The 57,671-nt window shown below is 59.0% G+C and carries 36 protein-coding genes (2 of these 36 cut by a window edge); 18 read left to right on the top strand and 18 right to left on the bottom strand.

What is annotated here, in order from left to right; translation table 11 throughout:
• The 3 genes from JNN07_08760 to larE form a co-directional block, all read right to left on the bottom strand.
• A protein-coding gene (locus JNN07_08760; protein ID MBL9167819.1) for a hypothetical protein crosses the window boundary here: on the bottom strand, positions 1-234 show its 5' portion. The gene continues 294 nt to the left of window position 1, outside the view; 234 of the gene's 528 nt are visible here — the first part of the coding sequence; its start codon is at positions 232-234; the stop codon falls past the left edge of the window.
• A gap of 92 nt (positions 235-326) precedes the next feature.
• Positions 327-1,610 carry a type II secretion system F family protein gene (locus tag JNN07_08755; protein ID MBL9167818.1) on the bottom strand — a complete coding sequence of 428 codons (1,284 nt, stop codon included), beginning with the start codon at positions 1,608-1,610 and terminating at the stop codon, positions 327-329.
• 269 nt (positions 1,611-1,879) lie between these two features.
• Positions 1,880-2,716 carry an ATP-dependent sacrificial sulfur transferase LarE gene (gene larE, locus JNN07_08750; GenBank protein MBL9167817.1) on the bottom strand — a complete coding sequence of 279 codons (837 nt, stop codon included), beginning with the start codon at positions 2,714-2,716 and terminating at the stop codon, positions 1,880-1,882.
• 117 nt (positions 2,717-2,833) lie between these two features.
• Between larE and JNN07_08745 the strand changes: the two genes are divergently transcribed.
• The 3 genes from JNN07_08745 to JNN07_08735 all read left to right on the top strand — a co-directional run bounded on the left by JNN07_08745 (position 2,834) and on the right by JNN07_08735 (position 6,828).
• Positions 2,834-3,865, top strand: coding sequence for an AI-2E family transporter (locus JNN07_08745; protein MBL9167816.1), 1,032 nt, complete (start codon positions 2,834-2,836; stop codon positions 3,863-3,865).
• A 183-nt stretch (positions 3,866-4,048) separates the two neighbouring features.
• Positions 4,049-5,713 (top strand): FecR domain-containing protein, encoded by a 1,665-nt coding sequence (locus tag JNN07_08740; GenBank protein MBL9167815.1) that lies wholly within the window; start codon positions 4,049-4,051, stop codon positions 5,711-5,713.
• An 83-nt stretch (positions 5,714-5,796) separates the two neighbouring features.
• Positions 5,797-6,828 carry a hypothetical protein gene (locus JNN07_08735; protein MBL9167814.1) on the top strand — a complete coding sequence of 344 codons (1,032 nt, stop codon included), beginning with the start codon at positions 5,797-5,799 and terminating at the stop codon, positions 6,826-6,828.
• Here the strand turns inward: JNN07_08735 and JNN07_08730 are convergent.
• A complete protein-coding gene (locus JNN07_08730) occupies positions 6,825-7,895 on the bottom strand; it encodes a M42 family metallopeptidase (protein MBL9167813.1) in 1,071 nt (356 codons plus the stop codon). The two genes, JNN07_08735 and JNN07_08730, sit on opposite strands and share 4 nt — an antisense overlap.
• A 201-nt stretch (positions 7,896-8,096) precedes the next feature.
• Between JNN07_08730 and JNN07_08725 the strand changes: the two genes are divergently transcribed.
• Positions 8,097-10,082, top strand: a complete 1,986-nt coding sequence (locus tag JNN07_08725; GenBank protein ID MBL9167812.1) for a sigma-70 family RNA polymerase sigma factor — start codon at positions 8,097-8,099, stop codon at positions 10,080-10,082.
• A 67-nt stretch (positions 10,083-10,149) separates the two neighbouring features.
• On the opposite strand, the gene JNN07_08720 is transcribed toward JNN07_08725, so the two are convergent.
• From JNN07_08720 to JNN07_08705, 4 genes are all read right to left on the bottom strand, one after another.
• Positions 10,150-11,733 (bottom strand): family 43 glycosylhydrolase, encoded by a 1,584-nt coding sequence (locus tag JNN07_08720; protein ID MBL9167811.1) that lies wholly within the window; start codon positions 11,731-11,733, stop codon positions 10,150-10,152.
• 63 nt (positions 11,734-11,796) lie between these two features.
• Complete coding sequence (gene galK / locus JNN07_08715) at positions 11,797-12,987, bottom strand: galactokinase (protein MBL9167810.1); 1,191 nt, start codon at positions 12,985-12,987, stop codon at positions 11,797-11,799.
• Between the two features lie 16 nt (positions 12,988-13,003).
• Complete coding sequence (locus JNN07_08710) at positions 13,004-14,407, bottom strand: M20/M25/M40 family metallo-hydrolase (protein MBL9167809.1); 1,404 nt, start codon at positions 14,405-14,407, stop codon at positions 13,004-13,006.
• A 52-nt stretch (positions 14,408-14,459) separates the two neighbouring features.
• Entirely contained in the window at positions 14,460-16,250 is a 1,791-nt protein-coding gene (locus JNN07_08705; protein ID MBL9167808.1) for a sigma-70 family RNA polymerase sigma factor, read from the bottom strand.
• A gap of 111 nt (positions 16,251-16,361) precedes the next feature.
• On the opposite strand from JNN07_08705, the gene JNN07_08700 reads away from it, so the two are divergent.
• Positions 16,362-16,742, top strand: a complete 381-nt coding sequence (locus tag JNN07_08700; protein ID MBL9167807.1) for a hypothetical protein — start codon at positions 16,362-16,364, stop codon at positions 16,740-16,742.
• 2 nt (positions 16,743-16,744) lie between these two features.
• On the opposite strand, the gene JNN07_08695 is transcribed toward JNN07_08700, so the two are convergent.
• Positions 16,745-17,908, bottom strand: a complete 1,164-nt coding sequence (locus tag JNN07_08695) for an iron-containing alcohol dehydrogenase (protein ID MBL9167806.1) — start codon at positions 17,906-17,908, stop codon at positions 16,745-16,747.
• Positions 17,909-17,915: 7 nt separating this feature from the next.
• On the bottom strand, positions 17,916-19,349 hold the full coding sequence (locus tag JNN07_08690) for an aldehyde dehydrogenase family protein (protein ID MBL9167805.1): 1,434 nt from the start codon (positions 19,347-19,349) through the stop codon (positions 17,916-17,918).
• A gap of 122 nt (positions 19,350-19,471) precedes the next feature.
• Here JNN07_08690 and JNN07_08685 point away from each other — a divergent pair, with 122 nt between their 5' ends.
• The 8 genes from JNN07_08685 to pgl all read left to right on the top strand — a co-directional run bounded on the left by JNN07_08685 (position 19,472) and on the right by pgl (position 30,326).
• Positions 19,472-20,527, top strand: coding sequence for an HRDC domain-containing protein (locus JNN07_08685; protein ID MBL9167804.1), 1,056 nt, complete (start codon positions 19,472-19,474; stop codon positions 20,525-20,527).
• Between the two features lie 7 nt (positions 20,528-20,534).
• Positions 20,535-22,553 (top strand): PAS domain S-box protein, encoded by a 2,019-nt coding sequence (locus JNN07_08680; GenBank protein MBL9167803.1) that lies wholly within the window; start codon positions 20,535-20,537, stop codon positions 22,551-22,553.
• A gap of 7 nt (positions 22,554-22,560) precedes the next feature.
• On the top strand, positions 22,561-22,980 hold the full coding sequence (locus tag JNN07_08675; GenBank protein ID MBL9167802.1) for a response regulator: 420 nt from the start codon (positions 22,561-22,563) through the stop codon (positions 22,978-22,980).
• 372 nt (positions 22,981-23,352) lie between these two features.
• Positions 23,353-24,300 (top strand): ABC transporter ATP-binding protein, encoded by a 948-nt coding sequence (locus JNN07_08670; GenBank protein ID MBL9167801.1) that lies wholly within the window; start codon positions 23,353-23,355, stop codon positions 24,298-24,300.
• Positions 24,297-25,883 (top strand): hypothetical protein, encoded by a 1,587-nt coding sequence (locus tag JNN07_08665; GenBank protein ID MBL9167800.1) that lies wholly within the window; start codon positions 24,297-24,299, stop codon positions 25,881-25,883. Before JNN07_08670 ends, JNN07_08665 begins: the two co-directional genes overlap by 4 nt.
• Entirely contained in the window at positions 25,880-27,784 is a 1,905-nt protein-coding gene (locus JNN07_08660) for an ABC transporter permease (GenBank protein MBL9167799.1), read from the top strand. The genes JNN07_08665 and JNN07_08660 overlap by 4 nt, the downstream gene beginning before the upstream one ends.
• A 275-nt stretch (positions 27,785-28,059) precedes the next feature.
• Positions 28,060-29,613 carry a glucose-6-phosphate dehydrogenase gene (zwf, locus tag JNN07_08655; GenBank protein MBL9167798.1) on the top strand — a complete coding sequence of 518 codons (1,554 nt, stop codon included), beginning with the start codon at positions 28,060-28,062 and terminating at the stop codon, positions 29,611-29,613.
• Positions 29,613-30,326 carry a 6-phosphogluconolactonase gene (pgl, locus tag JNN07_08650; protein MBL9167797.1) on the top strand — a complete coding sequence of 238 codons (714 nt, stop codon included), beginning with the start codon at positions 29,613-29,615 and terminating at the stop codon, positions 30,324-30,326. The genes zwf and pgl overlap by 1 nt, the downstream gene beginning before the upstream one ends.
• A gap of 84 nt (positions 30,327-30,410) precedes the next feature.
• Here the strand turns inward: pgl and JNN07_08645 are convergent, their stop codons facing one another.
• Positions 30,411-34,391, bottom strand: coding sequence for a hypothetical protein (locus tag JNN07_08645; protein MBL9167796.1), 3,981 nt, complete (start codon positions 34,389-34,391; stop codon positions 30,411-30,413).
• 373 nt (positions 34,392-34,764) lie between these two features.
• Positions 34,765-38,559, bottom strand: coding sequence for a VCBS repeat-containing protein (locus tag JNN07_08640; GenBank protein ID MBL9167795.1), 3,795 nt, complete (start codon positions 38,557-38,559; stop codon positions 34,765-34,767).
• A 97-nt stretch (positions 38,560-38,656) separates the two neighbouring features.
• Between JNN07_08640 and JNN07_08635 the strand changes: the two genes are divergently transcribed.
• Positions 38,657-40,630, top strand: coding sequence for a CRTAC1 family protein (locus JNN07_08635; protein MBL9167794.1), 1,974 nt, complete (start codon positions 38,657-38,659; stop codon positions 40,628-40,630).
• Here JNN07_08635 and rsgA read toward each other — a convergent pair.
• Together rsgA and JNN07_08625 are read right to left on the bottom strand one after the other, a co-directional pair.
• Positions 40,627-41,718, bottom strand: a complete 1,092-nt coding sequence (gene rsgA / locus JNN07_08630) for a ribosome small subunit-dependent GTPase A (protein ID MBL9167793.1) — start codon at positions 41,716-41,718, stop codon at positions 40,627-40,629. The two genes, JNN07_08635 and rsgA, sit on opposite strands and share 4 nt — an antisense overlap.
• A 175-nt stretch (positions 41,719-41,893) precedes the next feature.
• Entirely contained in the window at positions 41,894-43,027 is a 1,134-nt protein-coding gene (locus tag JNN07_08625; protein ID MBL9167792.1) for a hypothetical protein, read from the bottom strand.
• Positions 43,028-43,253: 226 nt separating this feature from the next.
• On the opposite strand from JNN07_08625, the gene JNN07_08620 reads away from it, so the two are divergent.
• A complete protein-coding gene (locus JNN07_08620; GenBank protein ID MBL9167791.1) occupies positions 43,254-45,773 on the top strand; it encodes a hypothetical protein in 2,520 nt (839 codons plus the stop codon).
• A gap of 163 nt (positions 45,774-45,936) precedes the next feature.
• On the opposite strand, the gene JNN07_08615 is transcribed toward JNN07_08620, so the two are convergent.
• On the bottom strand, positions 45,937-48,765 hold the full coding sequence (locus tag JNN07_08615; protein MBL9167790.1) for a hypothetical protein: 2,829 nt from the start codon (positions 48,763-48,765) through the stop codon (positions 45,937-45,939).
• Between the two features lie 643 nt (positions 48,766-49,408).
• Complete coding sequence (locus tag JNN07_08610; GenBank protein MBL9167789.1) at positions 49,409-50,251, bottom strand: sugar phosphate isomerase/epimerase; 843 nt, start codon at positions 50,249-50,251, stop codon at positions 49,409-49,411.
• A gap of 112 nt (positions 50,252-50,363) precedes the next feature.
• Here JNN07_08610 and JNN07_08605 point away from each other — a divergent pair, with 112 nt between their 5' ends.
• On the top strand, positions 50,364-51,476 hold the full coding sequence (locus JNN07_08605) for an efflux RND transporter periplasmic adaptor subunit (GenBank protein MBL9167788.1): 1,113 nt from the start codon (positions 50,364-50,366) through the stop codon (positions 51,474-51,476).
• A 6-nt stretch (positions 51,477-51,482) separates the two neighbouring features.
• Positions 51,483-54,590, top strand: coding sequence for an efflux RND transporter permease subunit (locus tag JNN07_08600; GenBank protein ID MBL9167787.1), 3,108 nt, complete (start codon positions 51,483-51,485; stop codon positions 54,588-54,590).
• 245 nt (positions 54,591-54,835) lie between these two features.
• On the opposite strand, the gene JNN07_08595 is transcribed toward JNN07_08600, so the two are convergent.
• Together JNN07_08595 and proC are read right to left on the bottom strand one after the other, a co-directional pair.
• Complete coding sequence (locus JNN07_08595) at positions 54,836-56,125, bottom strand: AI-2E family transporter (GenBank protein ID MBL9167786.1); 1,290 nt, start codon at positions 56,123-56,125, stop codon at positions 54,836-54,838.
• The gene (gene proC / locus JNN07_08590; protein MBL9167785.1) at positions 56,122-56,931 is read right to left on the bottom strand and encodes a pyrroline-5-carboxylate reductase; all 810 of its coding nucleotides are present in this window, start codon (positions 56,929-56,931) and stop codon (positions 56,122-56,124) included. Before proC ends, JNN07_08595 begins: the two co-directional genes overlap by 4 nt.
• Before the next feature lie 396 nt (positions 56,932-57,327).
• Here proC and JNN07_08585 point away from each other — a divergent pair, with 396 nt between their 5' ends.
• Positions 57,328-57,671, top strand: the start of a protein-coding gene (locus JNN07_08585; protein ID MBL9167784.1) for an autotransporter-associated beta strand repeat-containing protein. 4,390 nt of this gene lie beyond the right edge of the window; only the first 344 of its 4,734 coding nucleotides appear in the window; the start codon lies at positions 57,328-57,330; the stop codon falls past the right edge of the window.

The following is a 57,671-nucleotide window of genomic DNA, read 5'->3' as shown; positions in this document are numbered from 1 at the left end:
TTCTCCGTCCGCGGAGACCTTGCGGGTGGCGAGCGTAGAAACAGTGAATGTGCGCTCTCCCGGCCGGATCTCCACCACCGTTGGATTTCCTTGAAGGATGGCATCCGCCCTGGCCCTCCACAACAGCTGCGTGATGTCACTCACAGCCCGCTGCATCGACTGCTGGGAATAGCGGGTCACGAAAGCCGGAACCGCTAGACTGAGAAGCACAGCTCCGATTCCCACGACGACCATGATTTCGATCAGTGTGAACCCTGATCGCCTCGCCCTACCTCCGCCAGGCGATGAGCCCAAAGTTGCGGATGTGGGAGACTGTTGTGGTCTGATCACCGATTGATGCTGGAAGTGATTTTGAACATGGCTGAGAGCACACTGAAGAGCAGGAATCCCACACCCACCGCCATCATGATGATCATGGCCGGTTCGATCAGAGTGGTCATCACTCTCAGCTGGATGTTCAGCTCGTTCTCATAGGTTTCGGCAACGTTCCGCAACGATCCAGGAACGTCCCCCGTATCCTCCCCGATCTTCAGCAGATCAATCATCAGCTGAGGGAAGAGCTTACTGCGGGCCAGAGGCTGCGCGATGGTTTTTCCGTCGGTGACGTCCTCACGCGTTCGAGCAATGGCTTCTTTGACCACCACATTTGGCATGATCTGTTCGGTGATCTTCAGGGCCGTCAAAACCGGAACCCCATTCGTAAGCAAGGTGGAAAGTGTTCGCGCAAACTGACCGAATAGGTTGAGCCTGATGACCTTACCTACTACCGGGGCTTTCAATTTCCACTCATCGATGCGCCGGCGTCCCATCGCCGAACTCTTGAATCGGGCAAAGATGACGCTCACTGAAACAACGACCAGGAGCAGCAACCACCAATAGGTGGTGAACATGCGGCTAGCCCCCATCAGTAACTGGGTCGACCATGGCAATGCGATGTTCAAGCCATCGAAGATCGCCATGAACTTAGGCAGCATGAATGCCATGAAGAAGATGATAATTGCCACCCCGACAAAGGCGACAATGGCCGGATAGATCATGGCCGACTTAAACTTTTGCTGCACCTCAGCGAACCGCTCATAATGGATCGCCAACCGCTTGAGAACATCGGTTAGGGCGCCGCTCTGCTCGCCAGCCCGCACCATGTTGACGTAGAGGTCAGAAAAAATGAGCGGCTGCTTGGCCATCGCATCGGAAAGCCCACGCCCCTCGACCACCTCCTGCTTGAGCATTCGGCTCACCTCCGCGGGAATGCCCTTCGATTCCAAGTGGGTCATGCTGTTGAGCGCCACAGTCAAAGGCATGCCCGAGTTCAAAAGGTTGGACAGCTGCTGGGTAAACGTCGCGAGCTCCTGCATCTTCGGCCGACGCTTTTTCTGGAAGTACGCTCGGAACGACTGGGGCAGAACGGAGGAGGAGTTCCCTTCGCTACGCTGACCACTGGGAGAGGAGGCAACCGCAGAAGCGACCGCACCCTTGGAGGCATCGACCATGACGGGAAACAACCCCAGCCGTTCGATCTGTTGGAGGGCGGCTGCGCGATCGGCCACCTCGAGCACCCCCTGCACCATCTCACCAGATCGACGACGCGCTTTATAGGCAAATTGGGGCATAACACGTGACATCAGCAAGGGAAACACCAACACGGGCACGAAGTTGCGGCGCGGGAACCCTCACGGCAGGCCGCGACGCGGGTAGAGCATCAGAAGACCAGTCCATCGGTGCAAATTCCATTCGGCTAAGGACGTCGACAATCATCGCGACACAGGAGCTTATCGGCAGCCCACCATTTACTTGAAAAGCCCTTCCGGCAGGCAGCGTTTCGGCGTTTACGCTAACGGTGCGGCTTACGAATGTCGAGGGTTCCGAAAGCACCTGGGATCTAGGAGACCGGCGCACGAACACCCAATCGAATTTCGTTCGTACTACCCCTTCGATAGCCCTCCAAGTCCAGGGTCACATGCTGGTACCCAAGCGATCGAAGCTCCTGCGCCACCTTAAAAAAGACCTCCTCCTGACCAAAGCGTGCAAGATCGGCCTTTCCCACTTCGATCCTGGCGAGATGGCCAACTTTGAGTTCATGATGTCGAACACGGACATCATAGAAATGCAGATCTCGAAGCACATTCTCAGCCGCCTCGATCATGCGGAGCTTCTCAACGGTGACAGCCTCCCCGTACGGGATCCTGGAACTCAGACAGGCCATCTGAGGTTTGTCGGCGGTGGGAAGTCCAAGTTCCGCCGAAAGAGACCGAATCTCCGCTTTGGTCAGACCAGCTTCCTTGAGCGGGGCCAAAATCTGAAACTCGGCCGCCGCCTGTGCCCCGGGCCGGTGATCCCCAACATCGCTCGCGTTCTCCCCGTAAACGATCGCTGAAAAGCCTTCCTCCCTGGCTAGGGGAACAAGCTCCGTGAAGAGCTCATGTTTGCAGAAAAAGCACCGATTAAATGGGTTGGCCAGGTAGCTCTGATTGGCGAATTCGTGTGTTTGGACCACCCGGACCGGGAACCCGAAGGAACGCCCCAGCGCTAAGGCTTCTTCCAACTCTCGACGAGGAAGACTCGGGGAGTCGGCAATAGCGGCCAAAGCTCGATTGCCAAGGACGTCAAAAGCCACCTTGGCCAGGAATACAGAATCGACCCCGCCTGAGTAGGCGACAAGGCAAGAGCCATAGCCGCGGAGCAAGGCGCGCAGATGATCGAACTTTGCAGAGACCATAAAGGCAGTCTGCCACGATTGGAGGCGAAGAGCCAGAAGATAGCAGTCAGATACGCCGAGTGCCGAGAAATTGAATGCTGGCCAGCCGGTCGGGTTCTGATAGATACCAACCAGCTCATGAACGAAGACCTCAAGCTTGCACGGTGGATGAACCCCAGGACGGTCTCCTTCCTGATGATGGCGGGGCTGTTACTGCTGGCCCCCGCGCTGCACCTGACCACACCGCTGCTAACCATCCTGCTATCAACGTTCGCGTTGAGAAAATTCAACTTCTGGGGGAAGCGGCCCTTGAGCGTCGTCATCTTCGTCTGTGCCGTGTGCCTCATTTCCATCGGCTTCTTCGTCTTTACCCGAAACGCAGCTCGCGCACTGCCCCGCGTTGCCGAGGAATCAATTCCTAAAGTGATTCAGTTGGCCAACGAGAGAAACATCGAACTGCCCTTCGATGATGTCAGTAGCCTCGAGACCTTGGCCAAGAAGGAGTTGTCGGAGAGATTTGGCGAGCTCACGAATTTTGCTAAGTTTGCCACCAAGGAGCTGGTTGTCGTGATCCTCGGATTGGTGATCGCCGTCAGCATCTTTCTCAACCCGACTCTCGACATCGACCCTTCGATGCATCCGGTCAAAAACAACCTCTACACCGCCTACTGCGCAGAATTCGCCCATCGTTTCCGCAATTTTTATCAGAGTTTCGCCACGGTCATGGGAGCTCAGATCGTTATCTCCAGCATCAATACGGTGTTCACAGCGATTTTCATCTTCTCGGTCTCAATGAAACACCCCCTAGTGCTCATTGGGGTCACTTTCTTGTGCGGCTTGCTGCCCATCATCGGCAATATTTTGAGCAATTGCGTGATCGTGGCGGTAGGCTTCACCATGTCGCCAACCATGGCCATAGCGGCGTTGGCATTTCTCGTCCTACTGCACAAGTTTGAGTACTTTTTGAATAGTAAAATTATCGGCGACCGTATTCGCAATCCAGTCTGGCTCACGATGATAGGACTCATCATTGGAGAAAAAATTATGGGGATCCCGGGTATGATCCTGGCCCCGGTAATTCTCTATTATCTGAAGCTCGAGCTGGGTCAAATTACTGCCCCCGCACCTTCGCCCGCCGAGGCCAAACCTTCAGCGCCACTTGCAGCATAGCTAAAGCGACCTTAGGTTCCACCTAGAGACTCACATGCAAACGAAAATGGCGGCATTGAGGGCACTGAAGGATCCGATTCTATTTACTCGGCAAGCTTCGAGGGCCTGTAGGAACAGGCTGTTTGGGGCTGCTAAGGTGCGACTGATGTGCCGGTCAGGGGAAAAGCAAAATCTCAATCCACGATGAAAAAGCCAATTTTAGCCTCTCTATGCCTTGTGCCAACAGCCCTGACACTCCAGGCAGCGGATCTTACGGAGAGTACTTTCACCCAGGTCATCAATAGTGTGTCCGTGGTCACGCCGGGGACTCAACAAACCCAAAAAGCGGAGGTCAACGGCATTGTGAAAGCGCCGCAATTGGTCCGAACCGGACCAAACTCCCGAGCAGAACTTCTGGCGAAGGACCAAACCCTCACGCGCGTCGGAGCCAACACCCTCTTTTCCTTCGAACCCAAAGGACGCCATATCAATCTTCAGCAAGGGAGCGTGCTCTTTCACTCGCCCCCCGGGCGGGGAGGCGGAACCATAAAGACTGGGGGTGCCGCCGCGGCCGTGCTAGGAACGACGATCATGATTGTCGCCACCCCCAATGGCGGCTTCAAAGGGGTAGTGTTGGAGGGAAAGGGAAGGTTTACGTTGCCCAGTGGCGGTTCACGTGACCTCAAGGCCGGACAGCTTCTCTTCGTCCTCCCAGGCGTGCAAGGGTTTGGACCAACTCTCAATATTAATTTGGCCAAAATGGTCGAGGGCTCAGGATTGGTTCAAGGCTACGCCTCAGCCCTGCCCAGCATCGCCAAAGTGGAGAGCGCCGTAGCCGCGCAGGCTAACGCGATCAGTAGTGGAAAGCTAGAGGACACAGGCCTACTCGTGGGAAATACTGCCACCAAAGAAGAGGTTGCAGTCATCGACCAAAGCACATTCGAAGCGGCGGTCAAAGAGAATAAAAGCCAGCTAGAGCAGTCCTGGGACAAGGACATCGAGATCAGGGCCGAGATCTTGCCCAGCGATCGGCTCTTCGGTCGCTCTGATGAAAACTACCCCAAGAGGAGCTTATGGGCGGACAAGGTTACCCTCAGTATGCTCGGGGAGGATATCAAACTAAACACCCATTCTGTCTTTCTTCCGGAACCCCTTAGTGTGGTGGAAGGCGAATCGGCACCGATGATTGGCATCATCGCCCAGCAGACCCTTTCCATTGAGGAGGATCTGGATTTCTACACATGGCAAACCCCGCCCAACAGGCGTCCCGGGTTGGCGCTGGGAGGAGATGAGCTTAAAGTTCGCAACAATAAGGACCTTCGCTACAATAGCGCTAACGGCCTCTTCGTGGGAGCTCGCAAATCGATCTCCATCAAAGGCAGCCAGATTGAGAATCGTTCCGGCACCCTAGTTCTCAAGAGTGAAAATGGCTCCATAAAGCAGGAGGGCGGGACCTTAGTCGCTGGAGCCCATGCCAGCCTGGACCTATCCGCTCTCAAGAATAACGAGAAAATCGAGTTGAGCAATGTCTCGCTGGCCGGTGGAAGCCTGAACATACAAGCCGAGGACAAGGTCCAGCTCAGCAACGTGAACTTCACCCGGTCGGGCTATTCCTCACAGTTTGGCAGTATCTCTATGGCGGCTAAAACCATCGTGTTTTCGGATGTAAGTCTACCCGTCCAGCCGATGCTACTGAAAACCCGGGAAGGCGCTTTGGCCCCCAATCCCAACAAACAGACTGCAGTGATGAACGGTTACGTTAACTTCTATCGCGATGTCACCGTTCGCGGAGAACCCGCCCAGCTCTACGTCAAAGGCCAGCCTGGGGCTCGCGAATCAGCCAATATCACCATCGAGAAGCTCAAGTAAGGGTCCCGTTGACCTGCGGCCCGACTTCCGCCAATCTCGGGCTACATGCATTCGAGCAGCACACCTAGGGCGAGGTCGCAGGGATGAACGCTCGCCGCGCCCTAACAGTTGTCGGGCTGACCTGTGCCATCGGCCTTCCCGTCTCAGCGCAAGTGACCGGTTCGGTCGATCAGGGGGAAGCCCTTCGACGCCAACAGGAAGCCAACCGCCTCCTTCGGGATCTCAAACAGGACAAAATGGAGGAGGCACCTTCCATTTCTCCGGACGAGGCGACCGATGTCGGCCCTCAGTCAATCCTCAGAACACGCCAGCATCATCGTTGGTTTGCCGTCGAGCTGGATACCCAGCTTTATTGGACGGATAACATGTTTTTTAATGAGTCCGACCCTGTCGACACCGTCGGCTCAGCAGTCCTAGCGAGCTCCGCCCAACTAAGTTTAACTCCGCCCCAATGGACCCTAGGCGAGGGGAAGCTTCGCCCTCGCATTGGCTACCAGCATGTGTGGATGAACTATGCCGTGGTCGGGGCGAAGCTCGATCCCCTCTCGGGAGATCCGAAGAGCAATGGAGACTTCGACGCGGCTTCCACCTTCGCCGATCTCACCTACACCTGGGGCAATTACTATGCGCAACTCGGGCTGGATTGGCAACGTCTGCTCTCCCACCAGCCCTCCTACTCCTCCTACGCCGAGTTTTATCGAGACTATACACCGAGGTGGTCTCTCACGCGCGTTTTCGAGCTGAGCGAGAAGCAAGCGATCATCCTTTCATACCTCGGTTCTCACCACTTCACCAATGTCGACCCGACGCCAGGCCTGAATGATGGAAATCGAAACGACCGTACAGAGCACAATATCCTGCTCAACTACAGCTACCAACTCGCACCGCGTCTGATCCTGCAGCCCGGCTACCGGTTTCAGTTCACCCATTACACTCACGAAAGCCGCCTCGATTTACTTAACTCGTTCAGCGCCTCCTTGATCGTGCCCATCGTTGACTGGCTCACCGTCCGTGCCTTTGCGGGCTATGAGCTGCGAGAGTCCGATTCAGCCTTCATCCCCGATTATCGCAAGCTGGATTCGGGTCTGTCACTGAGCGCGAGTTTCAAGTTCTAGATCTTTACCTTAAAGGAATCGCCCTTCTTCACAGACCGAACAAACCCGGCGAGCAGTTCGGGTATCTTTTCCAAGTCCTTGAGGCTGACCAGCTCTACGGGCGAATGCATATAGCGGTTGGGCAGGCTGACCAGACCGCTCGCAATGCCCCCGCGGGTCCAAAAGATCGCGTCCGTATCAGTGCCACTCGTTCCCGAAACCGCCTCGTGCTGCACGGGAATCTTGAGCTTCTCGGCCACCTCCTCTAGCCGGCGAACCACCTCGGGATGGTTTGATCCGCCATGCGTCAGGGCTGGTCCACCGCCGATCTTGATGTCGCCATGCAAGATCTTGCTCACCGTCGGATAATCAGTCGCGTGGGTCACATCCACCACCAATGCCACGTCAGGTTTCAAGGCATAGGCGATCTGACGGGCTCCGAAAAGACCTACCTCCTCCATCACATTCGAAACGGCACAGACCTCAGGGGCGAGTTTCTTCCGTTCGGTCTGCAAGAGTCGCAACGCTTCCACAACCGCAAAGGTCCCGATCCGATTGTCGAAAGCCCGAGAAATCGCGAGATCATCCCGCAATAATTCAAACTCATCGACCAAAGTGATCGGATCACCGACGCGAACGAGCGCTTCAGCCGCCGCCTTATTTGTGACTCCAATATCGATAAAGAGATCCTCCATCCGAGGTGTTTTTCGATCTCCATCAAATTTAGTGAGGTGAGGAGCAACATTACCGACCACCCCGCGGACCGGTCCTTTCCGGGAGTGAATGGTAAGCCGTTGAGCCTTCATGATAGCCGCGTCCACCCCTCCCAAACGCCTCACGTAAACGAACCCATCTCCATCGATATAGTTAACCGTCATCCCGATCTCGTCGGCGTGGCCGGCGAGCATGATCCGGGGGCTGCCACCCTTGTTTAGAACCGCCACCACATTCCCGTAGGCGTCGGAGAAAGTCTCGTCGGCAAACTTCTTGGCGTAATCGAGCCAGATCCGCTGTCCCTTCGCCTCATGGCCGACTGGGCTGGGGGTATTGAGAAGCGTCTTGAGGAACTGAAGGGATTCGTTGCGCATGAACGGAGATTAGGGGGAAGCGACCAAAGACATCAACTCCCTAGGCAACCTCAGAAGTCTACCAAGTGAGGCCTGTCCCTCTTCTCGAAGTCCATCGAAACGCTCAAGAGATGAGGCCTGTCCCTAATTCCATCCGGGTATCTAGTGCGCTTCCCAAAAAAGGATGTCCGATTTTAAGCCCGGCGCACATGGTATTGGAGGATGAACGAGCCTAGCGATTGGGAGCTTCTGCGGGAATACTCGGAGAGTGGGGCCGAGACGGCTTTTGCCGCACTCACTCGCCGATACCTCAACCTGGTGCACTCAGCCGCCTTCCGCCAAGTCGGCAATCACCCAGGCGCCGAAGAAGTCACCCAGGTCGTGTTCATTCTCCTCGCTAGGAAGGCCCGCACGCTGGATCGCCGGACGGTTCTTCCTGCCTGGCTTCTCCGCACGACGCGCTTTACCGCCAAAAATTTCCAGCAGAGTCAGATCCGCCGAACTCGACGGGAACAGGAGGCACTAGTCATGACCGAGCCAAACGTTGGAGAGTCCTCCTGGGAGAGGATCGCGCCCTACCTCGACGATGCCATGGATCAACTGAAGGAGAAGGAGCGAAGCGCACTCACCCTCCGCTTTTTCCAGGGGAAGCCGCTCAAGGAGGTTGGCGCCGCTTTGGGTATTGAACCCGACGCTGCCGGGAAAAGAGTTAGCCGGGCGGTAGAAAAACTCAAAACCATCCTCGTCCGACGCGGATTGACCCTCTCGGTGACAGGATTGATCGCCGGGCTCAGCACGCATGCAGTGCAAGCGGCTCCGGTTGGACTGATCAACATTGTCTCTACCGGGGCCTTGGCAAAATCCAGTGCCGGAGCCTCCTCTTTGGCGTCCTCGACCTTGAAGGTGATGGGGTGGGCGAAAGTGAAAGCCTCCGCCGCCATCGTTGGCACCCTGATCGCCGCCGGTTCCGGGGGAACACTACTCGCACTCAAGCTTCTTGATCCCACAGGACAAAAACAAACCCCGGCGAGCGCAACGAGGTACCGACTGCCGGCTGGCACCGTGAAACCCATCGTCGCTCTCGGGCGATGGCATGGAAGCATCCTGGCACCGGACGGCAGCCTCTGGGCCTGGGGACAGAATACCGACGGATGGCCAGTTCTGGGACTCACCAGCATCACCAATCAACCCACGTTGAGAAGAATCGACACATCACACAAATACAGAGCACTCGAAGCCAGCGAGCATCACAACCTGGCGGTTCGCGAGGATGGCACGATGTGGGGCTGGGGCGAGAATATCCACGGACAAGTAGGCGATGGATCCTCGGGCAGAGGAAATGCCGAGCGGGACGTCCCCGTGGAGTCCGTGCCCGGAAAGAACTGGAAATCGGTGGCGGCGGGGGGGAGCCACAGCTTGGCACTGAAAGAGGACGGCACACTCTGGGCTTGGGGAAACAACTGGGCAGGCCAACTGGGAAACGCTCGAACTCAACGGGAATTCACAGAGGCGATCCAGGTGGGTCAGGATCGTGATTGGATCGCGGTTTGGGCCGGACTGTTGGAGAGCGTCGCCCAGAAAGCAGATGGCACTCTCTGGTATTGGGGTGGCAACCCGAACCCGCTGATTCCACAAACGGGCGCCAGCTCAAGCAACCTCTTCTCGCCAGTGTTGGTCTCCCGAGATACGAATTGGGTCAGCGTAGGATTTGGGGCATGGACGATTCTGGCGGTCAAATCAGACGGAACTCTTTGGGCTTGGGGGAGAAATGCTTACCGCTACACCGGAGAAGCCGATCTGAGCCGTTGCGCAGCACCTCACCGCGTCGGGAGCGACACGGGCTGGAAAACGATCTCTCGTGGAGGCTGGTTTTACCAGGTGCTGATGAAGACGGACGGCTCTCTCTGGGAGATCCGGCTCGACCCAGACTCCCTTGAACCCTCGAAGGGGGCCGCTCTTCCGAAAAAGCTGGAGATCCCGGGAAAGATCGTCGCTTTCAGCGCGGGTTCAGGACAGCCCCTCGGAGTGGCCATCAATGAGTTGGGTGAAGTGTGGACGTGGGGAAAGGTGCTCGGTGTTCAGACGCCACCCAATCGCGGCATGCAAGCGCTGTCCGGGGTGGCGCGGAGACTAGGGTGGCGAACGGATTGGGGCGCAGCCCGGCCGATCATGCAGGAGAAACCCTGGAGATTACCTTTGGAAGAGTGAAACCACTGCCCTCAGGATGAGAAGCTGGCTTCCGGCTTAACCTCAAATAGATCCGCTGCCTAGGATCTCATCGCTTTGAGACCGCGCGCGAACCCTTCGGGACGATTTTCAGGAAATCGAATCGCGCCTCGGCCCCGAGCACTCCTCCAACGGTCAACGCCACGCGCACATTCCGATCCCAAGGCGGCAGGTAGCCACCATCGGCAGTCTGTCCGACGGAGCGCCAGGATTTCCCGTTGGAACTCACAGCGAACTGAAAGCGATTGCCTCCCGACGCGGTCATGCGCAGGTAAATCGCCGTCCCACTGACATGCGGCTCCACGACTGTCGCCTGAAGACGATTTTTCTCCTTCTGCCAAACCATGACCTTGCCAGACTCCACGGCCACGCCCAAGGCATTGGCTGGATCTCCAAAAGCCGACAGACCCGCGAAGACTCCAGGCTTCAACAGCGAAAGCTCCAGCCGTGTGGTGGCAACATAGTCCCCGCTGGTGGTCGAACGTCCCACCACCCCACCGATCGGGTTCTTCGCCAGCGCCGGAGCCGGAGCAACCACCAACTTTCCTTGGGTTAACTGAACGGCAGGCGGGTGGTCCTGCGGCCACTGCCAGCCTGGCTCCAAAACCCGGTCGCTAAATGAATCATAGAAGCTAAGCTCGCGCCGATGCTGTCGAGCTCCCAACGGCGATCGTAAGGTGGCGCTGGGGCCCTTGCCCTGATTGATCTCCGGCCATCCGTCGGCACCAAAGGTCACCTCATCCAACAGCATCTCGCGTCCGGTGTACACGAAGGAAACCGGGTCGTAGGCGTGATACAGCAGCCAGTGCCGGCCACTTGGATCCGTCACGACGCTCCCATGGCCGGGACATTTCCACTGGGCATTCTCAGCCAGGATCGGATTTTTCGGGCACTTCTCCCAGGGGCCAAGCAAAGCCTTGGATCGAGCTACCCCCATCGCGTAGGTGCAATCGCGACCACAGCATCCGTTGGCCGAATAGAACATATAGAAATACTCGCCTTGCCGGAGCAGGAAAGGCCCCTCGACCAATCCACCTTCCCAGGGTTGATCGTTGCGAAACAGCTCATGTCGTTGACCCACCAGACGCGTTCCGGTTTCATCCAGCTGCTGTGCCCAAAGAGGCGTCGGGAGTCGACGGCTGTTTCCATCCTCCTTCCACACCAGCCAACGCTCGCCCTTCTCATTCGTCACCGGTACCGCATCGATCGAACCAGCCTCCTGTGAAACCATCGGACCGTGGTCGGTGTAGGGACCTTCGGGACGATCCGCTGTCGCGCAGGCCAAAGACAATGGGCCACCCCTTTTACGAGCGACGTAATAGATAAAGTAGCGTCCCTTCCACTCCGCGATCTCAGGAGCCCAAAAGTTGCCAACGGCCCAGTCGGGCCGCTCTTTGAATACCGGGCCCACAGTCTTCCAGTTGACCAAATCACGCGAGTGAAGCAGCGGAAACTGAGGTCCCCATTCTGATGACGTGGCCGTCGCCCAGTAGTCCCTACCCACCCGGATCACGGAAGGATCGGGATAGTCACCGGCGAGCACGGGATTCGTGTAGGTAGGTCCGGCGGCGAAGGCAGTGCCACCGCCGAGCAGGGCGATCAGGGTCCAAACGAAAATTTGGGAGAGCGTCATAGTGAGTAAAGACCAGTATTTCCGAAGAAGAGGCTTCGCCGCAAGCCCCCACAAAGGGGTACCCTAGCGCCTAGCTGAGTTGCACAGAATCCGAGCACCTGCCGCCGGCCGGGAGACGAAGCTCGAGGCCTCAATTCCCGTACGAGTACGATAGGCGTCGTGGATCTGACGCTGAATGCTCTCAACCGCGCCCGCCGCAACGAGACTCACCGTGCAGCCTCCAAAACCACCCCCCGTCATGCGACTACCGAAGACGCCACCCGCGGTGCCAATCTCAGCGGCCAAATCGACTAACAGGTCCAACTCCTCACAGCTCACTTCAAAATCCTGTCGCAACGACGTATGGCTCTCATACATCAGCCGGCCAACCTCAGTCCAATCGCCGGAGCGGACTTCCCGAGCCGCCTGAATCGTCCGCTCAATCTCAGAAATCACATGCCGCGCCCGGCGGCGGACCAAGGGCGTCAGGCATGGGGAGGCCGACTCCAGATGAGATCGATTCGCGTCCCGCAACGAGCGCACGCCAAAGATCCTGGCCGCTTCCTCACACTGAGACCGTCGTTCGGCATATTCACCCCCGGTGAGTTCGTGTTTCACGTTCGAGTTGATAATGAGAACCGAAACCTGCGGATCCACGAGCGGGATGAGCTCCGTGGCACGGGATCGACAATCGAGCAGCAGCAAGTGATTTGCTTGAGCCATCACCGAGACAAACTGATCCATGATCCCACAAGGAACGCCGGCGAACTCGTGCTCCGCCTGCTGGCATATCAAAGCCTTCGTCACCGGTTCGAGCGGGCTTCCGCCTAAGGTTTCCAACAGGGTGGCCATCGCCACCTCCAGAGATGCACTGCTGGAAAGCCCACCTCCCAGTGGCACATTGGACACGATCCAAGCATCGAAACCTGGAACAGGTTGCTGCAGCTTTTGAAAACCAGCGAGAACGCCGCGCACGTAGTTCCCCCATCGAGGCTCGGCCGGCTGAACTGTGGCGGCGAAGTCCAGCGCCAGCTCTTCTTCCGCCTGGCTGCTGCCCATTCGAATCTTCGTAGTCGAGACGGGATCGGCCGCGATCACCGTGTATCGCTCAATCGCCATGGGCAACACGAACCCGTCATTATAGTCAGTATGCTCCCCAATAACGTTGACCCGACCAGGAGCGGCTACCACGTAGCGAGGTTCACGACCAAATCTCGCCGCGAACCGCCGGCTCGCTTCGGTCGACAGGGCTGAAACGTCGGTGGGAGGTTCCATGTTTAGCTCAGGTGAATCATCTAGGCAGGCGTAACGGCATATCAGCCACTCCGTGGGCCATCACCGCCAAAGTACCGATACAAAGATTCAGTTCTCTGGGATCCACTTTATCCACGGTATCCGCCTCGCTGTGATGATACCAAAAGTAGCGTGTGCGATCGACCACCAGGTCCATTACCGGCACTCCGCCCTGAATCAGCTCCATGACATCCATTCCGCCATTGCCCAGCGTGATTCGTTCGGCACGTAGGGTTCGAAGCGGTTTGGCTATCTCCTGAATCCAGGGTAAAGCCTTTCCACTGCCGGTAAAAGCGAAACCCTCCGGCGCGAACACGCCTCGGTCGGACTCAATCGCCAGAACGTGGTTCGCCAGCTCCCGTTCATGGGCTTTGCGATAGGCCTTCGCGCCCCACAGCCCGTTCTCTTCGCCTGTCCACAACACGAGCCGCAGAGTCCGACGGGGCTGTAGTCCCAACCGCTTCACCAATCGAATCGCCTCCCACGCAGCGATGCAACCACCTCCATCATCCACTGCACCCTGCCCCACGTCCCACGAGTCGATGTGCCCGCCTACCACCACAACTTCGTCAGGAAACTCCCGGCCGAGATACTCGGCCACGACGTTGCGGGAAATGGCGTCAGGGAGGGTCGCCGAGGCGAGTTTGAGGTGAACAACGATCCGTTGGCCGCGGTCCTGCATCCGTCGGAACATGGCCGCATCCTCCAGGGTGATCGCGGCGTGAGGGATGGAACGTTCCCCCACCGTCTTCTGCATGATGCCGGTATGCGGTGTCTGCATGGAGAATGGACCCACGGAACGAATCAAGCTGGCGACGGCCCCCGCCTGGGCAGCTTCCATCGCTCCCCGCGTACGAATCGCCACGGTGGATCCGTAATCGGTGAACGGGAGATCGAACAAGACGATCCTTCCAACGGCCTCCGCTGAGCGTCGCTTGAGTTCCGCGAAGTCGGTAACCACCAGCACTTCCGCTTCGATACCCGCCTCCGGCGTTGGCGACGTCCCTCCGACGCCCAGGATCCTCAACGATTGTCGTCGGGGCAGCCGAAGTTCCAGGGATTCCGCACCCCGCACCCAGTTCGGAACCGTCACAGGTTCTCCACGGACGCGGCTGAATCCATCGAGCCGAAGCTGGTTCAGTATCCAATCGATCGCCGATTCCAGATTCGTAGAGCCGGTGATGCGCGGACCAAAAGTGTCGCACAGCTCGGCTAGTCGGCGATGCGCCTGATCCCCTTCCTGCGCCGCAGTCAGGATCCGGGCGGCTACAATCTGGTGCGGCTGCAAGGTTACAACGATGTCCGCGGGCGCTTCCGAGGGATGCTCCGCGGCAGGGACGATCTCGCGACCCATAAGGAGAACCACCACTCCCAGGACCACGCGAAAGATACGATTCGTCATGTGGTGAGAAGTTCACCACCGTCATCTGCGAATGGCAATCTCCGAGCAGGGCTCAGGGCTTTTGGCGAGTGAAGTCCAAAGGTAGGCGCATCGGACCCTGCTGCCAGTGGCCGTTGAGTTTCGATCCCTCCAACTTCCCCTGGTAAGAGGCACCGATGGCAGCCCACTCGACCTGAACCTGCGGCGGATTGTGACGCACTCGATTGGCAGGGATGCCCTTCGCTCCTTGATCCGGACTATCCAAGGCAGCTGAAAAGCCGCCTTCCGGGAGCTTGGCGATTCTCAGGTCAATTCGCAGTTTCGTCCCCTTGATATCCAACATCCCCTTCCACTCGCCTTGCGGATCGGTGTCCTTATCGGCCACCAACGAGCCAACCGCTATTGGATCGGCATCCGGCTCACCCCGGGCTAAGACCAAAGGCATGCTCTTGCCACCCTGAGTCCACTCCCCGTCAATCGCTGTGCCTGCTGGATTCATTTTTCCCTCGTAGAACCCGCCCACCCCCGGAACCTCCAGCTCCACCACCGGCTTGTGAAAAGTCACTCCGGTAACCGGGAGGTTTCGTGCGCCTTGATCCAAGCTATCGAGGGAGGCGACCCACTTGCCGGCTCCGGCATCCATGATCTTGAAAGCCACACGCAGCTGGGTCGGGCCGGCGGACAGCACACCTTTCCAATAGCCCTGTAATCCTGATCCCGGCTGGGTACGGAGCACCGAGTCGGGTATCGGCGTGGAAATCGCAGTAGGCTGATCCGTTCGCATGAGGGAGAATTCGCGCGCCCGGCCGAGTTGCGTCCACGTGCCAGACCACTGCTTCTCATCCCCGCTCATTCGTCCCTCGAAGACCGCGTTCAATGGGGCGAGTTCGATGCGGGCGCTGTTTCCCTTCACCTTCACCTGCGTGACGGGAATGTCTTTGACCCCCTGATCGATACTGTCGAGGAGGGCCGAGTAGGTGCCATCTGGGGCCCGGCTAAGCTTCGCGACAATGCGGAGGGTAGCCTCCCCCGCTTCGAGAGTTCCCTCCCAGGACCCCGCGAAATTTGAGGCCGGCGTCGCTCCGGAAATCAGACGCATCACTCCGACAGTTCCAACCCCGAGGAAGAGAACGGCAGCAGCGACCGCGAACAAAGTGGTTTTCGTTTTAGTCCAAGCCATAAGTTTCAGAGTGGTGAGTGTGGTTAAAGAAATCCCAACGGCCGGGGCGGCGGTGCTCATGGCAACAGCTGTGACGGTCGCACTCAGCGAAGCCGGAGCAGCCTGAACCGCATGGTCCGCCAGAAGGTGTCCCAGCGTTGTAATCGAGGCCAGCCGACTCCACTTGCCCAGCAATCGGCGAAGCTTCTCGAGCGCGCGCGAAACCCGTTTTTGCGCCCCGTCCTCCGTAGTACCTAGCGCGGCCCCCACCTCCCGATGGTTCTTACCTTCAAAATAGTGCAGCAAAAGCGCGCAACGATCTGGCTCACTCAGGCGGGAAAGCGCCCCCTCGATATGCGGCTCGATTTCGGCCCAGACAGGTTCGGGAGCGGGAGTCGGATCCATAGAATGCTGTTCCCGAAGCTGTCGACGTTGTTGAGTCCGGAGTGCCGCCGTGGCCGCGAACTGGGTGGTGCGGTAGAGCCAGCCTGTCAGGATGGTACCCGCCTTAAGGACCGAAGCCTTTCTGGCCAAGATGATAAAGACCGTCTGGACCACCTCCTCGGCCAAGTGAGGATCGCGAACCCGCCGGAGCGCGGCAGAGTACACCAGGTTGATGTGCCGGCGCACAAGAACTGCGAACGCCTCCTCCGATTGGGAGTCGCAATAAGCCCGCAAGAGCGCCATGTCGCCGAGTTCGGTCATGTTCTTCTGCTAAATAATGCCCGCTCGATGCCAAATCCGACATCATTTCTCGGCTTAAATCCACCTTGCCAACCCTGGTCACTCGCGGCACGCTCGCCCCCTGACATACTTATGATGCGAAATTTCCTGGCGGTTGCACTGATAGGGATCCTGGTTTCGGGTTGCGCCAACACCACCATCACCAATCTCACCCCGTCCCAGTATGTTCGCAATGAGACGGGCGTCTACACCGTTGAGGTGGAACTCACCACGAAACAGCAGTCCCTCCAACATCACACCATCACTCCCACCGTGGTGATCGGACTGGACTCCTACCCGATGCGCCGCACTCTCAAGACGGAGAACCGGTGGGAAGGCACCATCCCGGTTGCCAAAGGAAAAGACCTCGTTAGCTACCATTTCAAATTCGACTACGACTACAGCCGCTTCGGCCAGCCAGGGCGTGACAGCAAGCTGTCCCCCGGTTACGAGTTGAAGATCGTGGAGAAGTGAAATTAGAGAATCGCCCGGTAAAGCTCGGCGAAACTGGTGGCGTCCACTGGAACGGGGTTGAAGCGAGCTGTCCATTGACGTGCTGCTTCTTCCGCCAGCCCTCCCAGATCCTTCTCTTGGAGACCACATTGAGCTAATGACTCGGGCACTCCCGCCGTGCGGAGCGCTTGGCTGAGAAAGTCCGCCAGATCACCCACGGAGGACAGACCGATGCTCCGGGCAAGCTCCCGGTAAAGAGCTGCCGGCACCGGATCGGCGCCGTTGAGGCGAACCACCGCGGGCAGCAGCATTCCCACCGCCTGCCCGTGTACGATGTTGAAGTGAGCGGTGAGCGGGTTGGCTGCCGCGTGCGCAGCCCCCAACATGGAGTTCTCAATGGCGGTCCCCGCCAGCGCCGCGCCGAGAAGCATGCGTCCCCGAGACGCCACATCGGTCGGCCCCTGCAATACGGCGTCGAATGCGCCGGCGCAGAGCCGAAAGGCTTCGCGGGAATAGGCCTGCGAGAGCGGATTGCGTCGGGTGGTGACCGCGGATTCCACGGCATGAGCCAGAGCATCCAGTCCGGTGCAAGCAGTCACTCGGGGCGGCTGCGAGAGGGTCAATTCCGGATCCAACACAGCCACCCGGGCGGCTGCTTTAGGATCCAGGCAGGCCATCTTTTGGTGAGTGGCCTCATCGGCAATCAAGGCCGCAGACTGGCACTCGCTCCCCGTTCCAGCTGTGGTAGGTATGGCAATCAGGGGCAGCATCGGCCGGGTAGCCTTGCCAACACCCCAATAATCCTTCATCTGCCCCCCATTGGTGAGCAGGAAATTGCAGCCCTTGGCGGTATCCATGGAGCTTCCTCCACCCAAGCCCACTATTAAGTCAACCCGGTGCTCCCGCGCTATCTGGAGGCAGTCGTCGACGTCCCGGGTGGTAGGATTCTCACGAACTCGATCGAACGTCGTCACCGACATACCCGCCTGAACGAGCAACTCCCGAATGCGCCCAGCGTGCCCCACCTTGACCAGACCAGGGTCGGTGACCAGAAGAACTCTGTTGCCGCCGCTCTCCCGAGCAAACTCCCCCACTCGGACCACACTGCCAGCACCAAAAACCAAACGCGTGCGGGGCGCGTACTCGAACGCCGGCAGCTCGGTGAGGCCTGGGGGAATGGACGTCATGCAGCCACTACGCTCGCTCGATCGACCGTCGCTTGTAAAGAAACTCGAACATGTTGCCTTCGTGTGGCTGATCCCAGGAGATCTTCATTGTCGAAATAGGTCCGAGATTCAAACGTTCGATGAGTGGGGAATCGAGTAACTCCTGCGTAAACGCGGGGTCTTTGGTAATGGCCGTCACCACCAAGCTGGGTCCGATCTGCTTCAGCATTTCCCGCTGTGGCACTTGAACCACGCTGGCGTAAGGACACAGGAATTCCCGGTTGGCCAGAGGATGCGTGAAAGAATCGCAGCGGACAATCGTCGGCCGCAGATAGGTCCCACCCTGGAAAACGACCTGGCGGGGCCCCTGTCGATAAGTGGCCGTCACATCCTCAGCTCCGGCAATCTTCAAATCGGCCTCGATGGCGTTATTGATGTAATCAGCCATCTTGGGATTGGCAAAGCCCGAGAGCTTCGCAGCCTCGTTGTCGTTAGGCAGCGGCTCGATGGGGCCCAGCTTGCGCGCCAGAGCATCGGCAATTTCCGCCGCATACTTGGGGACCACGACAGCACTGGCGTTGATGCAAGAACGGCCACCATTATCGGAGATGCTGCCAGCCATCAGATCGATATACTCCGGCCAGTTCTCGATCTGGTCCTCACCGATCAAAATCTTGCTAAACCCTGGCCCATGGATCTGGATGGCCGGATTATTAGCATATTGTTGGGTGGTGTTCTTGTCCCCAAAGATGAGGGCACGTCCACAAGACTTGAGGATCTCGCCCGCCCCTTCATGGTCGGTCGCATAGAAACCGAAAGCCTCCGCGGGAACACCAGCTGCAATGAAGGCCTGAATGAGACGATAAGGGGTCCAAGGCTCCTCCTTTCCTGGCTTGATTACCACCGGGGTTTTGAGAGCGATCGCCGGAAGCCAAAGAGAGTTAACGGCCGGAGAGTTGCTGGGCATGACCAGCCCAAGCGCTTGAGTCGTCGGATAGTAGCTGCAGGGCGAGCCACTGACCACGCCGTAGCCGGTGTCGATAATGCTCAGATCCAAACCGCGAGTAAGACCGTTAAGGACGGTCTTCATCTCCAGAAGCGCGTGGTGAATTTTGGCCATGTTGCGACGCACCATCGCATACGGCAACCCGCTGGTAGCACTGAGAGTCTCCACATAATCCTGGGGTGACTGCTGATGGCCCTTGTCGCCCAACGGCAGTGTTCCATTGAGGAATAACCCCCCGGCCTTGGCGCTCAACTCGATCAGCTGAGACGTCGTAAATCGCCGCAGCGCGGCCCGCGCTGAACCGATTTTTTGCAAATCCTTGCGGATAATGCCGGCATTGACAGTGGAAACTTCGGCTCGGGCCTCCCCCGTCCGATGATCCTGGACGGTGATCTTATCCAAACTTTCATAAACCCGACCCAATCGAAGAACCGGAATGTGCGGTACAGTGCTCATGGCAAAACAATACGTATACGGACTATAGGCAGTTCTGGAAGTCTGGCTAGCCTGAATATTGATTTTCGATTTTTTTGGCTTCGCCCTTCACCCGGGGCCGTGTTGCCCCTAAGCTCACCCCCGTGATTAACAGCGAGGCCAAGCTGGCGGAGTGGTTGCCGTCCTTGGAGAACGCATCTTGGTTGGCGATTGATACGGAGGCGGACAGTCTGCACGCCTATCCGGAGAAGCTTTGCCTGCTGCAGATCGGTGTGCCGGGCGGCAACCGATTAGTCGACCCATTGGCGGGGCTGGATCTAAAGCCTTTGCTGGCTGCACTAAAGCCGCACACCCTGATACTCCATGGGGGCGACTACGACATGCGAATGCTGCGCAAGGACTTGGACTTCGTCCCTACGGCCGTGTTCGACACCATGTTGGCGGCTCGGCTGCTGGGAATTCGCGAGTTCGGATTGACTCACTTGCTATCCAGTTTCTTGGGCATCACCCTGGAGAAAGGTCCACAGAAGGCCAACTGGGCTCGGCGACCGCTCACTCCGCGCATGGAGGCCTACGCCCTGAACGACATCGCCCATCTCTGGCCCCTCTCCAACCTGATTCGCGATGAACTCAAAGCCAAAGGACGTCTGAGTTGGCACGAGGAGATGTGCCAGCGATTGATAGCGGACAACAGCCATGTCCCCCCTCCCGACCCGGACCTCATCTGGCGCATCAAGGGAAGTCGACACCTCCCCCCGCGCGCTCTGGCCGTCCTCAAAGAACTCTGGACGTGGCGAGAGCGCGAGGCGGTAGCCGCCAATCGCCCGCCGTATTTTATTCTCTCCTCTGAGATTGTCATCGCGCTAGCGGCCAGCAGCCTCGACGCCACTAAATCCTTGGAGGGTTTCCTCCCCAAACATCTGACCCCGCGCCGTCGGCGAGGCATTCTGGACGCGGTCCAACAAGGGCGTAAGGCTCATCCGTTGCCCAGCGTGATCCGCGTTCGTGCCACCCCTCCCACCGAGGCGAGCAAACGTCGGTTCGCCGAATTGGAGAAACGTCGCAACCAGCGTGCGACGGAGCTCGCCATGGATCCGACCGTCATCGCCAGCCGGGCCACACTCGCGGCTCTAGCCCAGGATTGGGACCAGGCTTCGGCCGAACTGATGAGCTGGCAGCGCGAGCTCCTCCGGGGCTGATCCCGACATGCCCAGCAACCCTGAGTTGAAGCTGCTGCTGGTCGAGGATAACCCCGGTGATGCCTCATTGGTCCGAGCTTATCTGGCGGAAAACCTGCACCACCACTTCACGGTGACCCATGTCACCTCCTTAGCGACGGCCTTAGCCCGGCTCAAGGACCACAACCCGGATTTAGTGCTGCTCGACCTCAGCCTGCCTGACAGCCAGGGGCTCGCCACCTTTCGACAAGTCAATCAGCAGGCCCCCGAGGTGCCCATCATAGTGATGAGTGGGGTCGAGGATGAGGATCTTGCCGCCCTGACGGTCCACGAAGGGGCGCAGGATTATCTGCCGAAAACGGGTCTGGATGGCAGGCTGCTGGGGCGATCGATTCGTTACTCGCTCGAGCGAAAGCACATCGAAGACGCCCTTGCTCACGAGCGCGACCTGCTTTACACCATTATCGACAATGTCCCCGATCGGATCTTCATCAAAGACCTTCACAGCCACTTCCTGAAAACCAATCGATCCTTGGCGAAGCGATTTGGGCTGACACATCCACGCGAGATGGTCGGGAAGTCCGATTCCGATTTCTTTGCCCAGGGTCACGCGGAGCTGGCCCGTGTCGATGAGCAGGAGATTATGCGGACCGGCCAACCCATGCTCGACAAGGTGGAATGCGAGGCCTTGCCGGATGGCACCACCAACTGGGTCATCACCTCAAAGCTGCCGCTGAGCGACAAAACCGGCCGGTTGCTCGGAACCTTTGGCATATCCCGGGACATCACCGCGCTCAAAATCGCCGAGCAGGCGCTGAGCACCGAGCGGAACCTCCTGCGCAGCCTCATCGACAATCTGCCCGACTACATCTACGCAAAAGATGTGGACTGCCGGTATACGCTAGACAATGAAGCCCATCGTCGCTTGCTGGGAGTCAGCCGCATGGAGGAGGTCATCGGAAAGAAGGTCACCGACTTTTTTCCCGCCAACCTAGCCAGCAAGTACGACGCTGACGACCAGACGATCGTCCGCACCGGACGCCCCATGATCAACCATGTGGAGCGGGCCGTGGATCGGTCCGGAAACGCCCGTTGGCACTGCTCGACCAAGATTCCTTTGCGCGACGAGACAGGCCAGCTCAGCGGCTTGGTTTGCATCACCCGGGATATCACCGAGACCCACGAAGCGCAGGAAAAGCTCGAGAAGGCAAACGTTGAACTCGGCCGAAATCGCGAGGAGTTGATGCGCGCCTTGACTGAGCTGCAGGCCTCCCATCGGCAGCTCAAGGATGCCCAAGGCCAGTTGATCCAGGCAGAGAAGCTGCAATCCATCGGCCGACTGGCAGCCGGGGTAGCCCATGAGGTCAAGAACCCGCTCGCCATCATCCGCATGGGCCTCGACCACCTGGCTCAGGAAATTTCCGACACGAACGCCGAAGGCCAGCTCACGTTGCGCGACATGCGCGAAGCGATCCAGCGGGCCGATGGCATCATCCTGGGACTCCTAGACTTTGCGCGACCCCGAGAGCTGAACACCAAGCCGCATGACCTCAATGCCGTGGTCGAGCAAACCGTCAGCATGGTTCGATTCGCCGCGAAGAAGTCCAAGGTCAAACTGGTCCGGGAGATCGCGCCCGATCTGCCGCCCATCTGGATCGATCCTGACAAGATCAAGCAGATCCTGCTCAATCTCATGACCAACTCCATCCAAGCCCTGTCCCAGGAGGGAGGCACCGTCAGCGTGCGCACGCGGCTTAAGACCCTCGAGGCGGAGGATATTTCCACGGTCCGTGACGCCCGGGTGGCCCACGCCTTTCACGCTGGGGACAAAGTCGTGGTACTCGAAGTCCGCGACAACGGGCCAGGCATTCCGGCTGACAAAATCTCACAGATTTTCGATCCCTTCTTCACCACGAAGGAACCGGGCAAGGGTACCGGGCTCGGTTTGAGCGTCACCCGAAAGCTGGTGGAGATGCACGGCGGGACCTTGGAGATAAGAAATCGGAAAAGTGGTGGAGTTCTGGCATCGATCTGGTTAAAGGTCTAATGGCTTTATGGAAAAGAAACGTATCCTGGTGATCGACGACGAAACCTCTTTCACGCGGATGGTCCGTCTGAATCTGGAAAAGACCGGCCGCTTCGAGGTTCGCGAGGAGAACTCAGCTCCCCAGGCGCTCACGACGGCCCGGGACTTTCAACCCGACCTGATCCTGCTGGACGTGCTCATGCCCAGCATGGATGGAGGGGATGTTGCCGCACAAATAAAACGCAATCGACAGCTTAAAGGTGTGCCGATCGTGTTCCTGACCGCGACTGTCTCGGCGCAGGAGGCTGGCAAAGGCGGGCTCAATAGCGGAGGCGAGATTTTTCTGGGAAAACCGATCAGCGCTGAGCAACTCATCCAGGTTATTGATGAACAGCTGCCCAAAGATCCGCCGCCGACCGACGAGCAAGCTTCAGTCTTACCAGCTTAGGATTCGCGAAAGAATACCTTGAGCAAATGATGAGTGTTTTAGGATGAACTCGATCAAGACGGATGAGAAAGCGACCTCCGCGCACACGTTGTTTAGTTCGGACGAGGCAGCTCTACTTTTGAAGACTCTGAATGAAACCTCAGAAGTCGGGGCGCTCTCCGCGAAGAGCCAGGATGTCCCGCCGGATTCTCCGCCAGTTGGCAACCGGATCCTTTGATCCCGTCCCTCCATGAGAGCCGGTGGCACTGATTGAAGTGAACCACCCAGCTCCGGGCACTTTAGACGAAGAGGACGCTGACTGCTTCTTCCCCAAACTTGGGCTTTCTTCCCATTCGGTCTAACCCTAGGCTCGGCGAGCCACCGCCTCATTCTATGAAGAGCACTTCGGCCAGCCAGGTTGACACAGTCGGAAGAGACAGCACCGAGTCGGATGTTTCGGCGCAGCCGATTCTCGAGGCAGTCGGTTTGAGGAAAGCTTTTGGCGGCACGATGGCGGTGGACGGCACGAATCTGACGGTGTATCCGGGAGAGATCTATGGGTTCCTGGGGACGAACGGAGCGGGCAAGACGACCACCATCCGTCTCCTAATGGGCATCCTGAAGCTCGATGCCGGTTCACTGCGGCTGTTCGGTGAGGCGACGCAGCGAACCTCTCTCGAACAGAAGCAACGGATTGGATATGTTTCACAAGAACCCGCGTTTTACCCCTGGATGACCTGCCGCTACTTGGGGCGGTTTGTCGGCGGACTGTATCCCTCGTGGGACAGCACGGAGTTCGAACGCCTCCTCGATCTCTTCGAACTTCCGCGCGATCGCCGGGCGGAACAGCTTTCGGGAGGGATGAAGGCCAAGCTGGCGTTGGCCTTGGCCCTGGCACCGCGTCCGGATCTGCTCGTACTGGATGAGCCCACAGCCGGATTGGATCCATTGGCGCGTCGGGAATTCATGGATACGATTGTCACGGAGGCTCGCACTCATCGAAGGACCACGTTCTTCTCCTCCCACCTGATCGATGAGGTGGAGCGATGTGCTGATCGGATTGGGATCATCCAAGCGGGGCGGATGCGCTGGGAGGGCCCGCTCGGGGTGTTGCGTCGTGAAGTCAGGCGGATCGCCGTAAAGGTTGGCTCCTCGGCTGAGCTGCCACCCACTTTTGCCGTGTGGAAGGAGGAGAGCGTGGAAGGGCAGCGAGTGTTGATGGTGCGGGCATTGCTGACAGACTGGGACAGCCTGCCGGACGGTTGCTCCCTCCATCCGACGCAGCCGAGTCTCGAGGATATTTTCATTGCCTGTGTGAGCGGGCGGAGAGGGGCGGCATGATCCGCTGTTTGCTGGGCAAGGAGCTCCGGCAGCACTCCCTCACGCTCGCACTGCTGTGGGGAGCCTTGGCGCTGGTTTTCATCGGCCTTTCAGCAGGGCATTCCGCGTTGGGGATGGCGGGAAGTCGCTTCGATGCGGTCCGAACGTTTTTGCTATTCGGTTTGAGTCTGGGTGCACTGACGCTCGGGCAGTTACTCGTCGCGTCTGAGTTCCAGCACCGCGTCCCGGTCTTTGTGGAAGGGCTTCCCCTCTCACGTGGCTGGATGTTCGGCGTGAAGTTCGTCCTAGGAGCGACCTTCCTCGAAGCCGTCGCGGTTGCAGCCTTGGGAGGCTCGGTGTGGATGGGGCGGTACAGCGAATGGATCACCAGCCGCTTTTTATGGATCTTGCTCTCCACGACGATGATTTGGACCGTCTTTGTGTGGGCGGCGGCTTACTTGACCGCCTTCCTGGGGCGCTATCGATTCCTGGCCTGGGGCGCGCTGCTCGCGGTGGCGGGGGCGCTGGGGGAACGATTCAAGGTGGATCTCCAGACGATACCTCCGCTGTCCCTCCTGGGGATCCGGTTTGGATATGAGGGGTTGGAGTGGGATTCAGCAGCGCTGGGCATCACCCTGACCGTGGCGGCCGGATTGTTCGTCGCGGCACTCTGGCTGGGTGCATCGCAAAACGGGGATCGGGCCGCGGCCTTGGCCCGCCCGATGAAGCTCCGTGAAAAACTCAATCTCACCGCCGTGGTGGGCATGGTCATCATGTTGTTCACCCACCACCTGACTCAGGAGGAACGCAAACAGCCGCTGCTCATCCCGGGGAGTGAAGTGCTTCGGGAGGGTAAGGCGGTTGTCGAATGGTCCTCGGCCGCGCCTCTGGAAGAGGCCCGGGATTTTCGTCGAGGCCATGAGCTGATGGAACGGCTGGCAAAGGAGTTGGCCGCGCTCGGCGATTACCTCCAGGCGCAATCGCTCCCGCACCTCGTGGTTATCCACCGGGCCGACCTCGGTCCGCAGGAATTCAAACGAGGGGAGCTCGACTCCGCTCAGGGCTGTCTGGTGCGGGTCAACCTGCTGGCATCCGATCTGGATGAGCGGAGGTTCTTCGGCTGGGTAACCGAGCAATGCTTGATTGCCAAGAGCCACGGCCGGGCGACGCTGGAATCCCGGGCCTGGGTTCTCGACGGGTTCGTCCGATTGTGGTCGGAGCGCGACCCGGCGGTGCGCACACTCCAGCTCGGGACGGAGACGAAGCGTGTCGCACAATCCTTGGCTCCCCAACGGTTGGATGTTCCGGGAGTCCGGCGTTGGCGAACTTTGGTTCGCGATCAGGGGACCAACACCGCCACCGCCGCGGCCGCCCTCGGACTGGCGAGCCTGGGAGAAGGAAATCAGGGTGACGGCCTCCGCCGGTTCCTGGCGCACATGCTGGGACGGGAAACCCCGAAGGATTGGCGAGCCTGGCTGCGCGATCTCTGGAGCCCGCCTAGCTCGGTCATGCGGACCACGACCGGGGTCCGTTTCCCCGAGTTTGTCGAGCGCTGGCAGCAGGCCTTGGCGAATGCTCCACCGTCGGGTCCCTTGCCGCCATGAGAGGCCTGCTCACCAAGGAACTGCGGATGTTGGTTCCCTTCCTGGGGCTGTATCTGTTTTTGACGGCGGTGTCCGTGTGGGTCGCCCCCAGCGATCCGGTCTTCCCCGATCTCCCGCAGCCGGATCTGCACAAGTTTTTCACCGAATTTCTGACGAATCTGGTGGGCAATCAGTGCTTCTTTGGCCTGTTGATCGGGGCAGGGTTGTTGGTGAACGAGGAGGAGAACGGCACGCTGGGGTTCCTCGACGGACTCCCGGTTCGCCGGACGACGGTGTTCGCAGCGAAGTGGATTGCAGGCTTCCTGGTGCTCACCGCAATGCTCGTCATGGATTGGGGGCTGGGGGTGGGATCGCTCGGGTTGTCCTGGGAATCCACGCGTCCTCCGTTTCCTTGGGGCGATCTGCTGAAGGTGTGGTTGCTGGCTCAGGGCATATCGTTCCTGTGCCTGGGAGTGGCTTTGTGGCTTTCCCTTCTCCGCCGTTGGCTTCTGATCGGAGTGGGGATCCTGGGGTTGTTCCTCGTGTGGCTCGAGTTGGATCAGTTTCGCTGGATGGCCTGGCTCAGCCCGTTCTCCCTGATGTCACTCAGCGTGGTTCAGAACGGTGTGCAAATTCCCGCGGAACCCCTCCTGAGCCAGATTGGGATTGGGGCCGTGGCGGCGCTCGTAGCTCTGGGGGGCTTCCACCGGATGGGAACGACGACCACGAATACTTGGGCGGCGTGGGTAAACCGTTCCCATCCGCGGGCACAGCTTTTGAGGCTGGCATCCTGGGTTCTGGGAATCGCAATCTTCGGCTCTATGATCTGGGGAGTGGGGAAGCTGGCGGAACGCGACGGTTCGAGCGGTGAAATGGAAAACCCTCTAGCGAGCGAAAAGGCGTTTCGTAGCCTGTCCAACCAGAACTACCGGTTTTTGTTCTGGGACTCGGACCGAACCAGCACCGTGGACTTGCTTCAGCACGCGGATGCGGCCTACGGGGATGTCGCAGCATTGCTAGGGGCACCCCCGCGACGGGATCTGATCCTGGTGGATCTCGGTTCCCGGACCCGTCCGGAGGTGTTGGGCCACGCGCATTGGAAGAAGATTCATGTGGACCGGGCCTCGTTGGGGACGCCCATGGCCAGAACTGTGCTGATCCACGAGACGGCGCATGTCCTCCTCGAGGAGCTGAGCCAAGGTCGAGCCAGTGAACAGTTTCGTTTCACCCGATTCTTTCACGAGGGGCTGGCCACTTACGTGGAAAACAAATTCGCTTCCTCCCCCCGGCCGCGGGAGGAGTCGGACGTGGCCGCCGCGGCTGCCCACCGCTGGCGACCGATGGAGTTCGAGGCGTTAGCGGATGATCACAAGCTAATCGCGGAGCGCGACGCGAAGCTGGTTTATCCGATGGGGGCAGTTTGGTGCGAGGCCCTGGTCGAATGCTACGGGGAAGGTGGGCTCGGTGAGGTGGCGCGGGCGATGAGCAAGGTTCATGCAGCACCGAAGGACGCCCGGACCTTTTGGAGTGAGGTCCTGGGCCGTGCCGGACAGGATTTAGAGCGGGTGAACGCCGCGTTCGCAAAGAGATTGGGTATCATCGCGTCCTCCAATGCCCCGGTCCTGACTTCCTTGCCACGACTGCGTGCCCGCGCGAGCTTGCGGGGCGATGTGGTGTGGGTCCAGGTGAGCTTCGAGGGGAACTCCCCAGGCCGACTCTCCTTGGAAGCTCGAGTGAATCCGGACCAAGGCCTCATCGGCGTGGATTCGGTCCTTTTGTCCGATGGCGAAGGGTTTCGTTTGGACCGGGCTAGATACGCCGGCGAAGCGGTCTGGGTAGCCCCCGGCTGGATGGTAACTCTCCCCGATGGGGCGAGTTTCGAAGTCTTCGAGCCGTGGGGTCAGATCCCGGTCGAAAGATAGTCAACGAGCGCGGCTTCGCTATCGGTTTGCTCGTTCACTGGCCGATTGTTACCCGCCGGCGCGCAAAACGGTGTGACCTCCGATGGGTTCGGCATCCGCCACCGAGCCCCGAACCTTCACCCAACGCACCAAGAACGGCCAAAGTCCGGGGCCACCTGGGTCTTACCTGATCTCATGCCAGTGGGATCGACGTTGGGGAACATGCTCACCAGGACAGGGAATTGCTGTGAACAGTGATTGAATTTCATTCGTCCCTTCGACATTGTGACCCCCGCATGGACGAACTGGATGAAGTCTTGACGTGCCGATTGGACCTCGGCCGTAAGGTGGTGGAACCCTGCTCAATTGTCATTTTTGGAGCCAGCGGGGACCTGACTGCCCGTAAGTTGATCCCCGCCTTGTATCATCTGTACGTCGAAAAGCGCCTGCCCAGCCCCTTTAGGATCATTGGTTTTGCGCGACGCGAAAAGTCAGATGCCAGCTGGCGCGAGGAGCTGAAGCTCGCGTTTCAACAGTTCTCCCGAACCAAGCAGGTGGACGAAAAAGTGTGGGCCGAGTTTGCTGCCAACCTCGTCTACTGCCAGGGAGACCTCGCCGAGCCCGCCGCCTATGCCAAGCTTAGCGGCATCCTCAGTTCCTTTCCCACTCCCGAACTCCAACGCAACCTGCTGTTCTATCTTTCCATCTCCCCCAGCCAATTTGCGCAAGTGGTGGAGCATCTCAACAACGCCAAGCTGCTGAGCCGACATCCGCTGAACGGAGGATGGCAACGTGTCGTCGTCGAGAAGCCCTTCGGCCACGATTTAGCATCGGCCCAGAAGCTCAACGGCGACCTGACCCAGTTTGCGCAGGAGAAGCAAATCTACCGCATCGATCACTACCTCGGCAAAGAGACGGTCCAGAACATCCTCATGTTCCGGTTCTCGAACTCGATCTTCGAGCAGCTGTGGAACCGGCAGTCGGTCGATCATGTTCAAATCACGGTCGGTGAAAGGCTCGGCGTCGGGGGGCGAGGAGGCTACTATGAAGAAGCTGGCGCCCTGCGCGACATGCTGCAAAACCATCTGCTGCAGGTACTCGCCTTAGTCGGTATGGAGCCGCCGGTTTCTCTGGAAGCGGAAGCCGTCCGCGACGAGAAGGTAAAACTGTTGAGCTCGGTGCGACGCTGGCAGCCGGAGCAAATCGCCAACAATGTCATCCGCGGCCAATACACCGCAGGGCTTTTCGATGGGGTCAATTGTCCGGCTTACCGTCAGGAACCGAAGGTCAATCCAGCGTCCAACACGGAAACCTTCGTAGCCATGCGGCTGTTCGTCGACAACTGGCGCTGGGCAGGAGTTCCTTTCTTCCTTCGCACCGGCAAATACCTGCCGTTCAGCGCCAGCGAAGTGCGGATTCAATTCCGGCCTACTCCCAATGTGCTCTTCGCCGCCCAGTGTGGCGCCAAGCTCGACGCCAACTCGATCACCCTGCGGTTGCAGCCAAACGAAGGCATCACCCTCCGATTCAATGGCAAGGTCCCCGGCAACTCCTTGCAGATTCGTCCAGTCCGCATGCATTTTAGCTACGATACCGAGTTCGGGGCCTACACGCCGGAGGCGTATGAGCGGCTGCTGCTCGAGGCGATCGCCGGCGATGCCACCCTCTTCATTCGCCGCGACGAAGTCGAAACCGCGTGGGGCATCGTGGATCCCATCCGGGCGGGCTGGGGGGACAAGCCACTTACCGAACGGGAATTCTATCCTGCCGGAACCTGGGGTCCGCGCAGCGCCGAGGAAATGTTAAACTTTCACGGCCGCACTTGGCGCAACCCGCAGCCGGCGACCTAATGAATCGAGTCGACTTGATGCAGTTTGAGAGCGACGTGCTCCTGGCCGCCAAGGCGGCCGAGGATTGGCTCGAATTGCTGGCCTCTCCCATCCACTCCGCCAGGCCGTTCACAGTTGCACTTTCAGGAGGGAGGATTACCAAGACTTTTTTCGCACACGCCGTGCAAAAGGCGAGAGCTCGTGGGTTCTCTCTCAAAGGAGTCCATTTCTTTTGGGCCGATGAGCGCTGCGTACCCCCGGATCATCCTGAAAGCAATTTCGCGGTGGCGCAGGAACTCATGCTCGAGCCCTTGGGAATCCCCACTTCCAATATCCATCGCATTCGCGGCGAGTTGCCCCCGGACGAGGCGGCCCGGTTTGCCACGTCGGAACTGAAGGCGCTCTTCCCCGACACGGAACCGAGTCCGCCGCTCGATCTCGTTTTCCTGGGGATGGGCGAGGATGGCCACGTGGCTTCGCTCTTTCCCGGAGATCCCTTCGAAGAGACCCACGAAACACCCTGGTTCCGTCCGGTGGTCGCCTCCAAACCACCGCCGCATCGGATCACCATGAGTTATCAGCTGATCCAGGCGGCGAAGCAGGTCTGGGTGCTGGCCTCCGGCAAAGGCAAGCAGGACGCCTTAGCTTCCTCCCTCATCTCCAGGGAGCTGCCGCTCGGCAAAGTACGAGCCTCACGACCCTCACTGCGCATCTTCTCGGATATAAGCAGCTGAGCGAAAAAAAAGGGGGCGGACCCAAAATTGGGTCCGCCCTGTGAATGACGATACGAATGGACTTAGTCCAATCCTAAGTGGCTCTTATTGGCGAACTCGATAGAACCGCTTGGCGGCCTGCGCCGGATTCACGGTGAGCGTATTTCCAGCAGGTGCCGGAGTGACATCCACCCAGTTCGCCGGGCTCAGGGACTCGCTGGATTGCAGCGTGCCACCGGTCCAACCAATTTCAACGCCAGCGGCAACCGGCTTGGCACTAACCCGAAGTACCTGAGCCTCCCCGCCGAGAAGGCGAGCGTTGTCGAAGTAGCCCGTCACGATGTCAGTGGCGGCGGCCACATAGGCACCAAACCCGAAGGTCAGTCCCGATGCATAGGGGAAGGGAATCTCCGCCCCTAAGATTCCATTGAGGAACAGTTTCGCCGTCGCACCATTCACCACGATCTTCATCCGGGCCGACTTCTGATCGTTGAATCCCGGGCCGTCAAAGGCGGCGATATTGATTCCTTCGCCACCCGCATTGTCATCTTCTGCCTCGATCACGCGATTATAGCGCCAACCGTAGTTGTCTCCGTCATGGGCAACATTATCGGCGAAGAGTATCGAGTGCCCCGCGCCGTCCTTAACCCAGATCCCAGTTCGCTGCTGCGCACCTGTGCCCGTGACAAGAACGAAGTCGTGCAAAACACGGTCGATCTCGAAGGTCAGCGGAGCGGTCAAACTCGCGGCGTAACTCTGAGCAGTGAACAATCCCAGTCCCGGCCAGGCGGACGAGAGGGCTTCGACGTTGATCTTGACCAAGCCATTCTCAACTGTGATGGCGGAGGTCTCCTCTCGAGGTGAGCCAGTGCCGAACGGAGTATTGTCCAACACCCAAAGGCCGGTATCGAACTCTGTGCCTGAGAAGGTGTCCGCAACCAGCACCTGCGGGTCCGCCACCACTTCAACCGCCAGGGATCCATTGACGCACGCTCCTGGGCTGCTGGTGATATCGAACACCGTGGTTCCTTTCCCAACGCCTGCGACCACGAATGTCTGGGAGTTGGCCGTGCCAGCAGCGAAGTTAAGTACGACACTCCCGCTAGCGCTGCCGTTGGGCACCGCTACCGTCTTGTCTCGGCTCGTCACCGTCACAGTGGCCGAAGCAATGTCATTCAGCAGCTGGGGAATGGTTATGGTAACCTGCTTGTTTGCTTCACTTTGGGTCATAGTGACCAGTTGAGGATCCAACGTGATGCAGGGAAGGACCTGCTGCACCTTGGCGCTGTCGTATTGCACATGGACCGTGTCACCCACCGCTCGGGAATAAGCGCCCAGTTCGAAGTGAATTCCTGAGTTTACCTCAAACGGGAAACTTCCCCCGAAGACTTCATCCAGGAACACCTGCACCGTCGAACCATTCGCGACGAGCCTCATCCGATGGCCTCCCGTGTCGGTAACGCCCGCAAACGCAGTCAGTGTGGTTCCACTGCCCTCCGGATTGCCGGGATTCACGTTCACCTCCCAGTTATTCTCCCCGACATTCTGCGCGAAGAAGACGTATTTCGATCGATCGGCAGTGGTGATGTAAACGCCGCTGCGGCCAGCTGTGCCGACTTGCTCCAGAAGCACTCGATCCACGTCGAACACCAGGTTGAGGTCCTTGTTGGCGGTGAAACTCTGAACCGTGCGTATGGAGGCGCCGGGCCAGTAGTCACTGTCCGTGGAACCGGAAATATCGAGCAAGCTGTCGACCTGGCTCACGGCAAAGGTACCCGTCCCGCTGGCTTCAAACCCGCGATCCACCACTTGCCAGCGAGTGAGATTCAGACTCGCTTCAGCAAAGTCCTCGTCCAGAACCGTTCCAGGACCACCAACAACGGTCACCTTCAATGGATTGGGGGAAAGCAAATCACCCTCGATCGAGAACGCCGCCGCACCAAGCCCAACGCCCCGAGCGCGGAACGTTGCCGTGTTGCCCCCGCCCGCAGGGAAAACCAGATCAAGGGATCCCGCTACGCCGCCGTCGGGTATGGCCGCAGAGGGGTCGCTGCTCACCACCTTCAAGGTGATTGCCTTTTGGGCATTAAGGCCCGTGGGGATGCGCACGGTGATGGGGGCGCTAAGCGCACCCACTCGAACTCCAGTCTCCGAGGGAGAAAAACCCGCCCCCCCCGTGGTCTCAATGATCAGATTATCCCAGGTCGTGTCCGCTGTGTCGTTGTTCGCACGAGCATAGGAGCCAAACTCGAACACGACCGGAGAGAACGGGAATTTGACCTCAGCGCCCTGGACCCCGTTCAGCAGTAGCTTTACGGTCTTGCCATCAGCGATCATACCCATCTGATGGAGTCCTCCGTTATCGAAGTTACCCCCGTTGAATGCCACAATATCGGTCCCGCTACCCGTGGGCACATCGCCGTCCTCACCGATCTTGCGGTTGAAGCGCCAGCCGCCTTCGGCACGCACATCAGCGAATAGAACATACTTGTCCCGGGTCTCGTTCAGAATCCATAGCGCACTGCGAGAGGCCGTGCCAATCCCAGCTTCCGCCACGCGATCAATCGTCAAGGTCACCGTCGCTTCGTCGGATGCCTCGAACGTCGGCACGAGCCGCAGGGTGCCGCCGGACCACCATTGCTGGCTTGTGGTACCCACAAAGCGAATGGCCCCGCCAGAAGCCTCCGCGTGGATGTCTCCCACTCCACCCTCGAAGAAGGGAGCGTCGGGAACGTAACGAGAGGGTTCGATCGTACCTGCGGAGAAATCGTCCTCAAAGACCCGGGTGGTGGTGGGTGTCAAGGTCTCCACCTTGATGTTGTCAAACGTCGTGTTGGCAGTGTCGTTGTTCGCCCGGGCATACGCGCCAAACTGGAAGCTTATCTTGCTAAACGGAAACTTAACTTCCTGTCCAACGACCCCATCCAAGAGGAGTTTTACTGTCTTGCCATCGGCCAGGATGCTCATCTGGTGAAGCCCCCCATCGTCGTAGGTACCGCCGTTAAAGAGAGCGATATCCGTGCCGCTGCCGGTCGGAACGTCGCCATCTTCGCCAATCTTCCGATTGAATCGCCAACCGCCCTCAGCGCGCACGTCGGCAAACAAAACATATTTCGTCTTCGACTCGTCCAGGATCCACAGCGCACTGCGCGAAGCGGTGCCTACGCCGGCCTCGGAAACACGGTCCAAGGTGATCTGAACTGGAGTTTGCTCGGTTGCAGTGAAGGTCGGAACTACCCGCAAAGTCCCTCCGGACCACCACTGAACGGAGGTTGTGCCTACAAAACGGAGGACCCCATCGGCCGCCTCTGCATGGATATCGCCAGTGCCTCCCTCGAAGAAGGGGGCATCCGGTTGGAACTTCGCTGGATCGATCGCACCCGAGCCGAAGTCATCCGAGAACACGAGTTTACCTTCGCGGATGGTCTGAACCTGCAGGTTATCCCACGTGGTGTTGGCGGTGTCGTTGTTTGCCCTGGCATAGCTGCCGATGTGAAACAAAACCTTAGAGAAGGGAAACTTCACTTCCGCACCCTCAACCCCGTCGAGGAGCAGCTTCACGGTCTTACCGTCAGCCACGATCGACATCCGGTGCAGCCCAGCGTCATCGAAGCTTCCACCATTGAACGCAGCAATGTCCGTCCCACTCCCAGTTGGCACGTCGCCATCCTCACCGATCTTGCGGTTGAAGCGCCATCCGCCCTCAGCCCGAACGTCGGCAAAGAGCACGTACTTGGTCTGGGTCTCATCGAATATCCACAGAGCGCTACGCGAGGCGGTACCCACCCCAGCCTCTGCCACGCGATCAATGGAGAAGGCTACCTTGGACTGTTCCGTTGCCGTAAATGTCGGAACCACCCTCAAGGTCCCACCAGCCCACCATTGGGCGCTAGTCGTGCCCACGAAGCGAAGCACCCCGTCTCCGGCCTCCGCGTGGATGTCGCCCACCCCTCCTTCGAAGAAGGGTGCGTCCGGCGCATACTTCGCCGGATCAATCACACCCGAGGAGAAATCGTCCTCAAAAACGACAGAATTGAAATCAGCCGAGGCCGGAATGGCCTGTAGGAACAGGAAGCCTGCTACCAAAGCAGCGAGGGCCCTGGATAAACTCGCTGCCAGGCAGGGAGAGGCAGGAGGGTCTCTATGGACAAGACTAAACATATGATCCTTTGTTGTGAGTTGGAATAAGACACGCCCCAAGGCTGGGCTCCATCCGACGAAGAGAATGAAATTGGGAATTCCATCTCAATGCGGATAGCCAAAACAACCCAAACAGGAGTCGTTTGTTCATGCGCTGCTAGACAGTGTCTTTAGGGATTAACGAAGTGGGTAAAGATTAACTCGACCGAGGTCAAGCCACAATTTGAGTCGGCTCCGGCTTCGACCTCGGGTATGAGTATTTCCGGGTGAGGCTTGGTCGTGTGTTCGAAGTTTCGCCTTCAGCCTGATGACCGAGCCGCTACTCCCGAATCCCGGGCTGGAAGCGCGACAGGTTCATCGATCCTTTAGTTACGGGAACCTCTTCCGTCCGACCGTTCGGCCACCGAATCCATACCGCGCTCAACTCGGTAGGGCGGGCCAGCAGCAGGGTCGTACCATCTTGCGACCCCGAGCCATTGCCCAGACGCACTTCCTGGAGCGGTCCTTGCTCGCCATTGAAGTAGATCGGACGCACGCTGGTACCGATGGCCTGCCGGTTCCCTGGTCCACCCTGGAGCTGCAGCCGCAAACCCGCAAGAGCCAGCTGATTTCGAAGCAATCGAGTGGCCCCTTGATGCTGTCCCACGACCGCATCAAGCCGACCGTCATGATCAAAATCGCAGCTCGCAACCCCTCGGCCCTCGCCCAAAATCAAGAGTCCGCTGCGGTCGGCTCCGACGGCGCTAAAGGTGCCATCTCCCGCACCCTTCAACCAGAGGCCAGCACCGGCGTCCTGCCGGGATTCGCCTGGGCGCGTGCCGAAGGTGTTTTGCGACAAGAGCAGGTCCTGACAGCCGTCGCCGTCAAAGTCGCCAACCCCAATGCCAAAAACCGGCGACACTTGTGCCAAAACAGGCAAAGGCCGAACCTCAAACGAGTCACCTCGATTCAGCAGCACAACTGAGTCAAAGCTGGCAGCCGAGACGGAGGCAAGTTCTGGCAGGCCGGCCGAAAGCACTTCCGCCAGACCCGCCCGACTCATCGCCGCGAACGTTGGAAAAGATTCCTGCAGGGAGGGAAACTCTCGTCGCAAGGAGCCCAGATCCAGTGCCGGAACCGACCGGCCGAGCCCATCGTCAACATGGGACTCCAATAGCGCGAAAGTTCCGTTACCAGAACTGTCTCCATAGCTCAGGGTCGTCGGATGTGCAGAAAATCGATTCCGAAAATGGTTCCTCCCCCAGTTTCCCATAACTAAATCCGGCCTCCCGTCCGCATCGAAATCTCCCGCTGCCAGCGAGGTCCACCATCCGGTAAATGCCGAAAGCCGCCGCGGCGGAGGAATTGGCGAGGGCACCTGGCGCCAAACCAACTCGGGATCCAGATGCTTCCAACCTGAGCCCGTGCTTGCCAAAAGTCGAATGCTACCCCAGTCGCATGCGATCACCAGATCCGGTCGGCCATTCGTATCCAGATCACTAAACAAGGCCCCGCTCACCAGTCCGATTCGATCGAGGAAGTGACTCCGCACGGAGTCCACGCGCCACTGTCCATCATGGTTCAGCAGCATTCCCGACGTAGCCGGAGCAGGGTATTGTCCAGGGATGCACCGGGAACCGATGAATAGGTCGAGATCTCCATCGCCATCCACGTCCGCCAGAGCCATGGGGCCCGTGCTTTGCTCGCTACGCCAGGCATCATCCCGAAACTCCCCCGTTACTACCGAAAATTCTCGGAGCCCCGATCGGGGACCTGAGCCGACCGCTTCGTTAGCCAATCCCAGCAGCAGAGCTCGATTGGTCTCATTTGGTTGCCAGCCCAGGACCACGTTCAGGTCTCTGTCCAAAGGCGCCTCAAGCGGCTTGGCTCGCTGGCGAATAAACTGCCCCTTACCATCATTCCGAAAGACTCCCAACCGACCTCCCTTCCCCCCGCCCACAAGGAGGTCTTCCCATCCATCGCCGTTAAAGTCGAACCACGCGACTCCCGGCCCAAGATCGGACAAACGCCGCGGCAACAGTGACTGGATAGCATAATCGTCGGTTGGCTCGTCGACGTGCAAGTGCTTCAGACTGGAACTCAGGTCCTCGAACAAGCCTGGCTGGACTTTCGCAACAGCCCGCCCACCGAGAGTGTCGGCGCTCGCTCCGCTCGGCTCCCGGATCTCATAGAGACAATTAACCGGCAAGTTAGTCAATTGCGTGATTCGTCCACCGGGCCAGCGAACTTCCAGTGCCACACGATTCGAGGCTGAGCCGGCAGCAAAGGTCCGGATTAGATCATCGCTGCTCATGTATCGGCCGCCCCCTCTCATCTCCTGGCTTTGCACAGGCAACCCGGGAACAGAAGCCTGAATGCGAGCACCAATCCCATGGGTGTTCCCATGAGTCCCTCGCAGTCGAATGGCAACACGGGGACGTGTCGTGTCGTTGCGGTAGATCAAAGGCGATGATCCCAGGCAGTTCACCACCACATCCAGATCTCCATCCCCATCTAAGTCAGCCGCCGCCATGCCGTGACTGAGCTGCCGGGAGTCAAACCCCCAAGCAGTGCCATGCGGCTCAAAACGCAGGTCGCCGCGGTTCCTAAAAGCAACGTTGGGGGTGTCCAAAACTGGAAACCGACGACGTAATTGAAGCTCCTCAAGAAAACTCATCGGACGCTGCTTCTTGAGATCGTCGATTTCCTTGGCCACATCCGCATGCTGCGCATCGCGCCCGTGACCTGTCGTCAGCAAGAGGTCCTCAAACCCATCCAGATCCACGTCCAGGAACAGTGGACACCAGGACCAATCAGACGCTTCCAAACCACACAGATGCGCCACCTCAGCATAGGTCCCGTTGCCCCGATTCCATAAAACCGTGTTGCGCGGGGATTGAGGGCGATCGCCTTGACTCGCACGGACCTGGCCAAAAGCCATGGCGTCCATCACCTGCACCTGCCTCCTCACATGGTCGGGGCTTAACATGTCCGCCACGAACAGATCGTCTCTGCCGTCACGATCCAGATCCGCGACATCCACCCCCATGGAAAACAGGCTCGTCTGTCGAATCGCCTCGCGCGCCAGCGCACGAAAGCGTCCCTGGCCGTCGTTGATCCAGACCCGGTCCGGGGATTGAAAGTCGTTGCACACATAGAGGTCTGGCCAGCCGTCGCCGTTCAAGTCATGAAACATGGCGGAGAGACCCCAATCGTAAGGGATCGATGCCCGATCACCCGATTCGTCGAGGAACAGGCCGTCAGTCCAGCTAACAGCCCTAAATCGGCCTCCTCCCTCGTTCAAGAAAAGTTGATCGGCCTCCCCGTTCTCCAACACACCGGACGCTTGGTCAAATGTGAATCTCCCGACCAAGTCAGGATCAGTCGCTGGCTTGCGATTAACGGCCAACAACTGGAAAAGCCCGTTCGTGCGCCGAACATCGAACTGGATCTCGGGCATATCACGCATCGTGTCACTCCGGTAGTTGACCACATAAACGTCAAGTCTGCCGTCGCCGTTGACGTCTGCCAGAGCCAGTGATGTACTGCCACGGTTGCTCTGCAAACCGGATTCCGCCGTCGCTTCCCTAAAATGACCGACCCCATCGTTCAGGAAGAGCCGCGTGCCTCGGGCGATACCATTGACCAGGAGGTCGAGGTCACCGTCACCGTCAACATCGGCGAATGCTGCTCCGGTCGAGGCCTGGTCGGCGCAAGCGACGCCCGCCTTGTCCGTCACTTCCTCAAACCGCCAGCCACCTAGATTCCGGTACAAAGCATTGGGGCCATCCAAGCCGCACCAGTAGAGATCGCAACGACCGTCCCCATCCACATCCCCCGCGGCGACGCCCGAGCCATTGAGGAAAATCTGATTGGTCAAAGCGCGCGTTTCGGCCAGTTGATTGCTGAACGTGATACCGGAGGTTTCCGGCATCACTTGAACGAAACCCTCCCTGCCCTCGGCCGGCACTGACAAACTGAGCATTCTATAATCCCGTTCCAGTTTCCACAGCTCGGAAACCGCGCCCTCAGCAGTTGGAACCAGGCTAACGATGCTGTTCAGAATGCCCCACAGCCAGCACCCGGCAAGGAAGCCAGGCGAAAGAAAGCACGGCAGATCGCTTCGACGGGTCATACAGTTGGTAGTAGTGCTTGTGAGCCTAAGCCCTGGGATGCTAGGGTCCAGTCCGAACTCCGAAACTCGTCCTGCGAACGTTGATTCCTTTCCGCCCATGAATTCGTATCTCCTGCAGAAATTCACCGGCCAAGCCCGCCTTGTTCATCTCGTCATGGCTTGCCTCCTACTCGCTCACGGATCGATGCCCGGAAAGGCCGAATCGACTCATGAGATCACTCTGAAGATGCTGAGCCAACGTGCTCGACAGCAAGCCGCGACCGCGCCCGCCTTAAGGAGCTTCCACGGATTTCAATTCACGGATCGGGTTGTCCAAAGCCAGATCCGCTTCCAACATCGGATCGTGGATGACGCCGGACGCGATTACAAAGCCGCCCACTACGATCACGGGAACGGTCTCGCCGTGGCGGACGTCGACGGCGACGATTTGCTCGATCTCTACTTCACCAACCAACTCGGAACCAACCAGCTGTGGCGCAATATTGGAGGCGGTCAGTTTGAGAACATCACCACACAAGCAGGGGTAGGCATGGCTAACCAAATCAGCGTGGGGGCCTCGTTCGCAGATGTGGACAATGATGGCGATCCAGACCTCTACGTCACGACGGTTCGGCATGGTAATCGTCTGTTTGAGAATCTGGGTAAAGGGGTGTTTCGCGATATCACCGTCCAGGCGGGGGTGCAGTACTCCGGCCACTCCTCATCGGCGGTCTTCTTCGATTTCGACCGGGACGGATGGCTGGATCTGTTGCTCGTCAACGTGGGGAAATACACCACCGATCAGAGGGGACGAGGAGGCTACTTTCTTTCTCATACGAATGCCTTTGCGGGACATCTTTTCCCGGAACGCTCGGAGACAAGCCTTCTCTACCGGAATCGCGGCGATGCCCAGCGCAAAACGCTACCAGGGCAGCCCGCCGCCTGGGCTGGATTTACGAACATCAATGCCGCCGTGGGTTTTGAGGATTTAGGCTGGAGCGGCGATGCAACCTTCACAGACCTGAATGAGGATGGGTTTCCAGATCTTTACCTGGCGAATATGCAAGGAGATGACCACTACTACGAGAATCACGCCGGCAAAAAGCTGGTCGACCGCACCGTTGATTATTTTCCAAAGACCCCGTGGGGAGCCATCCAGCCCCGATTCTTTGACTACAATCTCGATGGACTCATGGATCTCTTCGTAACCGACATGCACTCGGATATGACTCAGCCGCAGACGGAAAAAGCCCTCAATTTCGACCTTGCCATGGAGAAAGCCAAGAGCGAGGCGTTCTGTGCGATACAATGGTCTGAGGGGTATCTACAGGGATCGAGCAACAATCTCTTCGGCAATGCGTTTTATCTGAACTCCGGAAACGGTCGCTTTGCCGAAGTATCCACCGCGTTGGGCGTCGAAACCTACTGGCCCTGGGGCAGCAGCGCCGGGGATCTGAACGCCGACGGCTATGAAGACCTCCTCATCACAGCAGGCATGGGTTACCCCTTCCGTTACGCCATCAACTCCGTCCTCCTGAACGAAGGAGGGCAGAGGTTTGTGGACAGTGAGTTCATTCTGGGCGTGGAACCCCGCGGGGACCGACGCACCGAGAAGGTCTGGTTTGTGCTCGATTGTGATGGCGCAGATCGGAGCCGGCCTGAGTGCAGTGGGAGATCGGGGGAACTCCCGGTCATGGGCGCGCTAAGCAGCCGTTCCTCTGCAATATTCGACCTGGACAACGATGGCGACCTCGACATCGTCACCAGCGAGCTAAACTATCGCTCGCAAGTCCTGGTGAGTAACCTTTCGGAAAAGCGACCGCTTCACTTTCTCAAGATCAAGCTGCGCGGCACTCAATCGAACCGAGATGCCCTGGGAGCTACGGTCGTGGTAAGGGCGGGCGGAACGAACTACACTCGCTACCACGACGGAAAGTCGGGGTATCTGGCACAAAGCTCCATGCCGCTTTACTTTGGCCTGGGCGACAGTTCTCAGATCGAATCGATTGGCATCAAATGGCCATCGGGTAAGCGAGAGACTCGCACCAAGGGCATCGGCATCAACCAAACCCTTACCTTCACGGAGCCTTAATCATCGTGGTCGGACTGCCGGCGGTCCTCAAACTCGTGGGCCTTCGCGTGAAACCCACGGCGGGTGCGCTTCTCCACGATCATCTGACGCTTGCGACGGCTGCGGCGGAGCTTCTCAATCTCTTCATCAAGTTTCAAAAAGCCCGCCATGCGGCCCGCATCCAGTGCGCCCGCCGCGATAGCCTCCCGAATGGCGCAACCTGCATCGGTGCCGTGCTTGCAATCATGAAACCGACAGCGGGTCGCGAGTTCATTGATGTCCGCAAATCGTTCACGCAAGGTTCGCTCATCGGTCCACATGTGAACCTCCCGAATTCCGGGATTGTCGATCAGCATTCCACCCTCCGGCAGCACGAGCAGCTCACGGTCGGTGGTTGTGTGCCGCCCTTTGCCGGTCGTCGCGTTCACCTCGTCAGTCCATTGAGACTCCTCACCCAGGAGCAGATTAACCACCGAAGACTTGCCGACTCCACTCGAGCCCAACATGGCCATCGTAACGCCGCGCTTCAAGTACTGCTTCAATACGCGTAGGCTCCGTCCCTGTTGCACGCTCGTGATATGCACATCCGCGTCTGGGTTCAACGACTGGATGGCCTCGGCCGCCACGCGGTTCTGCGCCTCCTCAAACAAGTCGGATTTATTGACCAGCACCACGGCTTTCGAGCCGCTGCGCCCAATAATGGCAAAGTAGCGCTCCATCCGCCTGAGATTGAAGTCGGGACCCGCATCGGTGAGCACCACCACCACGTTCACGTTGGCGGCAATCACCTGCTCTTCCGTGCTCCGCCCCGGGGCCTTGCGAGAGAGACAGGTTTGCCGGGTCAACCGGGCTCGGATCGTGGGTTCAGTATCGGTTGCTTCCATCCCCAAAGCCACCCAATCACCGACGGCGGGAAGTTCGGCGTCGGTTTCCGCGTCATGATAGACTTTTCCGCCCAGCACCACTTCGCGAATTTCTCCATCCTCCACCATCGCCCCGTAGGAAATCTTGTTGTCGCGGATCAATCGAGCCCGCTTCCAGCCCTGCTCGCGATAGGGCGCAAACTCAGCTTCAAACGCGGCGTTCCAGCCAATGTCTTCCAATGTCATCGCTCGATCAAATCGATTGCCATTTCTGGGTCCAACCCAGAATGGGGATCCAGTGCATGGTGCCGAACACAGCCGCCGAAGCCAGACAAAAACATTCCGGCGCACGGGCTATCCCGCACGCCGGAATGCTTAGCAAACAAACAGCGACCAATCTACGAGTAACAAACCTAATCCACTAAAACCGCTTCGCGACGCTGAACTGCACGGTGTAGTCCGCAAACGCCGCATCCCCATGAGCCCCGCGGGCCTGATCCGGAACGCTGCGCTGCCGGTTGCGATACACCGCCACCGGTGTCGAGAGATTGAAGCTCCACGACTTCACCGCCACCGATACCCCCGGCTCAATCGAGACGGCAAATCCAGGCCGACGGAACCCCGTGCTGCCACCAATCGCATCATGCACCGGAACACCCTCAATCCGCCCACCGAGACTCAAGGTAACCCCGTACTTCGGAGCCACCAAAAAATCGAAGCCCGTTCGCCCCATATAACCATCGGCGATCGACATGATTCCCTCACCCGCGCCATTTCGGAAGGTTCGTACCCCATTCTGTTCCTCGGGGGTGATAGTGTAAGAACCGTTCACATAGGCGTTCAGGCGCGGCATGATCTCCTGATATCCGTAGAGATCCAGAATAATGCCCCATCCGCCGCTGCCGGGCTGAATCGATTGATCCACGGTTCGCTCTTCAGAAACGACCTGCCCCGCGCGAAAGACCTGAAAAATGTCCGTAGCGTCCTTTTCACCTGTAGGCAGCAGGACTCCCATTCCGAGATTCAGATTTCCTTTCCGATGGGTTTCGGGATTCCAAATCCAGGCATTCGCCATCAATCGAGCATCTCCAATGCCTGAGGATTGGGTGTGGAAACGACCCAGGATCGCGCGTGCGGTGTTTCTTACGACCTGCGAGCGATCGTTCACCACGATGGGAAGAGCAGCCGAGACGCTGAATCGGGGATTGATGCGATAGCTGATGCCCACATCAATGAAGTGAGAGTCGTTGATAACCTCACTGCCTTCAGCTTGGCGCTGGGTCTCCTCATGGCTTCCCGTGAAATGGCGATCCGAGTGGAGCCATCGGTACCCTACCGATGCTTGCCATTTTGCGTCGGTAGCACCGTCCGCCATCATGTCGTGCCCACCCATCAGGCAGGAGGTTGCGCCGGACCCTCGAGCGGCAACGCAGCCCTGGGCTGAACTCTGCTGCGGCACGAGCAATGCCAGGCTAAGGGACACAGCGAGGCATCGCGCGGCCAGGGGAATGCGGGTAGGTAGTGGAACGAAGGGAAGTACTTCAATCAGCTTCATAGTGTCGGTTTGGGTTGTGTCGACACTCTACTACGCACGAAGCCTCACCAGTAATAAAAGGGGAGGGAGTGGGGCGGAGGTGGGGCGAAACGCGTGTTTTGAGGGGCGAATGACAAGAACGGTGATGACCTCAGCAATCCGAGGTTGGATTGTCGTTGAGTTTGTTGATCTCAAGGGATTTGATCGTCTCGCGAATCGGCCCGTGAACTTCACCGAGCACCCATCCATGACTCCATCTGCTTCAAGAAACCTACGCATTTGCGGTCTCTTCTTTATGTCGGGTGCCCTCGCCTTGGTCTATGAGATCCTCTGGCAGCGCCGATTCGGATTGCTGTTCGGGAGTGCCGCACCAGCCACGGCAGCGGTGCTGGCGTCCTACTTCGCAGGCCTGGCTTTGGGTAGCTGGATACTCGGCAGACTTTCCCCAAGGTGGAACCGTCCCCTCAGAACCTACGCGATCCTCGAGTTGCTGATCGCCATAGGCGCCATGATGGTGCCCGTCCTCCTCGATTTGTTCGCACCCCTATACCGTTCTCTGTCTCAAACCTGGGCAACCACACCCAGCCTGCTCCTGGCCAGCAAGGTGGTGATGGGATTCTTTGCCATCGGCCTCCCGACTTTCTGCATGGGAGGAACCCTCCCCGTCCTGGCAGAGCTGGTCGACGGAGGGGAACGTCGCATCGGGTGGAACGCCGGCCGTCTCTACCTCGCCAACACCCTGGGTGCCGCGACGGGTGCACTCATCGTTCCGTTCGTCCTATTGAGGTTCATGGGCATCAGCGCGAGTGAGTGGATCGCGATCTCCGGAAATCTACTCATTGGGTTGGTCGCCTTTCTCTGGGATCGCCGTGTTCCGCCGTCGACCTCCTCCCCAACTCCGAGCAGCCCCCCCGCGACCCGGCTGCGACCTCACAGCGCGCCTTCGAACCCAGCCTTAGGATGGGCTCTCGCGGCCACCTCGGGCGCGGTCACTCTCGCTCTGCAAGTACTTTGGAACCGGGCGTTCGCGCAAGTCCACGAAAACTCGATGTATTCGTTCTCGGTCATCGTAGGCTTGTTCGTAATGGCATTGGCGGTGGGCGCGCAAGCGTCTCGACTCTGCCTGGCACGAGGGATCGATCCTCAGAAATTGCTGGGCTGGGCCTGGCTCGCCGGTGGCGCCCTCTCGGCGGCAGGCCCCCCCATCTTCCTATGGCTAACGGACCACTTGAGTTACCTTCCCGCCAGTGGCGGATGGGGCCAGTATGGAGTGAGACTCGGGCTCCTGACGATCGCCGTTCTGTTCCTCCCCATAACACTGCTGGGGATGGGGTTGCCCGCGATCATGGAAGAGAATTGCCGTAACCGGCCCGAGAAGTCCGTAAGCCAACTGCTCGGCACCCTGCTCGCGGCAAATGTTGTGGGATCTGTGCTCGGTGCCCTCGCGGCCGGTTTCTGGCTACCCCCCCAACTCGGGCTCTGGAAAAGCATCCTGTGGACCTCCACGCTACTGCTCCTGTGCGGGCTGGTACGAATTCTTCGCCAACCGGACGGCGGAAGAGCGGGCAAGGTCGCTCTGTCAGTGGCCATAGCCACCGGGATCACGAGCGCCTTCTGGGCTGAAAAAGGTTGGCTTCGATTGAGATTGGTTTCGGCACAAAGAGAATCGCTGGTTCAGGTCTCGGAAGGCAGTTATGGAATCGTTTCGGTGGTCGATCGAGGCAATTCACGCCGCTTGAAACTCAACAATCACTACATGCTGGGCGGCACTCTCTCCACCGGAGATGAACGCATGCAAACTCACCTGCCGTTGTTGCTACATCCCTCCCCGACCAACGCCGCGTTTCTGGGCATCGGCACGGGCATTACGGCTGGAGGAGCCATGTTCCATTCATTGAAAGAAATAGTCGCAGTGGAGCTAGTGCCCGAAGTGATCATGGCCGCTCGATCCCACTTCAAGGAGGCGAATGCCGGGGTGTTGGAGTCCCCCCAGACGACCGTCATTCTCGAGGATGCCCGGAACTACCTGCGGACCACCTCAAAGCGATTCGACGTCATCATCAGCGACTTGGTTGTTCCCTGGCGCCAAGGTGAAGGATCACTCTTTACTTTAGAGCACTTCACGGCCGCTCGGCAGAGCCTCAAGCCCGACGGACTTTTCTGCCAGTGGCTCCCCCTTTTTCAGCTCTCCGAAACGGAGGTGAATATCCTGGTTCGAACCTTCCTGACCGCCTTTCCTCGCGCTTGGGTCTGGCGTGGAGACTTCTCGCCCACCCAACCCGCTCTCGCCCTGATCGGGGGCGGCGAGTCTTTCCGCCTGGCCTTCGATACCGTGGAACAACGGATCCGCAGCATGACTCCAGACCCACAAAACGTTCACTTGAACCACGCCACAGCGGTCTGGATGCATTTCATCGGATATATCGAAGCCGGGGAGCTGCCCAGCGGCGAGTCACGGATCAATCGCGAAGACCGCCCCTGGGTTGAAATTTTAGGACCTTTGCTGCACGCGGGGGAGAGCCAGGAAGAGTTGTGCACGGGACGCCGCCTCCAGCGCTGGATTCAAAACACATGGAAGGATCCGGTGGCCAGGACCCGCAACCTGAACTCAGCCGTCGAGCTGGCCAGCCAGGCGGGCGACATCATGTATGACTTCGCACTCGAGCTCTCCGAGGGAAAACGCGACCGCGCCAAGCAGGCTCAGTCCCGGCTCCGGGAACAACTACCTCCCGAGGTCTATCGCTCACTGTTTGGCGCCGGTGAATGAATCCGGGAACCCACAGCAAGCTTCCGTGGCCTAGCTGCACGCCCACGGTGGGGATGGAGAGTGCGGCCGGCGAGGATGGATCTCACGTTCACCAACCAAATCCCCCCAAAAAAAAGAGCGGCGGTTACCCGCCGCTCTTCATCAGGCAATTTTACCAACAGCGTTAGTAGCGAACGCGATAGAATTTCTGCCCCGTCAGTCCAGCCAGACTGAACGGCGAGGTCGCCGCCGGAACGTCCGTCCAACTGGCGGTGCCGTCCAGGTTCAATGAACTTGCGCTCTGAAGCACGCCGCAGGGCCAGGTCAACGCATACCCGGACTCGGTCGCAGCAACTGTCAGCACCAGCGGCGCGCCGGTGCCCGAGAGATAGAGGCGGCAGAGTTCGTCGTCACCGAGCGCACGGTCATGAATGGTCACTTCATCGATCCCACCCGAAAAGGTGTTGCCCGTTCCATCAAAGATTCCTCCGCCCCCAATGTTGAATCCAAACGAGGTTGAACCGTAGGAAGAGAAGTTGCCATCCACTCGTCCCAAGGCCTGTCCGTCTACAAACAGACTCGCCCCGGTGCTGGTGCCACGCAGAGCTACAAAGGCCCAGGTCTCATCCGCTACGGGACTCGTGATGTCAATGGAATCACCCGAGCTGAAGTAGGCCTCCAAGGTCGTGTCGTCGATGAAGCCAAACTCGATCAGGTCGTTCTGGCCAAATAGACCGGTACGCGCCGCCTGAGTGCCTCCGCGCCGGATCCATCCGGTCAACGTAAACGCCGAGAGCGCATTGAGGGACGCAGGCGTCGTTACCGAGCTATCATTACCATTGAAGTCGACAGCGGTGTCCGAATCGCCAGCAATGCTTCCCGTGGAACCGAACGTGACGGAGGTGTAGATGCCGTCAAACCCACCGGCATAATCGAAAGCCGTGGGGCCGTCGGATTCACCCAAACGCCAGTAGGCCGAAGGCCGCGTGGCTACCACCGTCGCCTCGTAAGATCCAACAACGGGCACCTTAACGGTAAGGACCGACACCGAGCTCGCGGTGTCACCCACCGGGTTCTTCACGATCACCCGATAGTCCCCAGCCGCGGCGGTGGTCAGCTCATCGAGAGTCAGACGAGCCGAGGTCGCCCCGGGGATGTCGGCATTGTTACGCTGCCATTGGTAAGTGAACGGCGGGGTTCCGGAGGCAGTCACCGCAAGCACGGCCTTCGTTCCCGCATACCGGGTGAGGGAAGCGGCTAGAGGCTCCAAAAGGGGCAGCGAAGCGGGTTCGACGGTCACCGTCACCAGCTCTGAATCCACCGTGCCGTAATCATTCGACACTCGAACGAAGTAGTCTCCGCTATCAGAAACCTGCGCGTTGGGGATGACCAGGGCCGCGCCGTTGGCCCCCGCGACCAGGCTACCGTTCGAGCGATACCACTGATACGAAAACGAAGGGCTTCCGCAGATGACCGAGGACACCTGCACCTTGGTGCCAGCAAACACCGTCACGGGCACCATTTCGCCCGCCACCTCAGGAGCCTTGGCCACTGCCGCTGCATATTGATTGCAAATTTGGAACGCGGAGAGGGCCTTGTCGTACACCGCCACCTCGTCGATCTGGCCGATAAAGAAGTTTCCGCCGCCATCAAAGACACCACCGCCGCCGATATTGAAGAAGAAGCTGTTGTCCGCCGGAGTCGAGTGAGTGCGGCTGAGAGCCAGGACACCGTTCGCGTAGATGCTGATGCTCGAACCATCCGAGACCACCGCCAGATGCCCCCACTCGTCATTCGCGAACGGGCCGGGACGCAAATCCAACGCCCCATCGGTGTAGGCCTGGATGGTGGTGTTGTCGATGTACCCAAATTCCATCAGATCGTTTTGCCCCCACAGCCCCGTACGAGCCAACTGATCAGCTCCCCGACGGATCCATCCCGAAACCGTGTAGCTCCGTTTGCCGTTCAGCAAGCCCTGGACCGTGGAGACATAACTGTTGATGCCATCGAGTCCCAAAGAAGTGTTGCCCGGTTCAAACCCGATAAAGGCCGGTTCCTTAGGAGCTTCTGTCGAATTGATGGCTCCCCCACGATAGGCACCCTGACCCACCGCTGCCAGCGAGCCCGCATTGGCCGCCACCGGCGGCGTAAAGGCACCTTCGTTGAGCCGCCAGTAACCCAACGGAGCATCCGCTAGAACCGTTTCCGAGTACTCCTTCAACGGCGCGTCGCTGAGGCCGTTGGCATAATGGTTGGAAATCTGCTCCGGAGTTAGGGCCGCGCCATAAAAGGCGACCTCGTCAGCGGTGCCATTCCAGCCGAAACCGTTGTCGGCGCGCATTCCCACGACAAACGACCCCGCCAGACCCGCCACATAGCCGCTCACAGCCTGACGCCCCACCTCTTCGCCGTTCACATACAGAATCGCCTCGGCGCCATCATAAACCGCGACCACGTGGTACCAGGTATTCAGGGAGAGCGGCCCCCCGCCGGTAACGCTCGCAGAGGTGTTCAGCCCATTCTGGTTGTACAGGCGAAAGTTAAACCCCCCGGAACCCTGATAAATCAACCATCCCGCGCGAGGGGCGAGAAAGTCTCCCGACGACATCGCACACGTTAGGACGGCGGGATCGGTAATGACCGTTCCCGGCTTGAACCATCCCTCCGCGGTGAACGGGCCATTGGGATTGAGGGACTCCTGGAATGGGATCCCGACGTGAGTCCCACCACTTACGCTCGCTGCCGTATCCGTGCCCTTGCCCAAAGCACCCGGAGCAGGATGATTAGCACCATTGTAGGAGCCGGTGGCAGCCGCGCCTAACGAACCCAGGTTCGCGGCCAGGTCCGGAACCGGCACGGTCAATCCGTCGTTGAATCGCCAGTAGGCAACCGGTTGGTCTGCAAGGACCGCGTCGGAGTAGGTGACCGCAGCGGAAACAACCGAGGTGGTGAAGGTAAGGACAAGTGCGGCGGAGAGCGCCCGTCTCGTCCAGGGACTTTGCGAAGGTGTCATAACAATGCAATACAACTCACTGATAGCATGCTTTACGAAAGCACAATGGCTACATTCTCTCCTATCAATGCCCCACCTGACTGTCCATTCTAAAGCATTTCTTAACCATATCTGGCTGCATGGAAGCGCAACTCAGGATCGCGCAACTGAGAGCCCAGCGCACGGTTCCGGGAGGGCTTCCAGTTTTTGAGTTACACTTAAGAGCCTGCTTAAAAGCGTCTTGGACACAGTGTCAGGTGAACGCCTGAGCCAAAAACCCGGGGACTCATGATGAGTTCACAAGTCGTGGGAAATGTTTTCATGATCCAAGTGAAAACAACGATGGGGCGAGGCCCGCAAAATAACCCGCTCCCCCCGACCAGGTTTCGGACTCCACTTTCGACGAAGGAAAGCCAAGGGTTGCCTCCCCTATGGACCGCGCGCGGCATGCCGCCGCTTTTCCTTCACGTTGCTGAATAGCTGGCCGACCGCCTGCGCCTAGTTCGGTGTAGCCGGAGTTTCTGTGGGGCGTGCAGGAAAAGCGGAGACGTGTCTCCGCAGTCCATAACCCAACTCGATGCCCACACTACAAAAAAACCGGGGATCCGTGGCACCATGTCCACGAATCCCCGGCGGAAAAATCACCGCCTGGAGCGGCAAACGATTAGAGCACTTTGCGCAGGAACTTGATTCCCTTCACCGCGATTTCATCGCGGGTGGGTTCCATACGACGCCAGATCGCGGCGGCACGCGCGATCACCTTCACGTCGGTCGTGAAGGATTCGATCACGACGTCACCTTTATATTTGATCGATTTGAGGGCGGCCGCGATGGGCTTCCAATCGATATGGTCATTGCCGGGAGTTCCGCGATCGCTTCCGCACGCATGGAAATGCGCCAGGTGTTTTCCAGCCTTCTTGATGGCGGCCGCCTGGTTCTTCTCCTCAATGTTCATGTGGAACGTGTCGAGGTGAAGCTTCAAGGCTGGACTCCCCACATCCTTGATCATCTTCAAACCCTGGTCGCAGGTGTTGATGAAGTCGGTCTCGAAACGGTTCAAGGGCTCGAGGCAAATTTGACGTCCATTCTTTTCTGCGTACTTGGCTAGCGTCTTCAGATGCTTCACTACCGTGGCCCACTGCTTCTTATACTCATCCGGGGGAACGGCATCCGCACGCCCAACCTCGGAATAAACCGGCCCAATGAGGGAAGGACAGCCAAGGACGACCATCTGGTCGATCAGCTTCTTCATGTAATCCAAGCCCGTCTTCTGCTGCTCCGGCGTACCACGTAAGTCGCGTCCGCCACCCATGCAGGCGCAGACGGATCCGCAGGCCAGACCGTACTTGTCCAACTCCCGCTTCACGTGTGCGGGATCAATGTGCGAGGGATCCTCAATCGGGATCTCCACCGTGTCGAAGCCCCATTTCTTGAAAGTCTTAAACAGCTTGGTGCTCTCGTTCGTGAACGGCGAGGTGAACAGAAAAGAGTTAATGCCAATTCTCATAGGATGAGTGCAGGCTAGAGAAGGCAGCCGCGACGATCAATAGCGATCCGTCGAAATCTGGGCCTCGTTTTGGCTTTCCTAGGACCTGTCTCTTAGTGTCCAGTGGTCGACAATGAAACCGTGGATTTGGAACCGGCCGCAAGCGGCTGTCTGGGGTGTTGTGCTGGCCGGTATGGCTCTGAGCCTGACCGGAACTGGATGCCGCAAGCCCGCCCCGACGGGAGCCCCGGCCGGGGGCCCGCCTAAGGGAGCCTTTGCCATCCAGGTAGTGGCCATCGAAACCAGACTGAAGCCGATCAGCGAGAGCGTCGGCCTCGTCGGTTCCATCACCGCGAACGAATTTGTCCAGGTCAAGGCGGAGATGGACGGAACCATCAAGGAGATCGCGTTCAGCGAGGGACAGCGCGTCGAGAAGGGTCAGCTATTGATCGCCATCGATGAAAGCCGTCTGGAAACCGCCCTCAATCAGGCTGAAGCCAATCTGAAGTTGAGCGGCGCCACATACGAAAGGACCCGCCGCCTCCTTGGCGAAAAGCTCGTCGCCCCGCAGGAGCATGACCAGGCCGTGGCCACTCACGCCGTGAACGAGGCGACCGTGGCGCTCATGCGCCGCAACCTGAAGGACGCTCGGATCGTGGCGCCGTTCACCGGCATCGTTGGCGCACGCGAGGTGAGCCCAGGCCAGGTCATCTCCCAAAACACGATCCTCACCTCGCTGGTTGACCTCGATACCGTCAAAGTGGAGGTCCAGGTTCCCGAACGATACCTGAGTCAGCTGCAGATCGGGCAGCCCCTGAAGTTCACCGTCGCGGCCTTTCCGGGTTCGATCTTCGAAGGAAGCGTCTATTTCATCTCCCCCCAACTCGACGCCGGCACCCGCACCGCCCTCATCAAGGCCAAGGTCCCCAATGACCAAGGCAAGCTGCGAGGTGGAATGTTCGCCAGCCTGGAGCTCAGTTTGCGGCTGCGAGACTCCGCGTTGGTCATCCCCGAGCCCGCCCTCATCAGCAATGGGGACAAGGTCAGCGTCTTCGTCGTGGATCAGGAAGCCAAAGCCCAGATGCGCCCGGTCACCGTAGGCCTCCGCCTCGCCGGCCAAGCCGAGATCATCAAAGGGTTGGCCGCCGGCGATAAGGTGGTGGTTGAAGGCATTCAAAAGCTAGCCCCCGGCATGCCGGTCAAAATGGCCCCGCCCGAGGCGGCCCTGCCCTACCAGAAAGACTAACCGGCCATGTTCCTCTCCCGCGTCAGCATCCAACGGCCGGTCCTCGCGACGATGATGAATCTCGCGCTGGTGCTGTTTGGCATCATCGGCCTCTCGCGCCTGCCCGTCCGCGAGCTTCCCGACATCGATCCCCCGATCGTCAGCGTCACCACGGTCTACCCGGGTGCCAATGCGCAGGTGGTCGAGACCGAGGTCACTGAACGCCTCGAAGAAGCCATCAACAACATCGAAGGCATTAAGACTCTCACCAGCGAGAGCCGCGAGCAGGTCAGCAGCATTGTCGTGGAGTTCAACCTCTCCCGCGATATCGACCTCGCGGCCCAGGATGTGCGCGACCGGGTCAGCCGGGTGCGCGGCGCGCTGCCTCTCGACATCCGGGAGCCGGTCGTGGCCAAACAGGATGCCGACGCCAACGCCATCATGTGGATCACGCTCAACAGCGAGCGTTACACCCCGCTGCAGCTCACCACGCTCGCCGAACGCCAAATCAAGCCCAGGTTCCAAACCATCGCCGGAGTCTCCTCGATCATTATAGGCGGTGAAAAGCGCTACGCCATGCGGCTGTGGCTGGACTCCGGCCGCATGTCAGCCAAAGGGGTGACGGTGCTCGATGTGCAACGAGCCCTCCGGCAGCAGAACATCGAGCTACCTAGCGGACGCGTCGAAAACTTGGATCGCGAGATGACCATCCAAACCCTCGGCGAAATGAAAAACGCCGAAGAGTTCAACAACCTGGTGGTGCGCACGAGCGGGGACACCCTCATCCGCCTCAAGGATGTGGGTCGAGCCGAGGACGGCGCTGAGGACTATCGCACTCAAGCCCGCGCGAATCTGAAGCCGTGCGTGTTTCTGGGAGTGGTCAAACAGTCCAAAGCTAACACGGTATCCGTGGCCAAGGGCATCACGGCCGAGATCGAAGCGCTGAAGCCAACCTTGCCCACCGGGGTGGAAATCTATGCCGGCTATAATGAATCCACCTATGTCGAAAAGGCAATCAACGAGGTCTGGGAAACCCTCGCTATCGCCTTCGGACTGGTGCTGGTGATCATTTTCGTGTTTCTTCAAAATCTTCGCGCCACCCTGATTCCGTCGGTCGCCATCCCCATCTCGATCGTCGGGACTTTCGCCATCCTCCATTTGATGGGCTACTCCATCAACATTCTAACCATGCTGGCGCTCGTGCTGGCGATCGGGGTGGTGGTGGATGACGCCATCGTGGTGCTCGAAGCCATCTACCGCTACATCGAGAAGGGCATGCCTCCCCGGGAGGCCGCCTTCAAGGCCATGGAGGAAATCTCATTCGCCGTGATCGCCATCACGCTGTCCCTGGTGGCCGTGTTCCTCCCGCTGGCGTTTCAGACGGGCCAGACCGGACGCCTCTTCGTCGAGTTCGCCGTAGCGATCGCCGGGTCCGTCGTCCTGTCCGCCTTCGTCGCCCTGACCCTGTCTCCGGCCATGGCCGCCCGGATGCTTAAGCCCATCGAGGCCCATCACCACGGCTTCCTGCTCCGCTTCTTTGAGCGAACCCTGACCGGCATGGCCAAAGCCTATGGCGGCAGCCTGCGCTTCGTGCTGCGCCACCGCTTCTCCATGGTGCTTCTCACGCTCGGATCGTTCGCGCTCATGACCATCGCCTACCGATCACTGGACAAGGACTTCCTGCCGGAGGAGGACAAGGGTCGGCTGTTCTGCATGATGTTCACTCCCAATGGCTCAACCAGCGAATTTACCGACCGCCAGCTTCAGAAGATGGAGCGAATGATGGCCGAGATCCCTGAGGTCGACAGCTTTGCGGCGATCGTGGCCCCGGGGATGAATGGGCCGGGCCAGGCCAACTCCGGACTGATCTTTGTGACGCTTAAAGAGGAGCGCGATCGAACGATCCAGCAGATCGTCAACGCCGCCGGCGGCCTTCGCGCTCGGTTTTTCAGCGAAGTCGAAGGAGGCATCGCCATCCCCAACATCCCGAAGGCGATCGGACGGAACTTCGGCGCCCCGTTCGAGCTCATTCTCCAGCATCAAGAGCTGGATGTCTTGAACCAAACCGCCAACGCCATTGCCAACCAGCTGCGTCGGATGACCAATCTCCAGAACGTCCGGGTGTCCTTCGAAGTCAACAAGCCGGAGCTGCGATTGGATATCGATCGCAAACGCGCCGCCGCCCTGGGCGTCAATATCGACGACATTTCACGCACGGTTCAGATTATGTTCGGGGGGTTGGACTTGAGCCGGATGAAGATCGGCGGCAAGCAATACAACGTCATCGCGCAGCTGGAGCGCCAGGACCGCCTCACGCCCCAGGATCTCGACCAGATCTATGTGCGCAGCGCCAGCGGGGAGCTGATCCAACTCAGCAGCCTCGTGACCCGCACCGCCGGTGCCGCGCCCAACAGCATCAACCACTACATGCGCCTGCGCAGCGCCAGCATTACCGCGTCACCCGTCGGCCTCCCGCTGGGCACCCTGGTTGAACAAACCGAGACCTTGCTCAAGACCGAGCTGCCCGGCGACATGCTTTATGCTTGGGGTTCCGAGGCTCGGGATCTGCGCGATGCCAACCGAGATGTGTGGTGGATCCTCGGTCTGGCCGGAATCATCATCTACATGACTCTGGCCGCTCAGTTTGAGAGCCTCCTGCATCCTTTTACCGTGATGTTGGCACTCCCGCTGGCGGGAGTGGGAGCCTTCGGTTTGCTGTGGCTGTTGGACTTTTTGGGAAAGACGGGCGTGCTGCCGCCGATACCGGCCATGAATATCAACCTATTCAGCCAGGTGGGGCTCGTGCTGCTGGTGGGATTGGTTACCAAGAACTCCATCCTGCTGGTGGAATATGCCAACCAACAGGTGGCCAAAGGATCGGGCTCGCACGAAGCCATGATCGAGGCCGGGGTGGTCCGCCTGCGTCCCATTTTGATGACCGCGTTCTCCACCATCGCCGGCATTCTCCCCATCGCCATCGGCTTCGGAGCCGGCGCCGAAAGCCGCCGTCCCATGGGCGTAGCCGTCGTCGGGGGAATGTTGACCAGCACCTTTCTGACACTGTTCGTGATCCCCGTGGTTTACACGCTATTCAGCGATTTGGGTAAAAGGTTTCGCCGGAAGGGCAATGCCTGAGCAGGACCCGGTTGCCCAATTCTCATCGCGCTTTTGGGACGGGAGCAGCCAGCACCATAGGCTGACGATCTTGGCGCCGAGGTCCGTCTATGGAGCGCGGAGACACGTCTCCGCTTTTCCTTCATGCGACGGAGCGGCTAAGAGTTCTCCTTAAGTGAATGGGTGCGCTGCGGGATAAGCTGGCGAGAAGAAAAAGCGGTGTCGGTGCCACCGCGGTCCATAGACAACGAGCCTGTCCGCCATTCCTACCCCGCCTGCGTGGCCTCCGACTCTTTTCTTGGGTGCGCCACCCAGACATAGCGAAACATAATCGTGCGAAGCACCGCGGTCAGCGGGATCGCTAACACGCCACCCAATATTCCCCCGAGCAGCGTGGTGCCCACCATGACGGCAATGATGATGGTCAAGGGGTGCAGTCCGACACGATCGCCGATAATCTTAGGAGAGATCACGAAACCCTCCAGCAGCTGAGCGATCGCGAAAATGCCCAGGACGGCCAGCGGGTGCGTCCAATCACCGAATTGCGCTATCGCGATCGCCACCGCCGGGATGAGACTGGCAGCCACTCCCAAGTAGGGAACAATGCCCAACACCCCCGCCAATACGCCGAGAAGGAGAGCGTAGTTGAGCCCGATCATCGCAAACCCAATCGTAAGAATCGCCCCCACACAAAACGCCACCAGCACTTGTCCCCGGAAAAAAACGATTAAGCAGTCATTGATGGATCCAAGCACGAACGCGACCTCGTCGCGCAAATGGGACTCCCGAAGGGGCAAAAAATCACGCCAACGACCTTGAATCCCACGCTTCTCCAAAAGGAAGTAGAAGAGATAAACCGGCACAAGGGCCAGCCCCGCCAAAAAGCCGGCCACCGACGCCGCCCGAGATACCTGATCCAACATCCAGGATCCCAATTGGGGCAGCGCCCGTGCCGTCCATGAAAAAAGCTCGCTGCTGAGATTGATATGTCGGCGACCGCTGAGGGCGTCGGCAGAACCCAACTCCGCGGCGCTGACTGCGGTAGAAACGGAGTTTGTTGGAGATAATGCCGACCCGACCTCAGGAAGGGTGCTCATCGATGGCTCGTTGGTCGATCCCGCGGGAGCGACCGGTGCGGGAATCGGGCCGAGTAACCCACTGGGCAACCACTGGGGCGGATGCGTGATAAAGGCGTCCAAGCGGTCACGCACCTTCATCACATAAACCGGGACCTGGGCGCCAAAGGATTGAATCTCAGTCACCAGTCGAGGCAGCACGGTGCTGCCCAGAGCGATCACCAGCAGGATGGCGAGCGCGAACACCAACCAAATGGCAGCAATACGGGACTTGGTCCGATTTTCAAAAACGTCCACCAGTGGATCGAGGATAAACGCGAGCACGCCGGCGACCGCGAGCGGCAGCAGCACGGAGGACAGCTGGTTGGCGATCCATCCCAGGCCCCAGAACAGCAGGCCGATCAGGGCGACCAGAATCCCCAGGGCCAACGCTGTGACCGAGGTCCACAGCAACCGTGCCTGTCGTTCGGTCGGATTCATCCTAGTTGCTTCGCTTTATCGGCGGCCGCTCGAACCGCAGTCATCAATGCCCCTCGAACGCCAGCCTGCTCCAGACGGTGAATCCCCTCGATGGTGGTCCCTCCCGGACTGGTGACCATGTCTTTGAGAGCTCCCGGATGAAGCCCGGTTTCCAGGACCATCCGCGCCCCGCCGAGCAGGGTCTGGGCGGCGAGTCGGGTGGAAACGTCGCGCGGGAGTCCTGCCGCCACTCCTCCATCGCTGAGCGCCTCAATCATGAGATAAACGTAGGCGGGACCGCTGCCGCTCAACCCCGTCACGGCGTTGAGCAGGTCCTCCTTCACCTGGAAGGCAATCCCGACCGCTTCGAAAAGCCTCTGCGCCAATGCCGCATCCTCGGAGGTGGCGGCCTTGCCAAGGGAAAATCCGGTGGCCGAGGCGCCCACCAAGGCGGGGGTGTTCGGCATCACTCGGATCACGCGCGCTTTGGGAGCCAGCCCCCCTTCCAGCTTCGCGATGGTGATCCCCGCCGCGATGGAGATCAGCAGCTGGCCGGGCTTAAACGCCGACTTGATCTCGGCAAGCAGCGCCTCGACCTGGTTTGGCTTCACGGCGAGAATGACAATGTTGCTCGCCCGAACCACGTCCACATTGCGCTCGAGCATTCTCGCTCCGGTTTCCTGAGCAAAGTGCGCCCGCGCAGCGGGCTCAATATCGCTCGCTGTCAGTCCGCTGGCTTCTAGGATCCGGGATTGAAGAAATCCCTTGGCCAGAGCAGTGGCCATTTTTCCGGCGCCGAGGAATCCGATTTTCATGTGAGGAGGCATCTGCGATGTAAGGCGCATAATCCCTACCCCCGCTTCGCTTTGTCAAGGACCCGGTCGGGATTTAGAGAGGGTTTTCCCCTCGTGTCGCGCCTCAGGTTCGAAGGATGGGTGCTGACGAGGCTGCTTACAAGTCTGGAGCGTAGAACCCAAGGTAACGACGAGGCTTGCTTCAGGACCGCACCGGAGCAGCGCGTGCTACGTCCAAAGTCGAATTGTTGGGGGAGCGTGATTCGAGGTATCACACCCACCGCGATGAAACGTGGGTATGCATCTGAATGCCGGTTGCTGAGAAGTCTGATTGCCGGACTGGCCGCAGCCGCGTCACGTGTCATTTCGTTCACCCCTCTGTCGTTCGGCGGTGAAGTCGGCACTTTTCAAACCCTTACCTCCAACTCCATGAGACCAATACTCCCCCTCTACAGAACCGCGAGGACCATCCTCGGCCTGCTGGCGGCACTCAACACGACGACATCGCTCACCGCAGGCGAACATCGATGGACCGGTGCCGACAACTTCACCCAGAACTTTAGCTCTCCGCTCAACTGGGAGAACGGCAGCGTGCCCGGCGTCAACGAGCAAAACGTGCGATTGGTCTTTCCCTCATTTGCGAGTGGAACCAGCCCCATCCAAAACATCGCCGGCTTGAAGATCGACCAAATCGATATTCAGGGCGGAGGTTACACTTTCTATGGTGTGGCCGGGTCGAAGCTGACGCTCCGCGGCACTACCGATGCGCTTTT

The organism is Verrucomicrobiales bacterium, assembly GCA_016793885.1.
Classification (GTDB): domain Bacteria; phylum Verrucomicrobiota; class Verrucomicrobiia; order Limisphaerales; family UBA11320; genus UBA11320.
This window is presented reverse-complemented; position numbering and strand designations above follow the sequence as displayed.

What these genes read in the sequence shown, in the direction of transcription:
- JNN07_08755 (MBL9167818.1), bottom strand. Translation starts at nt 1,610, where the DNA reads ATGCCCCAATTTGCCTATAAAGCGCGTCGTCGATCTGGTGAGATGGTG.
- larE (MBL9167817.1), bottom strand. Translation starts at nt 2,716, where the DNA reads ATGGTCTCTGCAAAGTTCGATCATCTGCGCGCCTTGCTCCGCGGCTAT.
- JNN07_08745 (MBL9167816.1), top strand. Translation starts at nt 2,834, where the DNA reads ATGAACGAAGACCTCAAGCTTGCACGGTGGATGAACCCCAGGACGGTC.
- JNN07_08740 (MBL9167815.1), top strand. Translation starts at nt 4,049, where the DNA reads ATGAAAAAGCCAATTTTAGCCTCTCTATGCCTTGTGCCAACAGCCCTG.
- JNN07_08735 (MBL9167814.1), top strand. Translation starts at nt 5,797, where the DNA reads ATGAACGCTCGCCGCGCCCTAACAGTTGTCGGGCTGACCTGTGCCATC.
- JNN07_08730 (MBL9167813.1), bottom strand. Translation starts at nt 7,895, where the DNA reads ATGCGCAACGAATCCCTTCAGTTCCTCAAGACGCTTCTCAATACCCCC.
- JNN07_08725 (MBL9167812.1), top strand. Translation starts at nt 8,097, where the DNA reads ATGAACGAGCCTAGCGATTGGGAGCTTCTGCGGGAATACTCGGAGAGT.
- JNN07_08720 (MBL9167811.1), bottom strand. Translation starts at nt 11,733, where the DNA reads ATGACGCTCTCCCAAATTTTCGTTTGGACCCTGATCGCCCTGCTCGGC.
- galK (MBL9167810.1), bottom strand. Translation starts at nt 12,987, where the DNA reads ATGGAACCTCCCACCGACGTTTCAGCCCTGTCGACCGAAGCGAGCCGG.
- JNN07_08710 (MBL9167809.1), bottom strand. Translation starts at nt 14,407, where the DNA reads ATGACGAATCGTATCTTTCGCGTGGTCCTGGGAGTGGTGGTTCTCCTT.
- JNN07_08705 (MBL9167808.1), bottom strand. Translation starts at nt 16,250, where the DNA reads ATGACCGAACTCGGCGACATGGCGCTCTTGCGGGCTTATTGCGACTCC.
- JNN07_08700 (MBL9167807.1), top strand. Translation starts at nt 16,362, where the DNA reads ATGATGCGAAATTTCCTGGCGGTTGCACTGATAGGGATCCTGGTTTCG.
- JNN07_08695 (MBL9167806.1), bottom strand. Translation starts at nt 17,908, where the DNA reads ATGACGTCCATTCCCCCAGGCCTCACCGAGCTGCCGGCGTTCGAGTAC.
- JNN07_08690 (MBL9167805.1), bottom strand. Translation starts at nt 19,349, where the DNA reads ATGAGCACTGTACCGCACATTCCGGTTCTTCGATTGGGTCGGGTTTAT.
- JNN07_08680 (MBL9167803.1), top strand. Translation starts at nt 20,535, where the DNA reads ATGCCCAGCAACCCTGAGTTGAAGCTGCTGCTGGTCGAGGATAACCCC.
- JNN07_08675 (MBL9167802.1), top strand. Translation starts at nt 22,561, where the DNA reads ATGGAAAAGAAACGTATCCTGGTGATCGACGACGAAACCTCTTTCACG.
- JNN07_08670 (MBL9167801.1), top strand. Translation starts at nt 23,353, where the DNA reads ATGAAGAGCACTTCGGCCAGCCAGGTTGACACAGTCGGAAGAGACAGC.
- JNN07_08665 (MBL9167800.1), top strand. Translation starts at nt 24,297, where the DNA reads ATGATCCGCTGTTTGCTGGGCAAGGAGCTCCGGCAGCACTCCCTCACG.
- JNN07_08660 (MBL9167799.1), top strand. Translation starts at nt 25,880, where the DNA reads ATGAGAGGCCTGCTCACCAAGGAACTGCGGATGTTGGTTCCCTTCCTG.
- zwf (MBL9167798.1), top strand. Translation starts at nt 28,060, where the DNA reads ATGGACGAACTGGATGAAGTCTTGACGTGCCGATTGGACCTCGGCCGT.
- pgl (MBL9167797.1), top strand. Translation starts at nt 29,613, where the DNA reads ATGAATCGAGTCGACTTGATGCAGTTTGAGAGCGACGTGCTCCTGGCC.
- JNN07_08640 (MBL9167795.1), bottom strand. Translation starts at nt 38,559, where the DNA reads ATGACCCGTCGAAGCGATCTGCCGTGCTTTCTTTCGCCTGGCTTCCTT.
- JNN07_08635 (MBL9167794.1), top strand. Translation starts at nt 38,657, where the DNA reads ATGAATTCGTATCTCCTGCAGAAATTCACCGGCCAAGCCCGCCTTGTT.
- rsgA (MBL9167793.1), bottom strand. Translation starts at nt 41,718, where the DNA reads ATGACATTGGAAGACATTGGCTGGAACGCCGCGTTTGAAGCTGAGTTT.
- JNN07_08625 (MBL9167792.1), bottom strand. Translation starts at nt 43,027, where the DNA reads ATGAAGCTGATTGAAGTACTTCCCTTCGTTCCACTACCTACCCGCATT.
- JNN07_08620 (MBL9167791.1), top strand. Translation starts at nt 43,254, where the DNA reads ATGACTCCATCTGCTTCAAGAAACCTACGCATTTGCGGTCTCTTCTTT.
- JNN07_08615 (MBL9167790.1), bottom strand. Translation starts at nt 48,765, where the DNA reads ATGACACCTTCGCAAAGTCCCTGGACGAGACGGGCGCTCTCCGCCGCA.
- JNN07_08610 (MBL9167789.1), bottom strand. Translation starts at nt 50,251, where the DNA reads ATGAGAATTGGCATTAACTCTTTTCTGTTCACCTCGCCGTTCACGAAC.
- JNN07_08605 (MBL9167788.1), top strand. Translation starts at nt 50,364, where the DNA reads ATGAAACCGTGGATTTGGAACCGGCCGCAAGCGGCTGTCTGGGGTGTT.
- JNN07_08600 (MBL9167787.1), top strand. Translation starts at nt 51,483, where the DNA reads ATGTTCCTCTCCCGCGTCAGCATCCAACGGCCGGTCCTCGCGACGATG.
- JNN07_08595 (MBL9167786.1), bottom strand. Translation starts at nt 56,125, where the DNA reads ATGAATCCGACCGAACGACAGGCACGGTTGCTGTGGACCTCGGTCACA.
- proC (MBL9167785.1), bottom strand. Translation starts at nt 56,931, where the DNA reads ATGCCTCCTCACATGAAAATCGGATTCCTCGGCGCCGGAAAAATGGCC.